We start from the raw sequence: 53,322 nt of genomic DNA on the forward strand, positions 1-53,322 counted from the left end.
GAAGGTGTTCACGATCCCCGAGCGCGTTCCGGTCTCGCCCGGGGCGACCGCGGTCAGTGCCGCGGTGACCGCCGTCACCAGAGCGGCGCCGACACCGATCGCCGCTACGGCGAGCCCGGCCACCAGCCAGACGGGACCGGCCGCGCCGGCCGCCAGCCCGGAACCGGCCGCGGCGAGGGCCAGCGAGCCGGCGGCGAGCACGCGTCCGTCGAGCTTCGTGACGGCCCGGCTGCCGCCGTGGGCCCCGATGATCGTGCCGAGCGCGATCGGCAGGAAGGCCAGACCGGTCCCCGCTGCGCTGTAGCCGTGAAGACGCTGAAGGTAGAACGACCCGAGGAAGAACGCGCCGACCAGCAGGCCGGTGGCGACCAGCATCAGCGACGCCCCGGCCACCACCGGGCGACGGGTCAGCACCCGCAGCGGCATGAGCGGCGCGGCGGCCGCCCGCTCGATCATCACGAACACGCCGTAGAGCAGAGCCGCCATGGCCAGCGGTACGAGCGTCGACGCCGCGAGCCAACCGTGCCCACCGGCGTTGACCAGTCCGTATATGAGGGCACCGGTGGCGAGGGTGGCCGAGAGCGCTCCCGCCACATCCACCGGAACGGCTCCCGGCCGGTGTCGCCGCCCGGCGGGAGCCACCATGGGCAGCAGCGCCAAGGCGATCAGCCCGGCCGGCACGTTGATGAAGAACACCCACCGCCAACCGGGGCCGGAGGTCAGCAGGCCGCCGAGGAGCACGCCCAGGGCTGATCCCGTGCCGCCGATCGCCGCCCATACGCCCAGCGCCCTGGCCCGATCCCGGCCGGCGAAGGTCGTGGTGACCACCGACAGCGCCGCCGGCGACATCGCCGCCGCACCGATGCCCTGCGCGGCTCGACCGGCCAGCAGCATCGTCGCGCCGGCCGCGAGTCCGCTGGCCAGCGACGCAGCGACGAAGATCGCAAGCCCGCTGAGCAGCATCCGGCGAGCACCGAACATGTCGGCGGCACGGCCGCCGAGCAGCATGAGACCACCGAATGCCAGCGTGTAGGCCGCCAGCACCCACGGCACGACACCTTGGTGCAGCGCCAGGTCGGCGCCGATGTCGGGGAGCGCCACGTTCACGACGGTCACATCGAGGACAAGCATGAACTGTCCGGCGCTCAACAGGCCCAGCAGCCACCACCGTCTCGCGCCGGGAGCTCCGGGGTCCTCCCGTTCCGTCGCAGGTCCCGACTGTGACGTAGCCGCCATGGCCGCCTCCTCCGGTACGTCGGCGGCGATCGCAGGCGCGACCGGCCCTCCGATCAACTCAAACAACCATGTTCGGGTTTCACCGTAGCCGACCAATTCATACATGGATGTTCGACTTATGACGGTGTGACGGAGCTCACAGCGCGGCGCTGCGGGGAAGAGGCGCACGCGGGAACGGCGCCGGACCGCGGGCCCGGGCGCGCGAGGAAGGCGACTCGGCGAGACCGGCGGTTACGGAGTCGGCGGTTACGGGGTCGACGTGGCCGCGGCCGCACCGGGCGCGGCGAGGGCCGCGAGCAGCGTCACCGAGATGACACGCGCGGCATCGTCGGCGTCCAGCCTCCCGGCGGCGCTGTCTTCGGCCGCGGCGTGCATCAGACTGAACGCGGTCGTGACGAGCCATCTCTTGGGCAGGTCGTCGCGGAAGGCGCCGGCGCGCTGGCCGCGGTCGATGATCGTCTGCACCCTGTGCAGGATCCGGTCGTGGACGGCACGGATCCGTTCGGCGGGCAGTTCACGCTGGGCGGCCTGAAGCACCGACCGGAACTGGTGGACGATCTGCCACGAGGCGCCGACGAGCCGGGCGAGCGCCTGGCTGGGGTCACCGGTGGTGTCGGTCGCGTCGAGCACGGCGTCGGCCTGCTCCACCGTCCGCGTCAGCACGGCGTCGACGAGATCCGCCCGGGTTCCGAAGTGCCCGTAGAGCGTGACCCGGCCGACCCCCGCCGCCTTGGCGATGTCGGCGACGCTGGCGTCGGCGTCGCGAGCCAGGCACAGCTGGGCCGCGTCCAGGATGGCCTGGATGTTGCGCCGGGCGTCGGCCCGCCGCTCGCCCTGCGCCGCGGGGCGCTGCGCGGACCGCGGCCTGTCACCGGTGTCCCGCGATGTGGCTGCCATCCCCGCTCCTGTGCCGCATGAGCCGATGTTTCCGAGTAACCGGAACAGCATAGTTCGTGTTGCCACCGCGTACCGCCCGCCGGGCGCGTCGGCTTCTGCGCCACGGCGGGCGGGCCTCACGCCCGCGGATCAGGGCTCGGCCGGGCCGTGGTCGCCGGCGCCGTACAGGAGCAGCACCGAGGTGCGGAACTGGTCCGCAGCGGTGCGGGCGTCCACGAGGCCGACGCGGATGCACTGGTGGACGGCGTGACCGAGGGCGATCGTCGCCGCCACCAGCCAGCCGGTCTCCAACTCGGTGGCGAAGTCGCCGCTGTCGCGGCCGCGGCGGATGAGGGACTCCAGGGTCGCCTGGAGCGGCACGTGGCGTGCGGCGTCCGCTTCGGGCACGGGTTCGGGACCGCCGAGGACCGTCTGCTCGGCCAGCAGCGTGCCGACGGAGGCGAGGAAGCGGTCGAGGGCCTGGAGGGCGGTGCCGGTCTCGACGTCGGCGGCCTCCAACACCGCGTACGCCCGGCGGCTCAGCTCGTCACGAACCGCCGCCAGCAGCGTTTCCCGGGTGCCGAAGTGCACGTACGCCGTCTGCCGCGTCACCCCGGCCGCGGCGGCGATCTCCGCCATGCCCGCGTCGGGACGGGAGGAGAGCAGCTGAATCGCCGCCGACACCAGGGCGGCACGGTTGCGGGAGACCTCCACTCGCTGCCGGCGGCGCCTTATCTCTGACACGGTTGACAACCTTAACAGAGCTCCTTAAGAGTGACAGACATGTCAGAGATAACGCAGACAACCGAGCTGGCGGCCCGCCGCCTCCTGATCGACTACACCCGGGAGATGGCCAGGTCCGACGAGGACCCGGCGCTGATCGTGGACCGCACCGTGACCGGCGACGTGGTCTGGGTCACCGATGGCACCGCGCTCAGCCGGGATCAGCTGATCGCGCACGCGGCCCCGGCCCGCAAGAACGTCACCGCCGTCGAGATGCTGATCGACGAACTCCTCGTCGACGGCAACCGGTTCGCCGCGCGCTGCCGCCTCCTCGCGGAACACCGCAAGCTCGGCCGCGTGTCGATGGACTGGATCGTGATGGGTGAGGTCGCCGACGACGGCCGGGTGCGGCGCGTCCACCAGCTCGCCCACTCGACCTGACGGCGCGACCGGCGCCCGCAGGGCCAGTCCAGTCCTGGCGCCGCCGCGCTGTGAGCTTCACCACACCCCAATAAGTCGAACACAACTGTTCGAGCTGGTGGTAGCGTCGAAACTGAACATTCGCGTTCGAATTAATGAAAGAGGGTCGTCGTGACAGATGACGTGCGAGATTCCGGGCGCGTCCGCCGCTGGCCGTACCTGCTGTGCCGCGGCACGACGGCGGGCCTGGGCGCGCTGGGGGTGGCGCAAGCCGTATTCGCCGGGAGCTTCCTCGGCGGGCATTACGACGCCTTGCGGGTGCATTCGACGACGGCCCTGGTGATGGTGGCGGTCGCGGTCGTGCAGGCCGCCGGCGTGGTCGTGATGCGGCGGGCGGGCGGACCCTGGTCGGTGCTGCTGTTCGGCCTCGCCTTCCCCGTGATCCTGGGCGGGCTGACCGGCCTGGGGATGGGCCGGGTGCTGACCCTGCACGTCCCGCTCGGGGTGCTCGCCGTGGTCGGCCTGTTGAGGCTGGCGGCGTGGGTCTGGCGGACGCCGGTGCCCGCCAGGGCCCAGGCGGCCGGCCGGGTGCACGACCGGCCGGTCGGAGCGCTGTCGTGAACCGGCGCACGGCGCTACGCCTCGGTGTGGCCGCGGTCGGGGTGGGCGCCGTGGGCGCCGGGTGGCCGTTGGCCGGCCCGCTGCTCGGCCCGGGACAGCCCGGCAAACGACCTGCCGCAGCCGGTCGTGGTGCACCTGCATGGCGGGCACACGCCGGCCGACAGCGACGGATACCCCATCGACCTCGTCCTGCCCACCTCCGGAGCCGCGCCCGCCGACCACGCCATGCCCGTCATGGCCGACATGGCCGACATGGCCGACATGGTCCGCGACGTGGCGACCGGTGAGCGGGCGTACACCTATCCGATGAACCAGCGGGCGGCGACCCTGTGGTACCACGACCACCGCATGGGCCACACCGGCCTGAACGTGTGGCGCGGCCTGGCCGGGTTCCATCTCGTCCACGACGACGAGTCCGACGCCCTGCCGCTGCCGCGAGGGGAGCGCGACATCCCCCTGATGATCGTTGACCGGTCCTTCGCCGCGGACGGGTCCTTCCGGTACCCGGTCTCCGCCGGCGGCGTGGCGGACGCGTACATGAACGGGGTCCTCGGCGACGTCATCCTGGTCAACGGCGCGCCCTGGCCGGTCGCTCGGACGGACCCGGCCCGCTACCGGCTGCGGCTGCTCAACGCCTCCAACGCCCGCCGCTACCGTCTGGAACTCGATCCGCAGCCACCCGGCGGCTCCGCCCTGGTGCAGATCGGCAGCGACGGAGGGCTGCTGGACCGCCCGGTCGGCCACGACGCGCTGGAAATCGCCCCGGGCGAGCGCTTCGACGTCGTCGTCGACTTCTCCCGATACCGCCCCGGAACGAAGGTGCGGCTGGTCAACCGCCTGGGGTCGGGCGGCACCGCCGAGGTGATGCGGTTCGACGTCACGGGCCGGGACCGCGGCGACGATTCCGCGATACCCGGCCGGTTGAGCGCCGGCGCCGTCCGGCTCACCCCGCAGCGCGCGGTCGCCACCCGTACGTTTTCCTTCCGGCAGCGCCGCGACGGCACCTGGACCATCAACGACCTGGCCTATCGCCCGGGTCGCGCGCTGGCGCGGCCGAAGCTGGGGACCGTCGAGATCTGGCGCTTCGTCACCGACTTCCACCATCCCGTGCATCTGCACCTGGACCCCTTCCAGGTGCTGTCCCGCAACGGCCGCGAGCCCGGGCCGTACGACTCCGGCTGGAAGGACACCGTCGACGTACGCCCGTCCGAGGCGGTCGAGGTCCTCACGCGGTTCACCGATTACCAGGGCGCGTTCCTGCTGCACTGCCACAACCTCGAACACGAGGACATGGCGATGATGGCCGATTTCATCACCACCTGAGAAGCCCGATCCGGCCCCGCCTCGCTCGCACCAACCATTCATGACAGAGGAGAACCAATGAAGATCGCGCTTTTCGGTGCGACCGGGGGCACCGGCAGGCAACTGATCCTGCAGGCGTGCGACGCCGGCGACGAGGTCACCGCGGTGGTCCGGGACCCGGCCCGGCTCCCCGAGTCGCATCCTCGCCTGACGGTGTTGCGGGCCGACGTGATGGATCCCGCCACGCTCGGCCCGGCCGTGGAGGGCTGTGACGCGGTGGTGTCGGCGCTGGGCTCGCGCGACGGGCGGGTGCCGACCAGCGTCTGCGCCGACGGCACGGCCGCCATCGTCGGGGCCATGCGCGCCGCCCGGGTGCGACGGCTCGTCGTGGTGAGCGCCGGCACCCTCACCACCGACGGCGACGGGCCGTTGACCCGTCTGATCGTGAAGCCCCTCCTGGGAAATCTGTTCAAGCACACCATCGCCGACAAGCGTCGGATGGAGGAAGTCGTGCGTGCCAGTGGCCTGGAATGGACGATCGTGCGTCCCCCGAGGCTCACCGACGGACCCCATACCGGCGTCTACCGCAGCGCCGTGGACCGCAACGTGCGCGGCGCGCTACGCGTCTCGCGCGCCGATCTGGCCGACTGCGTCCTGCGGTGCCTGGTCGACCAGGAGCCGATCGACGCCGCCGTCTCACTCGGATACTGACCCGCCGACCACAACCGTCTCGGAGTCCTGAATGGCAATCCGCTACATCTCACCCGTGCCGAGGAGAACGGCCTCCGGCCGGGTCGCCGAGGTCTACGCCCAGTCCGTCGCCGACTTCGGGCAGCCCGCGTTCATGATGCTGTCGCCCGCACCCGACCTGCACGCCGCCGCCTGGGCCGTCCTACGCGAGTCGAGCCTGACCGGATCCGCGCCCCGCGTCGACAAGGAAGTCGTCTCCGTCGCCGTGTCGCACGCCAACCGGTGCCGCTTCTGCATCGACGCGCACAGCATCCTGATCCACGCTCTCGGTGACCATGACCTCGCTGAGGACCTTTTCCACGACAGGACCCCGGCCGAGGCCGGCTACGCCGAACTCGTCGCGTGGGCGAAGGCCACCCGTACCCCCGGTGCGGCACAGCTCCCGGCGCCTCCGTTCCCGGCCGAACTCGCCGCCGAATACATCGGCACGGCCCTGTTGACCCACTTCATCAACCGCATGTTCTCCACTCTCACCGACGAGCAGCTCCTCCCCGGCAACCTGCAACGGTCGCGGTCGGTACGCCGCGTCGGAGCCATGGCGTACACCCGCGTCGTCCACCGCGAGCTCAACCCGGGCGACAGCCTGCCGCTGCTGGCCGGAATACCGCTGGGACACTCACCCGCCTGGGCCGCCGGCACACCGATCGCCACCGCGTTCGCCGCGCTGCGTGGCGCCGCGGCCGCAGGCGGCGCCCTGCTCAGCGGACCAGGTCTGGACCTCCTGCGGACCACCGTCGCCCAGTGGGACGGCACTCACCAGCCGTCGCCCGGCACGTGGCTCCCCCAACGGCTTGCGGGCCTCCCCGGCGCCGACCGGCCCGCCACCGCGCTCGCCCTCCTCGCCGCCCTCGCACCGCACGACATCACCGACGCGGACGTCACCGCGTGGCGCGCCTCGGCCCACGTCACCGACGCCGACCTGGTGCGCCTGCTGGCCTACGGCGCCGTCGTCGCCCTGGACCGGATCGATGAGACGATCGCCGGTCAGGCGTCCACCCGGTAGAGGTCGCCGACCGGCCTGGCGCGGCGTCGCCTCGCGTCGCCGACCGGCGCTCCGTGACGAGGAACACCGCGCCCAGGACCAGCGACATGCCGAGGGGCGTACTCCAGCTCAACGGCTCTCCGAGGAACGCGGTGCCGTACAGCAGGCCGAACAGCGGGACGAAGAAGGTGACGGTCAGCGCACCGGTGGGCCCGACCCTGTTCACAAGGTGGAAGAACAACGCGAATCCGAGCGCGGTGCAGGCGAGCGCGAGGGCGAGCACCGCGAGGACGATGCCGCCGGTGACAGGATGGCGCGGAGGCAGGGCCAGTGTGGGAAGCAGCAGGCACACGGCGGCCCCCAGTTGCTGACCGGTCGTGGTGACCAGGGGGTGCGTGCCACTGAAGCGGACCTTCGCGTAGACGCCCCCCAGCGCGTAGAAAAGGGAGGCACACAGGCTCGCGAGGGCGGCCAGGATCAGCATGCCGTCCAGATGCAGAGGCCCCAGCCCGACCAGGACCGTCACCCCGGCCACCCCCAGCACGACGCCGGAAAGCTGCGTGCGGGACGGGCGGGTGCCCTGCCTGACCGAGGTGACCAGCAGGGCGAACAACGGGGTCGTCGCGTTCAGGATGGCCGCCAGCGACGCGGTGATCTTCAGCTCGGCCGCAGCGATGAGCGTGAACGGCACCGCCGCCATCAACGCGCCGAGCACGAGGAACCCCCACAGGTCACGACGGAAGTTCGGGACCCTCCGCATGATCACTGCCACCAGGAGCAGGCCGAGGCCGGCGACGAGCACGCGGGCCTCGATCATCGGAATGGGCCCGAGCACGGAAACCGCCTGGCGCATGAACAAAAAGGAGGCACCCCACAGGGCGGCCACACCGAGCAGCATCAGTAGATCGATGATGGCCATTCGTCTCCCACCGTGAGGGCCGTCACCATGCCCGTCCTTGATACGGGAAGTTGGATCGATGAGGCAAACAAGTCGAACTCATCCAAAAAATGAGAAGGCCTCATGAATGTGGCTCAGCTCCGCGCTCTGCGGGCCGTACACGAGGAGGCCGGCGTCGTGGCGTTGCCGCTCCGGCCGCGCGCGCCCAGGAGTCTCCTCCTCGCCGCGAGGTCCGCCGCCGATCTGAGCCCGGCGGGCACGGCCTCCCTGGCATCGGCCTCCCGGAACGCCGCCACCGATCTCACGACCCCGGGCCCGTCTTTGCCCATTCCGGCCGGGCAAGGGTTCCAGCCCGCCCGCCGCTCGTGATAATCAGAAATTGGCCACCCGGGCTGCGGGCTCTCTATTGATCACGTTTCGGCCGTTCATCGGCGAGCTCGCCTCCTGGGCATACCCCCGTCTCGGAAACATCGGCTTCCAGGGGGTTGTCGGCAAAGCTTTCGCCATCACCCGGAAGTCTCATTCTTCGGCGAACGGGCTCCTTGCCGAGGAGACCAATGTGACTGCAGGGGTATTCCGTGAACTTCACCAAGTCATGGTCGATAAGGGCTCGATTAACGCTCGCGGGCGGAGGAGTCGCGGGCCTGCTCTCCCTCGCGTCGGCCCTGGGCGTCCTCATGGCCATCCGCAGCCTGGCCACGGAGTATCTGGTCGCCGGCCTTGTAGCGGTGGCCGACCGCGTCGCCTCCATCGTGTCGACGCGCCCGGCACAGTCTCTCGCACTACGCCCGCCCGCGCGGCAACTCCAGGTCGTGGACCAGGGAGGACGAGTGATCGAGGCGACCGGCCCGCCGGGGCAGCGGACCATCGCCTCCCTCCACCCCGCGGCGAGTTCGCGCGGGCCGATCGCCACGACGGTATGCCACCACACCCCGTCCATCCTGGGCTGTCATCTCGTGGTGGCCGTCCCGGCGTTCCGCGGCGGACACACGCTGACGGTCTACGCCGCCGCCCCCGTCATACCCCTCTACGTCCGGCCGAGTGTGGCCGCCCTGGTCTTCGGCGGCGCACTGATGCTGACCTGCGCCCTGACCTTCCTTTGCTACCGGCTGCTGGGCAGAACGCTCCGCCCGGTCTACGGAATCTGCACCAAGCTCGGCGACATCCAGGCGACAGACCTGACCGGCAGGGTGCCCGTCCCGCCCAACCGGGACGAGATTCACATGCTGGCCCTGACCGTGAACAGCACCCTTGAGCGCCTGGAGAAGGCCCTGGAAGAGCAGCGCAGGTTCACCGCCGACGCCTCCCACGAGCTGCGTACGCCCCTCGCGGCCATGCGCGCTCAAGTGGAGGACGCCCTCCTCGCCTCCACCGAGGACGAGGCGCTGGAACTGGGCCGATCACTTCTACCCAGCGTCGACCGGTTGGAGGCGATCACGACGGACCTGCTGACACTGTCCCGGCTCGACGCCGCGGCGCACTCGGGCCGGTGCCGCGTCGACCTCGCGGCGCTGGTGTCCGAGGAACTGGCACGCCGTCACACGACGAGGAAGATCGATGCCAGCCTGCAGACCGGCGTCTACGTCCTCGGTAACGGTCTCCAGCTCGCCCGCCTGCTGACCAACCTGCTCGACAACGCCGAGCGGCACGCCGCCAGGACGATCTGCCTGACCCTCCGTACCGCGCCGGGCTCCGCGAACGACGCCCGCAAGGCGGGTCTCGCGGTTCTGGAGGTCGTCGATGACGGCCCGGGCATCCCGCCGGACAAACGCGAGGTGGTTTTCCAGCGGTTCGCGCGGCTCGACACCGCCCGCAGTCGCGCCGCCGGCGGCACGGGTCTCGGTCTGCCGATCGCCCGGCGGATCGCCGAGAGCCACGCCGGAACGCTGACGGTCGAAGACAGCGGGCGCGGAGCACGCCTCGTCCTTCGCCTGCCACGATGCCCCGGTGAGCCATGACCTTGTGATCAGACTCCGAGTGCTGCAATGGATGGACGGAGCTTCTTGGGGGCGTGATGGCAATCCATGATCCCGTCTCATCCGATGTCGTGGCGTCTCCGCGGGTGACCGTGGTGGTGGCCACGCGCAACCGCGGCGCCGACCTCGCGCGCTCACTGTCCTGCCATGAAGGTCCCGTCATAGTGATCGACAACGGCTCCACCGACGGCAGCCCGGATGTGGTCCGCGAGGGTTTTCCGCACGTCCGCCTCGTCGAGGCGGGCCGGAACCTCGGCGCCCAGGCACGCAACGTCGGGGTACGGCTCGCCACGACGCCGTACGTCGCGTTCGCCGACGACGACTCCTGGTGGGCGCGCGGCGCGCTGGAACGGGCCGCCGACGTGCTGGACACCCATCCCCGCCTGGCGGTGCTGGCCGCCCGCGTCCTGGTCGGCGCGGAGCAGACGATCGATCCCGTCTGTGCAGCCATGGCCGCCTCTCCGCTCACGACCGAACCCGATCTGCCGGGGCCGAGCGTCCTCGGTTTCCTCGCCTGCGGAGCGGTCGTGCGCAGAAGCGCGTACATGGCCGCAGGCGGTTTCGACGACGTGATCTTCTTCTACGGCGAGGAGGAGCGGCTCGCCCTTGACCTGGCCGCCGCGGGCTGGGGACTCGCCTACGTGAACGACATCGTCGCCCACCATCTCCCCTCTGGCGTACGCGATCCTCGCCGGCGACAGATTCTGGCAGCCCGGAACACCGTGCTGACCGCCCTCCTCCGCAGGCCGTGGCCTGTCGTTGCTCGTGCCGTGCTGGCCTCCGCGTGCTCCGGCCCGGTCGGACGGCGAGGCCTGGGCCAGGCGATCGCCCTGGTGCCGCGGGCGTTGGCACGCCGTCGCAGGGTGCCTCTGCGGGTGGAGGCCGCGCGCAGATCGTTGGACCGCCATGATCCCGATGGGACCGGCACCTCATGACCGATCCGCGTGTCGGCGTCGTCGTCATCACCTGGAACCGGCGGCGGGAAGCTCTCACGGCAGTGGGCAGACTGGTCGCCCTGCCTGAACGCCCCCACGTCGTCCTGGTTGACAACGCCTCCAGCGACGGCACGGCGGAAGCCGTCAGAGCACGTTTCCCCGAGGTGGAGGTGGTCGCCCTTCCACAGAACCTCGGGGCGGTCGGGCGCAACATCGGCACGCGACGGTTGAGGCCTGCCCTGGGTGCTGGCCACGCGGCGCCCTCTCCCGCCCCGGGTGGAGGAACGCCTGCTGAGCCTTGAGGAATCGTGGTCACGCTCGACCGCCAGACGCTATATCAGCTGAGGCGGCGCCGCTCGACGGCCAGTCTGCCCCTGTCGGCTCCGGGTAGGCCGCACGCCACAGTCGTGGCGGACCCACCTCGCGAGCGGTTGGTCCGTGAATGACAAAACCCCGGACTCGGCGAGAGTCCGGGGCCAGATGCCGGTCGGAGGATGGGGCCGGGCCGACCCAGCCCCATCGTCGCCTGCTGGCGGCGCTGCCTAGAGCGGCCGCACCTGCTCGGCCTGCGGGCCCTTGGCGCCCTGGCCCGCGGTGTACTCGACCCGCTGGTTCTCCTCCAGCGAACGGTAGCCGCTCGCGTCGATGGCGGAGTAGTGGACGAAGACGTCCGGGGTGCCGTCGTCGGGGGCGATGAAGCCGAAGCCCTTCTCGGCGTTGAACCACTTGACGGTTCCCTGAGCCATACTTTTCTCCTTGATGAGACGATCTCGAGAGCCACGGGTGTGATCCTCGGGCTGCTGCGACCGACCGCCTTCTGAAAGCCTCGGCTTCGTACGGTAGACGCCCGCTGTCATAGCTCCGCAGGCGCTAACACGCATACTGGGACTTCGACACAACCTGTTTCACAGAACACTACCCGATGCGCGTACCCGTGCGGCCTCTTCGCTGAACTTGTGTACGCTCCGGGCCGCAGGCTTGACTCTCCGTACATGCCCGCATGGGTGGACGGTGGTCCAGGCTCGACGTCACACTTCGCTCCCCGCCGGTCCTCTTAGGAGACGTGACCGTGCCCGTACGCGTACAGCGGCCGGGACGGCGTGACCCACGTCGACAAGGAGCACTCGGCATGACCGTTCTCGTCACCGGAGCAACCGGCACCGTCGGCCGGCAGGTCGTCCGCCATCTTCTCGAACGCGGCCGTAAAGTGCGGGCGCTGACCCGCGACCCCGGCCGCGCCGGCCTGCCAAACGGCGTCGAGGTGACGGCGGGCGACCTCACCGGCACCGCCGGCCTGGAGGCGGCGTTCGACGGCGTCACCGCCGTCCACCTGATCAATTTCGGCGGCGGCTACCGGCCTCTCGCCAACGGACGCGACATCGTCGGCCTCGCGGAACGGGCCGGGGTCGGCAGGGCCACCGTCCTGGGCGGCTGGCAGGAGGGCACCCTGGAGCCGGCCGTCAGGGCGAGCGGCCTGGAGTGGACCTTCCTGCGGCCGACGCAGTTCATGGCCAACTTCCTGAACGACTGGGCCGAGCCGCTGCGGACCACCGGCCGGGTGCGTGAGCCGTACGGCGACCGCCCGAGCCCGCCGGTCGACGAGTACGACATCGGCGCCGTCGCGGCGGCCGTGCTGACGCAGGACGGTCACGGCGGCAGGTCCTACCACCTCACCGGTCCCGAGGTGCTGACCGCGCGGCGGATGGTCGCGATCATCGCCGAGGCGACCGGCCGAGACCTTCGGTTCGAGGAGCTCACCCCCGACGAGGTGCGCCGCGAGTGGAGCGTGCCGGGACGGCGTCCGCCGCTGGCCCTCTTCCGCGCGTTCGCCGAGATCGAGGGAGCCGACGAGGCCGACCTGGTGGAGCGCCTGCTGCGGCTGTACGGCACGCCCAATGAGTACGCCACCAGGCTGAGCGACCAGGTGGAGCAGGTCGTCGGCCGTCCGCCGCGCACGTTCGCCCAATGGGCCGCCGAGCACGCCCGTCACTTCCTGCCCACCACACCGTCCGACCACAGCTGAGAGCGGAACCATGATCTTGATCACCGGAGCGACCGGCGCCTTCGGGCGTCTCGTCGTCCAGCGTCTCGTCGCCGAAGGCGCCCCCGTACGCGCCGTAAGCCGCTCTCCGCGCGATGCGGCCCTGCCGGACGGCGTGGAGGTCGTCCAGGGCGACCCGGCCCGGCCCGGCACCACGGCCGGGCACTTCGCCGGCGTCGAGGCCGTCTTCCTGCACCCACGCGCCTTCGGCGACTCCGCCGACCGGCTCCTCGCCCTGGCCGCCGAGCGGGGCGTGCGCAAGGTGGTGGCCCTGTCGGCCATGAACATCGACGACCCGTCCGACCTGCAACCGTCCCGCCGGCGGGGAGACCGGAACAAGGAGGCCGAGGACGCTGCCGTCGCCAGCGGCCTGGCCTGGACCAGCCTGCGCGCCAGCAGCTTCGCCGGCAACACCCTGCGGGCGTGGGGCGCCCAGATCCACGCCGGGGACGTCGTGCGCTACGTGCACGCCGGCTTCCGCGAGTCCGTGCTCGACGAGCGGGATCTGGCCGAGGTCGCGGCCCGAGCCCTGCTCACCGACGAACTGGCGGGCCGCCGGCTGGAGCTCACCGGACCGGAGTCGCTGTCGCACGAGGAGATGGTGGCCGTGATCGCCGCCGCGCTCGGCAGGCCCCTGCGCTTCGAGGAAGTCCCCCCGGGGGCCGTCGCCGCGCACCTCATCGGCAACGGACTGCCCGAGCCGTTCGTACGCGCCCTGATGGCCCGGTACGACCACTACGCCGGTCGCGACCAGCATCCTCCGACAGGTGAGATGGACAAGGTCCTCGGCCGTCCGGCCCGGACGTACGGCGACTGGGTGGCCGATCACGTCGCCGCCTTCCGGAACGGATGAGCCTCCGATGCCGACCGCGTACGTCGTCACCGCTCTGGTGACCACCGCATTCAACACCTTCTCCGGATTCGCGGCCATGACCCGGTTCGCACCGATCATGCGTACGCTCGGCCCCGCGCTCGCGCGGGCCGGCGTGCCGGAGTCCTGGCTGGTCTGGCCGATCGGCGCGCTGAAGGCGCTGGGCGCACTGGGACTCGTGCTCGGGCTGCTCGGCGTGCCCTTCGTCGGCACGGCCGCCGCCGCGGGCCTCATCCTCTACTTCGTCTGCGCTCTGTACACTCACCTGCGCGTCGGCGACTTCTCACCCCAGTTCTACCTGGCGATCGTGTTCCTCGGCCTGGCGGTCGCCACGCTTGCGCTCGATCCCGCCCTCGTGCTGCACGCGGCACCCTGAAACCGTGGGTGCGGTTCCCCCGCGAGGTCACACTCGCGCGCCCCACGGGCTCTTGGGGGGGTATCCGTACCGGCAAGGAGCGCCCATGATGCGTGAGAACCCCGCCGCCGACGCCTCCGAGGTGTTCGCCGAGCACCGCGAGCTGTTGTTCTCGATCGTCTACAACATGCTCGGCACGGTCGGCGACACCGAAGACGTGCTGCAGGAGACCTGGCTGGCGTGGGCGGCCCGAGATGTGGCCGGCATCGACAACCACCGCGCGTACCTGGTGCGTGTCGCGGTCAACCAGGCCCTCGCCCACCAGAGCGCGTTGCGCAGGCGCAAGGAGGCCTACCTGGGCCCGTGGCTGCCGGAACCGCTGGTCACCGGTCCCGACGCCGCCGAGCCCGCCGTACGCGGTGAGTCGGTGTCGATCGCGCTGCTGGTGGTCCTGGAGACGCTCACCCCGCTGGAGCGGGCCGTGTTCGTCCTGCATGAGGTGTTCGCCTACCAGCACACCGAGATCGCCGCCATGCTGGACCGCAATCCGGCCGCGATCCGGCAGATCGCCCACCGGGCGCGCGAACACGTACAGGCCCGGCGTCCGCGCGCCCGGATCGACCGGCGTACGCACCGGGAGGTGACCGAGCGCTTCATCGAGGCGGCGTTCGGCGGTGATCTGCCCGCGCTGATGGAGATGCTCGCGCCCGACGTCGTCCTGTGGCCCGACGGCGGAGGCAAGTCGACGGCGGGCGGGCCGCGTCCGATCCACGGCCGCGACAAGGTCGCCCGGGTGGTCGTGGCCAACGCACGCGGCGGCGTGGACGTCCGGTACCGCCAGGTCAACGGCGACCCCTCCGTGGTGATCTTCACGGAGGACGCGCCCCTCGCGGTGATGGTGCTCGACCTCGACGCGGACGGGGAGCAGGTGCGCGACATCTACGTGGTCAGCAACCCCGACAAGCTCGGATCCGTCTCCGAACGGGGTCCCGAGACCGCCGAAGGACGCGATGCCGATCAGGTGTCGTAGGAGCCGTCCCAGGGCTCATAGAACCCGATGTGGTTGGGGTAGTACTCGACGTAGCCGTCGGCTCTGTCTGTTTCGTCGATGAGCCCGAACACGCAGTCGTGGGCGTCCACGCGGAAGGGACGGATGGCGATGTCCCCGTACTCCATGTCCCGCAAGCGGGCCACCATCCGGCGCAACGCTTGATCTGCCTCTGTGTCGTCGGTAAACGGGCTGATCTCGGAGCTGAGGTGCCGGCCGTCCTGGTCGAACAGATGAAGGATCGCGAACCACGGCCCCGGGATCGGCTCACCACGCTCATCACGCCAGGGCCACTTGCCCATCTCTTCGAAGGCCGCGACGGGCCATCCCCGGCACACCCCTCCGAAGAACAGTCCTTCGGCGTGGGCGCCGATGGTGTCGGTGTGGTAGTCGGGCTGGTAGGCGATGGGGATCAGCTCGGGCGTCGGCATGGCAGTGACAGTAACCTCTGCCGATGGCACTTCGGGGAAGGTCCTCGACCCGGCGCTATGCCGAGGACGGCTGCGCCGCCTCGGCGCCGCGGCCGTCGGTATGGCACCGACGAGGTCCGCGTGGCCGGGGCCGGAAGACGGGCGTCTTCCGGCCCCGGCCCGCACGCGGAGATCCGGTGCGGGAACGGTCAGACCTCGTCGACGGTCATCGCGCCCTCGTGGGGACGCCGGGACAGATCGATGCCGAGCTCTTCCGCCGCGCGGAAGACGTCCTCGTCGGTGTCGCGCATCTCGATGGATCTGCCGTCGCTGGAGAGCACCTCGACGTTGAGGCAGAGCGACTGCATCTCCTTGATGAGGACCTTGAAGGACTCGGGAATGCCCGGCTCCGGGATGTTCTCACCCTTGACGATGGCCTCGTAGACCTTCACCCGGCCCAGGACGTCGTCGGACTTGATGGTCAGCTGCTCCTGCAGGGCGTAGGCGGCGCCGTACGCCTCCAGCGCCCACACCTCCATCTCGCCGAACCGCTGCCCGCCGAACTGCGCCTTACCACCCAGCGGCTGCTGGGTGATCATGGAGTACGGGCCCGTCGACCGGGCGTGGATCTTGTCGTCCACCAGGTGGAGCAGCTTCAGGATGTAGATGTAACCGACCGCGATCGGGTGCGGGAACGGCTCGCCGGAGCGGCCGTCGAACAGCCGGGCCTTACCGCCGCCCTGCACCAGCCGGTCCCCGTCGCGGTTGGGGATGGTGCTGTCGAGGAGTCCGACGATCTCCTCCTCGTGGGCGCCGTCGAAGACGGGGGTGGCCATGTTGGTGTGCGGCTCGACCTGGCCGAAGCCCTTGTCGCGCAGCCGCTCGGCCCACGCCTCCTGGACGCCGGTGATGTCCCACCCTCGGGCGGCGATCCAGCCCAGGTGGGTCTCCAGCACCTGGCCGACGTTCATCCGGCCGGGCACGCCCAGCGGGTTGAGGATGATGTCGACCGGGGTGCCGTCCTCCAGGAACGGCATGTCCTCGACCGGCAGGATCTTGGAGATGACGCCCTTGTTGCCGTGCCGGCCCGCGAGCTTGTCCCCATCGGTGATCTTGCGCTTCTGCGCCACGTAGACGCGGACCAGCTCGTTGACCCCCGGAGGAAGCTCGTCGCCCTCCTCACGGGAGAACACGCGGACGCCGATGACCTTGCCCGACTCACCGTGCGGCACCTTCAGCGAGGTGTCACGCACCTCACGGGCCTTCTCCCCGAAGATCGCCCGCAGCAGCCGCTCCTCCGGCGTCAGCTCCGTCTCACCCTTCGGCGTGACCTTGCCGACCAGGATGTCCCCCGTGGTGACTTCCGCGCCGATGCGGATGATGCCCCGCTCGTCGAGGTCGGCCAGCACCTCCTCGGAGACGTTGGGGATGTCGCGGGTGATCTCCTCCGGGCCCAGCTTGGTGTCGCGGGCGTCGACCTCGTGCTCCTCGATGTGGATCGACGACAGCACGTCGTCCTGCACCAGCCGCTGGGACAGGATGATCGCGTCCTCGTAGTTGTGACCCTCCCACGGCATGAACGCCACCAGCAGGTTCTTGCCCAACGCCATCTCACCGTTGTCGGTGCACGGCCCGTCGGCGATGACCTGGTTGACCTCCACCCGGTCACCCTCGGTCACGATCGGCTTCTGGTTGAAGCAGGTGCCCTGGTTGGACCGCTTGAACTTCGCCACCCGATACGTCGTGCGGGTGCCGTCGTCGTTCATCACGGTGACGTAGTCGGCCGAGACCTCCTCGACCACACCGGCCTTCTCCGCGCTGATCACGTCGCCGGCGTCGGTCGCGGCACGGTACTCCATGCCGGTGCCCACCAGCGGCGCCTCGCTCTTCAGCAGCGGCACGGACTGGCGCATCATATTGGAGCCCATCAGCGCCCGGTTGGCGTCGTCGTGCTCCAGGAACGGGATCATCGCGGTCGCCACCGACACCATCTGACGCGGCGACACGTCGACGTAGTCGACCTCCTCGGCACGCGCGAGCTCGGTCTCGCCGCCCTTGGTCCGGACCAGGACGCGAGCCTCGGCGAACGAACCGTCCGGGTTGAGCGCCGTGTTGGCCTGCGCCTTGACGTAGCGGTCTTCCTCGTCGGCGGTCAGGTAGTCGATCTCGTCGGTGACCCTGCCCTCGACGACGCGCCGGTACGGCGTCTCGACGAAGCCGAAGGCGTTGAGCCGGCCGTAGGAGGCCAGTGAGCCGATGAGGCCGATGTTCGGGCCTTCCGGCGTCTCGATCGGGCACATCCGGCCGTAGTGGGACGGGTGCACGTCACGAACCTCGAAGCCGGCCCGCTCACGGGACAGACCGCCGGGACCCAGCGCGTTCAGGCGCCGCTTGTGGGTCAGACCCGCCAGCGGGTTGGTGTGGTCCATGAACTGCGACAGCTGGGACGTGCCGAAGAACTCCTTGATCGACGCCACCACCGGGCGGATGTTGATCAGGGTCTGCGGCGTGATCGCCTCGACGTCCTGGGTCGTCATCCGCTCGCGGACAACGCGCTCCATGCGGGCCAGGCCCAGGCGGACCTGGTTCTGGATCAGTTCGCCGACACTGCGGAGCCGCCGGTTGCCGAAGTGGTCGATGTCGTCGGTCTCGACGATCACCTCACGGCCGCCCGCGCCCGCCATCGACTCCTCACCCGCGTGCAACCGCACCAGGTATTCGATGGTGGCAACGACGTCTTCCTCGGTCAGCGTGCCCTGCGTGATCTCCGAGTCGACGCCCAGCTTCTTGTTGATCTTGTAGCGGCCCACCTTCGCCAGGTCATACCGCTTGGGATTGAAATACAGATTCTCCAGCAACGCCTGCGCCGACTCCTTGGTCGGCGGCTCACCCGGACGCAGCTTGCGGTAGATGTCCAGCAGCGCGTCATCCTGACCGGAGGTGTGATCCTTCTCCAGCGTCGCCCGGATCGACTCATACTGACCGAACCGCTCAAGAATCTGGTCGCTCGTCCACCCCAGCGCCTTCAGCAGCACGGTCACGGGCTGCTTGCGCTTACGGTCGACTCGCACCCCGACGCTGTCACGCTTGTCGATCTCGAACTCCAGCCAGGCCCCCCGCGAGGGAATCACCCGGCAGCCGAACAGATCCTTGTCGGAGGTCTTGTCGACCGAACGATCGAAGTAGACACCCGGCGACCGGACCAGCTGGGACACCACCACACGCTCGGTCCCGTTGATGATGAACGTGCCCTTCGACGTCATGAGCGGGAAGTCGCCCATGAACACCGTCTGGCTCTTGATCTCACCCGTGGTGTTATTGATGAACTCCGCCGTCACGAACATGGGGGCGGAGAAGGTCATGTCCTTGTCTCTGCACTCCTCCACGGAGTACTTCGACGGCTCGAATCGATGATCGCGGAACGACAGGGACATGGTCCCGGAGAAGTCCTCAATCGGACTGATCTCTTCGAAGATCTCTTCAAGGCCCGACTGGGCCGGAACGTCCCTGCGCCCGGCCTGACGAGCCGCCTCGACCCTGGCCTTCCACTTCTGGTTCCCGAGCAGCCAGTCGAAGGACTCGGTCTGCAGGGCGAGAAGGTCGGGAACTTCGAGCGGCTCCTCGATACGCGAGAAAGACACACGACGGGGACCAGCGGGGACGGCGGAGGCGTTGCGCGAGGCTGCCAACAGATGTCCTTCCGGAGAGCACGGATGGAATCGGACTGCGCGCACACCAAACGCCCCGGACGGAATCCAGGGGCGTCGACAAACGGCGCGAGAGAGCAGCGTACCGCAAACAATAAAGACGTGTCCACGCGTACTATAAGCGTCAACCTCGCTGCCATGTTCAGGTTGCCACAGCCGCAACGGGCTCGTCAACTTCCCTACGATCGCACCATGTGCCGGCGGTCCGGTTCGCGGCCGAGCGTACAGGCACCGTCATATCTCTGGGTTTTTCAAGACTTGACCGCGCGCTCCCCCAAGGGATGCTTCTCGCGACGGCAGCGACAAACCGGAGGCTGATCGACGATGAGCGAACCCGTTCTGGAGAGCGCGGCGCAGGCCTTCGCCGACGCGACGGCGAGCCCGCCCCATCTGTTCGAACTGCCGCCCGAGGTGGGCCGCAAGGCCGTCGACGAGGCCCAGTCACCAGAAATCGACGTGCCCGGCACCACGCGGGAGACCGTCGGGAACCTGACCGTCTTCCGGCCCGCCGATGCCGCCGAGCCCCTTCCCGTGATCCTGTACCTCCACGGCGGGAGCTGGGTGTACGGCAACGACCACACCCACGGCAGATTGGCCCGCGAACTGGCCCTGGGCGTGGGAGCCGCGGTGGTGTTCGTGAACTACAGCCTCGCGCCCGAGGCACGCTATCCGGTCGCGATCCAGGAGAACCACGCCGCCGCCCGCTGGGTGGTCGAGCACGGTGCCACGCTGGGCCTGGACCCCTCCCGGATCGCGGTGGCCGGCGACTCGGCCGGCGGCAACATGGCGGCCGCGCTGACGTTCCAGGTCAAGGGCGCGATCCCGCTGGCGGCCCAGGTGCTGTTCTACCCCGTCACCGACGCCGCCTTCGACACGGGCTCGTATCAGCGGTTCGCCACCGGCTACTTCCTGCGGCGGGACGCGATGCGATGGGCCTGGGACCAGTACACGACCAGCGAGGCCGAACGCGCCGAGATCACCGCGTCGCCGCTGCGCGCCACCACCGAACAGCTCCAGGGGCTGCCACCCGCGCTGGTCGTCACCGCGGAGGCCGACGTGCTGCGCGACGAGGGCGAGGCCTACGCCGGCAGACTGCGCGAAGCCGGCGTGCCGGTCGTCGCCGTGCGCTACAACGGCATCATCCACGACTTCGTCATGCTCAACGCCCTGCGTGGCACCCAGGCGGCTCAGGCCGCCATCGCCCAGGCCGTCGCCTTCCTCAAGGAGAGGTTCTCGGAAGTATCGCGACGTGTGCCAAATTAGAGGTATGTCGAAGCAAGTGCTGCCGATCGTGGACTCCGATGCGAACGCGTGCTGCGCGCCGCTTGCGTCCGAGCCATTGTCGGAGGGCGAGGCCGCCGAACTGGCGCCGCTGTTCAAGGCGATCGCCGACCCGGTGCGGCTGCGCCTGCTGTCCCTGATCGCCTGTCATGAGGGCGGCGAGGCGTGCGTGTGCGACCTCACGGTGGCCTTCGACCTGACCCCGCCGACCATCAGCCACCATCTCAAGGTGCTCAGGCAGGCCGGGCTCATCGACTCCCAACGGCGCGGCACGTGGGTCTACTACTGGATCAACCCCGCGGTCCTGGCCCGCATGTCGGCGCTGATCGGCCCGGTGCCGCCCGCACTCGCGGGTACGGCGTGACGGGTCCCGCAACGCTCACGCCGCAGTGAGGTCACGGGGCTCTGACCGCGGTCACGCGAACCGGGCGATCGGGTTGTCCAGCTCGCCGGCGAAAACGAGCGCGGCGGAGGGGTCGGCCAGGTCGAGCATCTGCACGTTGTTCCGCAGTTGCAGCCGGTTGAGGCACGACAGCGCGAACCTGCCGGCGAACATGTCGTACCGGCGGAACCGGTCGGCCAGGTGCGGCGCCGACGCCTGGTAGCGGGAGACGCACCCGGCCACGGTCCGCCAGAAGGTCTCCTCGTCGAGCACGCCTTCGGTGGCCAGCACGGCGTTGAGGAACCTGAGGAAGCAGTCGAAGACATCCGTGAAGATCGACAGCAGCCGCAGGTGTTCGGGGACGTCCGCCCGGATCCGCTCGACCTCGGGAGGCAGCGGCACCCGCGAGTCCATCACGACGATCTCCTCCGCGATGTCCTTGAAGATCACCCGCTCGACCGCGCCGCCGTCCAGGACGAGGATGACGTTCTCTCCGTGCGGCATGAACGCCAGGTCGTACGCGTAGAAGGCGTGCAGCAGCGGGGTCAGGTACGCGTCGAGGTAGCGCCGCAGCCACTCCTCGGCGGCCAGGCCCGACCGCTCGATCAGCGCTGCGGCCAACGACCTTCCCTCGTGGTCGACGTGCAGCAGGGACGCCATGGTGGCCAGGCGCCGGCCGGGTTCGAGCGCGGGGACCGGGCTCTCCCGCCACAGCGCCGCGAGCATCTTCCGGTACGGCGAGTGCCTGCCGGTGACGGCCTCGTACTGCCGATGGCGGTAGCCGACGGCGGCCCGCTCCCGGATGATCGTCAGCCGGGTCGCCCGGAAGGTCGCGTCGCCCGCGACGAGACCCGCGACCCAGTCGTTGATCGCCGGGGTCGCCGCCATGTACGCCGCGGACAGGCCCCGCATGAAGCCCATGTTCAGCACCGACAGGGCGGTCTTCACATAGTGCTTGGCCGGGTCGGTGACGTTGAAGAAGGTGCGGACCGACTGCTGGGCGAGGTGCTCGTCGTCGCCGGAGCCGAGGCAGACCAGCCGCCGCCGGGCGACCTCGCCGGCGAACGTCACCGACAGCTTGTTCCACCACTGCCAGGGATGCACCGGGATGAGCAGATAGTCGGCGGGGTCGAGGCCGAGGCCGGTCAGGGTGGCCGCGAACCGGCCGAGGACCTCGTCGCCCAGCTCGGCTCGCATCAGCCGGTCGTAGTCCAGATCTGCCGAGCAGGTGAAGACGGCGTGGTCGCGGTGGGCGGCCAGCCAGATCAGCCGCACCGGGCGGGCGGCCTCCGGAGCGTAACGGTGGTACTGGTGGATGCCGTAGCCGATCCGCCCGTTGTTCGCCACGAAGCACGGATGGCCCTCGGTCATGCCGGTCTCGACGGCCTGGAAGCCGGCCTCGGCCAGCTCGGCCGCGCCGACGGGAGGCTTGGCCAGCTTGTACGCGAGGCCCGACAGGGTGGAGCCGATCTCCTCCAGGTAGACGGGGATGACCTCGTCGCTCAGCCCGAGCGACCCGCGCAGTTCGGCGCACAGGTCGAGCGCGTCGAGCGGGAGTTCCGCGCCGTCGGCGACCCGGTGGCGGGTGATGCCCCCGATCCGCCAGTGGTCGAGTGACAGGAGGTCGGCGGCGAACCGGTACTCCACCGTGCCGTCGTCGGAGCGTACGGCGTAACGGCCGGCGCCCGCCGGCGCGGGGACGATCAGCCGCTCGTGGGCGAACTCGGCGAGCGCCTTGCGGACCAGGTGCCGGTTGGCGCGCGCCCAGTTGTCCGGTGTCAGATGGGAGACGGCGTCGCGGGGATTCACGCGCGCACCCCCCGGGTGGCGGCGCGGAACCGGTCGCGGGTGCAGACGCTCAGCAGCGCCTCCTTCTCCGGCTTGGCGATCCGCCCGACGACCTCGAAGCCCACGGCCGCGTTGAGCCGGTGGACCGCGGTGTTGCGCACATCCGGCTCGACCACGACGCGCCGGGCCGCCGGGTCGGCGAAGAGCATCTCCATGACCGTGGTGATCACGGCCAGCGTGAAGCCGTGGACCGGGGTGGCCGCCGGCGCACACAGGAAGTGCATGCCGACGTCGCCCTCCTCCGCGTCGTAGAGGCCGGCGAGCTCGACGTGGGCGGGGTCGTACCGCTCGACCAGGAACGCGGGCTCGCCGCCGGCCAGCCCCACGAACGCGTCGTGGTGCGGATGATCGACGATCGCGCGGTAGCCGGCGGCGACGCGGCCGAGGTCGGCGTCCCCCATCAGCCAGAATTCGGCCTTGGGGTGGGTCACCCACCGGTGCAGCGTCGCGGCGTCCGCGTCGACGTCGAGGGTCCGTACGGCGAACTCGCCGAGCCGGTCGCCGGTGCGGGTGAAGACGATCTCGCTCATCTGATCACATCCTCGGGCGCCCCGAACTCCTGGAACGCGATGGTCTTCTCGATCGGGTAGTACTCGCGGCCCAGCAGCTCGCGGATGACGCACGAGTTGCGGTAGGGCCCCATGCCCAGGTCGGGCGAGGTGACGCTGTGCGCGTGGGTGGCGCCGTTCTGCAGGAAGATCCCCCGGCCGGTGACGTCGACGCTGTAGTTCCTCGCGACCCGGAGGCGGCCGCGGCCGTCCCGGCGGATGCGGTCGCGCACCGGCTCAAGGAAGGCGGGCACCTCGTAGCGGTAGCCGGTCGCCAGCACCAGACCCTGGGTGACCAGCGAGAAGTCGCGTCCCTGCTCCACGTTGCGCAGCCCGAGCACATACTCGCCGCCGTCATACGACGCGGTCCGCAGCTCGGTGTTGGTCAGCAGCCGGGTGGGGATCGGGCCGCGCACGGTCTTGGCGTAGAGCAGGTCGAAGATGCCGTTGATCAGCTCCGAGTCGATGCCCTTGTACAGCCCCTTCTGCTCCGACTCCAGCCGGTAGCGGGTGTCCTCCGGCAGCGCGTGGAAGTAGTCCACGTAGTCGGGGGAGGTCATCTCCAGCGTGAGCTTGGTGTATTCCAACGGGAAGAACCTGGGCGACCTGGTCACCCAGGTGAGCCGGTAGCCGTGGGTGTCGATGCCGGACAGCAGGTCGTGGTAAATCTCGGCCGCGCTCTGGCCGCTGCCGACGACGGTGATGCTCTCCTTGCCCCGCAACGCGGCCCTGGCGTCCAGGTATCCGGCTGCGTGGACGAGGTCGCCGCCCAGCTCCCGGCACGGCTCGGGCAGGTACGGCGGGGTGCCGGTGCCGAGCACGAGGTGCCGCGCCCGGTGCTCGGCCGTTCCCCCGGCGCTCGTGTCGGTCACGTGGACCGTGTAGAGCCCGTCCCTCTCGTCGTACGTCACCGAGGTGACCTCCTGGCCGAAGCGGACGCCGCGCAGGCGCGCCGCGGCCCAGCGGCAGTAGGCGTTGTACTCCGTGCGGAGCTGGTAGAAGGTCTCGCGGATGTAGAAGGGGTAGAGCCGCCCCGACTCCTTGAGGTAGTTGAGGAACGAGTAGGGGGAGGTCGGGTCGGCCAGGGTGACCAGGTCGGCGATGAACGGCGTCTGGAGCGTGGCCGACTCGAGCAGCATCCCCGGGTGCCAGTCGAAGCCGGGCCTGCGCTCCAGGAACAGCCCGTCGAGCTCGCCGATCGGCTCGGTCAGGCAGGCCAGGCCGAGGTTGTGCGGACCCAGCCCGATCGCGATGAAGTCGTGCGTGGACATGCGTGTCTCCGATGTGGGCGTCGAAGGCGGGGTCAGCCGGCGGACACGCCGAGCGGGACCCGGTCGTTCACGTACCGCTCGGCGTGACCGGCCAGGAGATCGAGGACGTGCGCGATGTCGTCCAGCGTGGTCTCGGGGTTCAGCAGGGTGAACTTGAGGTAGTGGCGGCCGTCGACCCTGGTCGCGGCGACCATGGCGGCGCCGGACGCCGCCAGCGCCTCCCGGGCGTACAGGTTCGCCTCGCCGGCGAGCGCGCGCCCCGGATCGGCGGGCAGGTAGCGGAACACGACCGTGCTGAGCTGCGCCCTGGTGACGACCTCGAAGCGCGGGTCCTCGTTCAGCAGGACCCAGGTGGCCGCGGCGAGGTCGACCACCTCGTCGAACAGCGCGCCGATCGCGTCCGGGCCCATGACGCGCAGGGTCAGCCAGAGCTTGAGCGCGTCGAAGCGGCGGGTGGTCTGCAGGCTCTTGTCGACCTGGTTGGGGATCCGCCCGGCCGTCCCCGCGGGGTTGAGGTAGTCGGCGTGGTAGGCGGCGTGCCGGAGCACCGCGCGGTCGCGGACCAGCACCGCGCTCGAACTGACCGGCTGGAAGAAGGACTTGTGGAAGTCGACGGTGACGGAGTCGGCGCGTTCGACGCCGTCGAGCAGGTGCCGGCGGGTGCGGGAGACCAGCAGCCCGCAGCCGTACGCCGCGTCGGCGTGCAGCCACGCCCCGGCCCCGGCGCACAGACGGGCGATCTCGGGCAGCGGGTCGATCGAGCCGAAGTCGGTGGTGCCCGCGGTGGCGACGACGGCCATGACCGGCAGGTTCTCCCGGCGGCAGCGGTCGAGCTCGCGGGCGAGCGCGGCGGGCCGCATCCGCCGGTCGGCGTCGGTCTCCACCACGATCACCGCGTTGGGGGCGAGGCCGAGCAGCTTCGCCGACTTCCGCACGCTGAAGTGCGCGGCCTCGGAGGTGATCACGCGCAGCCGGTGCTGCTTCTCGCGTCCGCCGGCCAGCGCCTCCTCGCGCGCCAGCAGCAGCGCGTGCAGGTTCGACTGGGTGCCGCCGCTGGTGAACACCCCGTCGGCGTACGGCCCGAGCCCGAGCCGCCCGGCCGTCCAGTCGATCAGGCGACGCTCGATGAGCGTGCCGCCCGCGCTCTGGTCCCAGGTGTCGAGCGAGGAGTTGACGGCCGTGAGCACCGCCTCGCCGAGCAGGGCCGGGATCACCACCGGGCAGTTGAGGTGGGCGAGGTAGCGCGGGTGATGGAAGTAGACGGCGTCCCTGAGGTACACGTCCTCCAACTCGTCGAGCGCGACGGCGGCCTCGCCCAGCGGGCGGTCCAGGTCGACCTCGGCGATCTCGCGGGCCAGCGCGGCGGCGGAGATGCCGGTGAACGGCCGGTCGGCGCGGCCGATCCGGGAGACCACCCGATCGATCCCGTCGGCCAGGGTCCGCCGGTAGCCGTCCAGGGTGCGCTCGTTGAAAAGGTGCGGCTTGGCGACGTCGACGGGCCGCCCGTCCATCTTCATGATCAGCTGACCTTCCTGGCGTTCCGGATGGCCGTGGCGAGGTTTTCCAGCAGCGGCGCGGCACCCGCGTACGAGAACCGCGGGACGGCGTCCCAGGGGGCGACCTGACCGGCCTTGACGGCGGGAAGCTTGGCCCAGGTGGGCTTGGCCGCGAGGGCGGCGGGCTGCAGAGCCGTGCCGCGGTTGTCGAGCAGGATCAGGTCGGCGTCGTATTTGTCGGCGTTCTCCCAGCTCAGGCTCTCGAAGTAGCCGCCGGTGCCGGGCTTGTCCGGCGTGACGAGATCGACGCCGAGTTGGGCGAAGTACATGAGGTCGGTGCCGACCCCGGGGTTGGACACGTACAGCAGGTCGGGGCTGCCGGAGGCGGCCATGACCGTGATCCCGGGATTGGCGGCGACGGCCTGCCGCACCGCCTCGGCCGCGGCCTCGAACCGGGCCTTGGCGTGGACGACCTTCGGCGCGTCGAGGTCGGCGCCGAGCGATTCGGCCAGCTCCGCGTACCGCTTGATCGGCTCGGTCATCGGGGTCCGGGCCACGGTGATCGCCACGCTGGGGGCGAGCCCGAGGATCTTGTCCTTACTCTCGTCCGGCACGTACCACAGCGCGCCGGGGTCGTACATGTGGGTGACGAGCAGGCCGGGCCGCAGGGCGGCGTACTTCTCGATGTCGAACTCACCCCACGCGTTGCCGAGGATCGTCACCTTGCTCAAATCCAGGTCGCCCGCCTGGGGCTCGGGCGTGCCGTCCGCCTTCCTCGTCTCGCCGAAGACCCCGACGATCTTCTCGCCGAGGCCGAAATCCACGAGCGCGGCGGCGGTGCCGGTGAAGGCCACGATGCGCGACGGGGCCGCCTCCGCGTCGGCTGTCACCTTGCGGTCGTCGGTGAACGACCAGCCCCCGCCCGCCGTAGAGCCGGACGGCGACCCTGACGATGTCCCCCCGTCCGCCGTCCCGCAGGCGGCGAGCAGGACGCCGACGGTGGCCGCGCCGCCCAATGCGAGCAGACCACGCCTGGTCATCGGCCGGCCGGACGTTCGGGCGATCGCGGGATGCGACATGGATTTCCGTCTTTCTCTCGGCAGCAAGGTTTGGTTAGGCTTACCTAAGTAGATACTTTTTTAGGGTAACCTAACCTAAGTTGTCCAGTAGGGAGCCGCCATGCCCGTACGACCTCCCGGCGAGCGGAACGCGCTGCGCGCCGCCGGGCTCGCGGGCGCGGCGCTCGTCCTGGTCGCCGTGCTGGCGTTCAGCGTGGCGTTCGGCGCGAGGCAGCTCTCGGCGGGCGCCGTGTGGCGGGGCGTCTTCGACGACGGCTCCGCCGCGTGGACCGTGGTGCGCGAGATGCGGCTGCCGCGCACCCTGCTCGGGCTGCTCGCCGGGACGGCGCTGGGCCTGGCGGGCGGCGTCATGCAGGCGCTGACCCGCAACCCGCTCGCCGACCCCGGGCTGCTCGGGATCAACGCGGGCGCCTCGGCCGCGGTCGCCACGGCCACCGCGTTCCTCGGGATGACCTCGTTCGGCGGCTACGTCTGGTTCTCACTGGCCGGCGCGGCCGTCGTCTCCGCCCTGGTGTACGCGGTGGGCGGCGGGCGCGGAGCGACCCCGGCCCGGCTGGCGCTGGCCGGCGCCGCGCTCAACGCCGCGCTGTACTCCTACGTCAGCGCCGTGATGCTGCTCGACTCCGACTCCCTGGAGAAGATGCGGTTCTGGACGGTCGGCTCGCTGGCGAGCGCGCAGAACGCGACGTCGGCGGCGGTGCTGCCCTTCGTCGCGGCCGGACTGGTGCTCTCGCTGGGGCTGGCCCGGCCGCTCAACGCGCTCGCGCTCGGCGACGACTCCGCCCGCGCCCTCGGCGCTCGCCCCGGCCTGGTGCGTACGGCCGCGATCGTGGCGGTGACGCTGCTGTGCGGCGCGGCCACCGCCGCCTGCGGGCCGATCGTCTTCGTCGGCCTCATGGTGCCCCATCTCGTCCGGGCGCTGACCGGCCCCGACCTGCGCTGGGTGCTCCCCTACTGCGCGGTGCTCGCGCCCGTGCTGCTGCTCGGCGCCGACGTGCTCGGCCGCGTGCTGGGCCGGCCGGGCGAGCTGCAGGCGGGCATCGTCACCGCGGTGGCCGGGGGCCCGTTCTTCCTCTACTTCGCCCGTCGCGCGAGGGTCGCCCGGACATGACCGTCGTACATCTGCCCGGCGACCGCTCCGTGCGCTTCCGGCCGCGCGCGCTCGCCGCCGGAGCGGCCTGCGCGGTGCTCGCGCTCGCCGTCGGCGTGTTCACGATCGGCGGCGGGAACTATCCGATGAGCCCGGCCGAGGTCCTGCGCGCCGCCCTGGGCGGCGGCACCCCCGCCCAGGACTTCGTCGTCAACGAGCTGCGGCTGCCCCGCGTGGTCACCGCCCTGCTCGTCGGCGGCGCGCTGGCCCTGGCCGGCGCGCTCTTCCAGTCGCTCGTACGGAACCCGCTCGGCAGCCCGGACATGCTGGGATTCACCCAGGGCGCGTCGACCGGGGCGCTCGTCGTGGTCGTCGCGGGCGGCGACAGCCTGGCGCTGGCCGGCGGCGCGGTGCTCGGCGGCCTCCTCACCGGTGTCGCGATCTACGCCCTGGCCTGGCGGAAGGGCGTGCACGGCGCCCGGCTCGTGCTGATCGGCATCGGCGCCCTCGCCATCCTCACCGGAGTCAACGGCTACCTGCTCACCCGGGCCCAGCTCATGGAGGCCGCCCGGGCGGTGCTCTGGCTCACCGGCAGCCTGGACGGCCGGGGCTGGCAGCAGGCCCTGCCGCTGGCGGCCGCGATGGCCGTGCTGGTGCCGGTGGCGCTCATCGGCCACGGACGCGCCGTACGGGTGATCGAGATGGGCGACGACCTGGCGGGCGCCCTCGGCGTCCGGGTGGAGCGCGTCCGGCTCGCCGTGCTGGCCGCGGCGGTGCTGCTCACGTCGCTGGCGGCGGCCGCCGCGGGTCCGGTGTCGTTCGTGGCGCTCACCGCGCCGCAGGTCTCCAGGCGGCTGACCGGTGCGCCCGGGCCGAACCTGCTCGCCTCGGCGTGCACGGGCGCGGCGCTGCTGGTGACGGCCGACTGGGCGGCGCAGCGGCTGTTCGGCGATCACCAGTTGCCCGTCGGGGTGCTGACCGGCGTGGCCGGCAGCGGCTACCTCGTCTGGCTGCTCGCCCGCGAGCGCGGGGCGGGCCGGATTTGAATGGGAACGGAGTCTCGGACATGGAACGCGGCGCCATCACGGGGGCGGAGACGGACCCACAGCGTCACCGGAGTTCGCCGTCGCGGCTGGCCGGGAGCGCGCTCACGCTCGCCTACGACCGGCGCGTCATCGCCGAGGACCTGACCGTCGCCATCCCGGACCGGTCCTTCACCGTGATCGTCGGGCCCAACGCGTGCGGCAAGTCCACGCTGCTGCGGGCGCTGTCGCGCACTCTCAAGCCGGCCGCGGGAGCCGTACTGCTGGACGGGCGGGACGTCACCTGCCTGCCGGCCAAGAAGGTCGCCCGCGTCCTGGGCCTGCTGCCCCAATCGTCCGTCGCGCCGGAGGGCATGACCGTGGTGGAACTGGTCGGTCGGGGCCGATACCCGCACCAGTCGCTGCTGCGCCAGTGGTCGAGGGAGGACGAACGCGTGGTCCGGGAGTCGATGGAGGCGACGGGGGTGGCCGACCTCGCCGACCGCGTCGTCGACGAGCTGTCCGGCGGTCAGCGCCAGCGCGTCTGGATCGCGATGGCCCTCGCGCAGCAGACGCCGCTGCTGCTGCTGGACGAGCCCACGACATACCTGGACATCGCCCACCAGATCGAGATCCTCGACCTGTGCGCGCGGCTGCACGAGGAGGAGGGCCGCACGCTCGTGGCGGTGCTCCACGACCTCAACCACGCCGCCCGTTACGCCACCCACCTCGTCGCGATGCGCGACGGGCGGGTGGTGGCGGCCGGCGCGCCGAAGGACGTGGTGACCGCCGACCTGGTCAACGAGGTCTTCCGGCTGCCCTGCCGGGTCGTCGACGACCCGGAGACCGGCACCCCGCTCGTCGTGCCCGCCGCCCGGAGACGTGCCGCGCAGGCCGCCCAGGCCGCACAGGCCGTACGGCGGGCCACGGCATGAGCGCCGAGGTGTTCCGGGACGCTGCCCCGTCCCCGCTGACGCACCCGATCTCCGGAGGAGAAACCGTGCTCGACATCCTCTCTAACCACCTGGAGGGCCTCGCCGCCGAGCGCGGGGGCGTGCTCGGCGTGCTCCCAGGGCTGCTCGCCGACGACTCTCCCGGCTGGCTGCCCGTGGCCGACCTGGTGCGGGAGCCGTACGAGGGGCTGCGCCTCCTGGTCGACCGGACCGCCGAGCGGTGGGGCGCGCCGCCGCACGTGGCGGCGGCCCTGCTGTGGAAGACGTACGGCTACTGGCACACCCTGCCGATGGCCCTGGGGTGGGCGCTCGAACGGCGGGTGCCGCTGATGCGCTTCGGCGACACGGTGGTCAAGGAGTCGGCGGCGGGCGTCACGGTCGCCGCGACCCGGGTGACCGTCGCGGTCCTTCCCGGCGACCCCCTGGCCGGAACCCCGGGCACGGTCGTCGTGCCCGACGCCGCCACGGCGGTGCGCGAGGCCCTCGCCGACGGGCAGCGCCCGCTGATCACGGCGCTGGGCGCGCTGACCAAGGTGGGTGAGCGGACTCTGTGGGGCTCGACCGCGGAGGCGGTCGTCCACCCGCTAGTCCTGCTCGGCGACCAGGCGGGAGCGGCCCGGCTGCTGGAGGACATCGGCCCGCCCGTGGCCGGGCTGGTCACCGCCGAGGGCGACGGTTTCCGCCGCCGCACCTGCTGCCTGTGGATCACCCTGCCTGAGGCCGATCCCTGCTCCACCTGCTGCGTCCGCTGAGCTCCGGCCGAACGGCCGCGGCGCGAGCGCGGGACGGTCGAGCGGGGCCGGGGGGTCGTCGTCGACGAGGAAGCCGCCGGACTGGTGGTGCCAGAGCCCGGCGTAGACGCCCTCGGCCTGGAGCAGCTCGCTGTGGGAGCCCTGCTCCACGACGCGTCCCCGGTCGAGGACGAGAAGCCGGTCCATGCGGACGACGGTGCTCAGGCGGTGGGCCACCACGAGCGCGGTGCGGTCCTCCATCAGCCGCCACAGGGCCTCCTGGACGAGGATCTCGCTCTCGGAGTCGAGCGCGCTGGTCGCCTCGTCAAGCAGCAGGATCGGGGCGCCGCGCAGGATGGCGCGCGCGAGCGCGATGCGCTGCCGCTGCCCGCCCGAGAGCTTGACGCCGCGCTCCCCGACCAGGGTGTCGAACCCGTCCGGCAGCGCCTCGACGAACTCCGTGACGTGCGCCGCCCGCGCGGCCCGGAGGATCTCGCCGTCGGTGGCCCCCGGCCGGGCGAACGCGATGTTGTCGCGCACGGACCGGTGGAACATGGCCGGTTCCTGCGGGACGTAGGCGATCAGGCTGCGCAGATCCGTCTGACGCAGCCGGGCGATGTCCTGCCCGCCGATCAGGATCCTGCCCCCGTTTATATCCATGAGACGGAGGAGCAGGCGGCTGAGTGTGCTCTTGCCGCCACCGGACCGGCCCACCAGGCCGATCTTGGTGCCGCTGGGGATGTCGAGGTCCAGGTCGTCGAAGAGGAGCGGGCCGTCGTTGTACGCGAACTTCACCCGTTCGAAGCGGATGCTCGCGTCGGCGGGGCGGAGCGGCTGCGGGTCGGGCGGATCCAGCACGGTCGGCGGCACCAGGAGCAGCTCAGTGAACTGTGCCGCCTCGGTGAGCACGCTCTCCATGCGGCGGTAGGTCTGGTTGAACTCGAACATGATGCTGGTCGCGTTCGTGTAATAGGTGAACGTCACCACGATGGCCTCCACGCCGAGACCCCCGCGGAGCGCCACGGCGACGAGCAGACCAAGGGCGCTGGTGAGCACAGAGAACGGAACGACGACGGCGTCCACCCGGAGGTTGTTGTAATCCCAGGAACGGATCGACAACCTGCGCTGCTCCGCGATCCTGGCCCGGTATTCGACCGCTTCGCGGTCCTCGGCCGCGAACGCGCGGACCGTCTCCATATTGGTGAGCACGTCGGCGACGTGGCCCGACACCAGCACCTTGGCGGCCTCGCGTTCGTCGACTATCGCCTGGCGACGGCGGATGAGCGGAGCGGCGAGAACGCCGGCGATGAAAATGAGGCCGACGAGAACGAGGACCAGCAGCGGGTGATATCGCCACAGCACCACCGAGGCGAAGGCCAGGGGCACCACCTTGGCGACGATCGAGACCGTGAGTGTGTCGGCGAAATCCTCGAATCTGGCCGAAAATCCCAGCACCCGTTTGGTCAGCGAGCCGGCGAAGTTGTTGTGGAAGAACGCGGTGTCCTTGGCCAGCAACTTGTCCATGCCGACCATGCCGAGCCGTTCGACGCCCAGGCCGTCGGTCCGGTTCAGGAAGTGAATCGCCACCCGCCACAGCGCCTCACCGGTCAACAGCAGCGCGCCGAAACCCAGCACGTAGGGCAGGAGCACCTCGACGGACCCCGCCCCGCCACCGGACAGCCGCCCCACGAGCCCCGCCACCGCCAGCGGCGCGAGATAGAGCTGGCAGATGTTCCCGAGCGCCGGCAGTGTCAGGGCCGGTAGCGCGACCCGCCAATCGCTTCTCAGCTCGCCGCAGTAGTAGCGCAGCGCCAGCAGAACCGCCGATCTGCGCACGGATTGGTCGTTTTTGGAATCATCGATCGCGCCGAGTGTCGTCATCAGCCCTCCCGAATGCCGACGTCGCCGTGGCCATGGTCCCGCAACGCGCAGGGCGGGGGCGAACGATTTTCTCGTCGCCCGGCGTCCACAACCGTACGTTCTTCACATCCGGCACGTGATCAGTAAAATAAGGGCGCGTTTCGCTGATTTTCGCGTCCCTATTCATCCGCCGAGTCCGGAAAAGGCCCGCCACCGTGTCAACGAACGACGTCCTCGCCTTGGGAATCAACCCCGACGTGCCCCACGCCGCCCGCATCTACGACTATCTGATCGGCGGCAAGGACAATTTCGCCGCCGATCGTGAGGCGGCCGAGGCCCTGATCCGGATCGTGCCGTATCTCCGGCAGCGGGCCCGGGAGAACCGGGCCTTTCTCATGCGCACCGTACGGCACCTGGCCGAGGCGGGTGTGCGCCAGTTCCTCGACATCGGTTCCGGCCTGCCCACCGCCGAGAACGTCCATCAGATCGTCCACCGCGTCGCGCCCGATGCCCGGATCGCGTATGTGGACAGCGACGAGATCGCGGTCGTCCACGGTAACGCTCTGCTGGCCGGCGCCCCCGACGGGCCGGTCCGCATGGTGCACGCCGACGTGCGCGACACGGCCGCGCTGCTGGATCACCCCGACATCGCCGGGCTGTTCGACCGCGGACAGCCCATCGCCGTCATCATGATCGCGCTTCTGCACTTCATCCCCGGCGGGCAGGCCCGCGAGATCGTCGACACGATGCGCGCCTGGCTCCCCGAGGGCAGCCACCTGGTGATCAGCCACGCCACGCCCGGTGACCTGAGCCCGGAGGCCCAGAGGGAGGGCACGGCGGTCTACGAGCGGGCGAACATGCAGATCACCATGCGTTCCGTGGCGGAGATCACCAGCCTGTTCGACGGCTTCCAGCTCTCACCGGAGGGCGTCGTACCCGTCTCCGAGTGGCGGCCGGAGGGCGGCTTCCGCGAGCGTCCCCCGAGCGGTGGGCACTTCGTCGGCGGCGTGGCCCGGCTCGCCGGCGGTAGCGAGCCCCGCTGACGCCCGTGTCGCCCGGAGCCGTTGACAGCCGCGGCTGACTCCTACCGGCGATGCGCATACGTGATGTCCGGCATGACAACCACCGCTTCCCCTGGGGCGTAAATCACTCGTACCCCTGAATTTCCACGCACCTCGCGTGCCTCAGAAAGGGAAGTCCCGTGGCTATCAAACTGCCGGGCGGTCGGAGCATCGGCCTCGTGACGGCCGGCGCCCTGGCCGGGTCGTTCCTGGTTCTCGGTGGCGCTGCCACCGCTTCGTCGGCGAGCAACAGCATGCTCTTCGCGTGTGTGAACAAGACGACGCGCTACATGCGCCTGGTCGGCTCCACGACCACCTGCCGTCCGACCGAGACGAAGGTTCACTGGAACCAGACCGGTCCGCAGGGGCCGGCGGGCATCGGCGGCACCGGTCCGCAGGGGCCGCAGGGCCCGCGCGGCTTCCAGGGACCGCGCGGCCTCCAGGGTCTCCAGGGCCCGAAGGGCGACACGGGCGCCGCCGGCCCGCAGGGCCCGCAGGGTCCCAAGGGCGACGACGGCAAGGCCGGCGCCGCCGGGCCGCAGGGTCCCAAGGGCGACAAGGGCGAGACCGGCGCCCCGGGTCAGAAGGGCGCGCCGGGCGAGCGCGGCCCGGCGGGTCCCCAGGGCCCGAAGGGCGACACGGGAGCGCGCGGCCCCGAGGGCCCGGCGGGTCCGGCCGGTCCGGCCGGCCCTGGGGGTGGATCGGCCACCGTGACCACCAAGGCGGATTCTCTCTACCTGCCGGCCAACGGCGGCGGCGACGAGGTCAAGTGCCCGAGCGGAACGGTCGCCACCGGCGGCGGCTTCATCGCCGGCGGCAACGGCCAGCCCTACATCACCACGAACGCGCCGCTCATCGAGAACGACAAGGCGGTCGGCTGGAGGCTCTGGGGCAAGGGCGTCAGCGGCACCATCTACGTGATCTGCATCAAGGGCTAGCGGAACCGGCGGCCGGTGCGGTGCCGCCGAACCGGCACCGCACCGGCCGGGAATCACGGGTGACCGTACGCCCGTCACGATGGCGCCGCCTCCGGACGCCACGAGTGCCGGGATCTCGTGCTTGAGGCTGAAGAACACACTGGTCAGATTCACGCTGATCACAGAGTTCCAGGACGCTTCGTCGATCTCCCGGATCCGCCCCATGACGCTGCCGCCGCCGGCGTTGTTGAACGCGCCGTCGAGGCGGCCGAACTCGGCCGTCGCGGTGCCGACGAGGGCCGCCACCTCTTCCTCCACGGTGACGTCTGTCGCCACGAAGACGGCCGTGCCGCCTTCGGCCCTGATTTCGGCCGCCGCCGACTGAGCGCGGGAGCGAGCCCAGGTGGCAACCGACGCGGCGGCGGCCGGTGAAAGTTACACGTCGTGCGACCCGGCGAGGGGCATCGGCCCTGCATCCCAGAGTCCGGCGCGCGGGGCCGTTGCCGGTCCGACCGCCGCGCCGTGCAATGCGAGTATCCGGTCACCGATCCTCGCCAAGGAGAATCCGTGCGTCATCGACTCGCAGCCCTCCTGCTCGTCGCCACGGCCGTCGTCGCCCCGGCCGTGACCTCGGCCGCCCCCGCCAACGCCTCGACCCTTCAGATGGTCTACTCGAACCTGCCGTACGACATCTGCATCTCGTTCGGGCAGTCGGGTTACCAGAACGGCCGATGGAACGTCTGGTGGTGCAGCACGCATCAGCCGCAGAACGGCTGGAACTACACCTACGACCTGTGGGCATACGTGAACTGACGCACTCCTGGCGGCTCCCGGCACACCGCCGGGGGCCGGCCCCACGCGGTCAGTCCTCGGTCACCCGTCCGTCGCGGACCCGCAGGTGGCGGGTGACCCTGACCGCGTCGAGCAGCCGCCGATCATGGGTCACGAGCAGCAGAGTCCCGGCGTAGCCGTCGAGGGCCGACTCCAGCTGCTCGATCGCGGGCAGGTCGAGGTGGTTGGTGGGCTCGTCGAGCACGATCAGGTTGACCCCGCGGGTCTGGAGCAGCGCCAGCGCCGCCCGGGTCCGCTCCCCGGGCGACAGAGTCGCCGTCGGGCGTAGCACGTGATCGCCGCGCAGGCCGAACTTTGCGAGCACGGTGCGCACGTCGGCCGTGGGCAGCCCGACCGCCTCGCCGAAGGCGTCGAGCAGCCGCGCGTCGTCTTCGAACAGCAGCCGGGCCTGATCGATCTCGCCGACGACCACACCGGGGCCGAGGGCGGCGCTGCCCTCGGCGAGGGGCACCCGGCCGAGGAGCGCGCCCAGCAGCGTGGTCTTGCCCGACCCGTTCGCACCGGTGACGGCGACCCGGTCCGCCCAGCCGATCTCCAGGTCGACCGGGCCCAAGGTGAAGGTGCCCCGGCGCACCACCGCGCCGCGCAGAGTGGACACCACGGCGCCCGAGCGGGGCGCGGCGGCGATCTCCATGCGCAGCTCCCACTCCTTGCGCGGCTCCTCGACGACCTCCAGCCGCTCGATCATCTTCTCGCTCTGCCGCGCCTTGGCCGCCTGCTTCTCGGTCGTCTCGCTGCGGAACTTGCGGCCGAGCTTGTCGTTGTCGGGCGCCTTCCTGCGGGCGTTCTTGACGCCCTTCTCCATCCAGGCGCGCTGGGTCCTGGCCCGCGCCTCCAGGTCGGTCCTGGTGGCGGCGTATTCCTCGTATTTCTCCCGGGCGTGCCTGCGCGCCACCTCGCGCTGCCGCAGGTAGGCCTCGTAACCGCCGCCGTAGGCGTTGACCTGCTGCTGCGCGAGGTCGAGCTCGACGACACCGGTCACGGTGCGGGCGAGGAACTCGCGGTCGTGGCTGACCACGACGACCCCCGGGCGCAGGCCGGACACGAAGCGCTCCAGCCGTTCCAGGCCGTCGAGGTCGAGGTCGTTGGTCGGCTCGTCGAGCAGGAACACGTCATAGCGGCTGAGCAGCAGCGAGGCGAGACCGGCCCGGGCGGCCTGCCCGCCGGACAGGGAGGTCATCGGCTGATCCAGGTCGACCGCGAGCCCGAGGTCGGCCGCCACCTCGCCGGCGCGATCGGGCAGGTCGGCGCCACCGAGTGCGAGCCACCGCTCCAGCGCCTCGGCGTACGCGTCGCCGGGGTCGCCGTTCGCCAGCGCCTCGGTCGCGAGGTCGAGGGCGCGCTGGGCGTCCGCCACCCCCGTCCGGCGGGCCAGGAACGCCGAGACCGTCTCCCCTGGCCGCCGCTCCGGCTCCTGCGGCAGATAGCCGATCGCGGCCGACGGCGGGCTGACCCGTACGGACCCCTGTTCGGGCGCGGCGAGCCCGGCCAGCAGGCGCAGCAGCGTGGACTTGCCCGCGCCGTTGGCGCCGACCAGCCCGACGACGTCACCCGGCGCGACGACGAGGTCGAGACCGGAGAACAGCACGCGGTCGCCGTGGCCGGCGGCGAGATCCTTGACGACGAGGGTTGCGCTCATCAGGGGACCAGGCTATCGGCAGCGCGCGGGCGCGGCGCCGTGAGTCGCCGGCCAAGCCGCTGCGCCGGGGCCTCGATCAGGCGATGGGTCAGGTAGGCGAGCGGCACCAGGACGAGGAAGAACACCGGGAGGTTCGGGGCCAGGCGGAGCAGCAGCGGATGCAGTAGGTAGAGCGAGAAACTGATCACTCCCAGCTCGGTGAGCCACCGGGGGAAGCGCCGTCGCCGCAGCGCGTACGCGACCCCGAAGACGGCGGCGGCGAGCAGGATGGCCGGAGCCCAGCCGGGGTCGTGCTTGGCGAACACACCACAGGCGAGCACGGTGAGCACGGCGGCGAGGGCGGTGCGCCGCCGGATCGTGCCCTGCTCCGCCCGGTGGACGGCGGTCCCGGCGAACATCGTGGCAAGGATGATCAGCCCCTGCCAGGCGCCGATCCGGCTGCCCAGGATCACCAGCGCGAGCCCGAGGACCCCGCCCCCGGCCGCGGCGGCCACCCGGAGGCCGCCGGACGCGCGGGACGACACGACGACGGCCAAGGCGACCGCCACCCCGAAGAGAGCGGCGACCACGTCGGCCCGGCCGCCGATCGCCGGACGCGGCAGCAGGGCGCCGAGCGGCACGGCCAGCATGGCCAGGGCGATCGCGACGGGAGCCGACCTCCGCTCCTTCCGCACCGCGAACAACCCGGCCGTCAGCAGGTAGAAGGCGATCTCGTACGACAGGGTCCACATGACGCTGATCACAGCGGGCACGCCGAGCAGTTCCTGCAGCATGGTCAGATTGCCGAGCACGGAGAGCGGCAGGGGGCGCGTCGCGAGGCCGGGATGGAGATCGAAGACGCCGGCACGGGCCAGCAGGAGCGCCAGCACGAGGGCGACGGTCAGCAGCGGCAGCAGGCGGAAGGCCCGGCCGATCCAGAAGGCCCGCAGGTCGCCCCCGCGTTCCAGTGAGGCCGGGATGATATAGCCACTGACCAGGAAGAAGACGAAGACACCCCACGTCCCGACGTCGATCCTGCCGTCCACCGCCGCCCAGGCCCCCGGGATGAACGTCCAGGCGGAGTGGTGCAGCGCCACGCCCAGCGCGGCGGGTCCGCGGAGCGCGTCGAGCCAGGCGAGCCGGGGAGCGGGGGACACCGGACCGACTCTAGGGGATCCACCGGCCGCCCGCAGCGCGCGGCCCTTTCACCCGTTCCCGCTGGTTGGCCGGGCGGGAACTGTTCCGAACAGTTCCGAACGGCGGAACGGAGCCTGCCGGCGGGACCACGGCCCTAACGTTCAGGCACCCAGCCTGAACGTTCAGGCCGGGACATCTGCGACGGGGACACCACGCCGAGCGAGGAGCGCCGATGACGACAGACATGAGAGTGATTCCAGCGGGCGCGCGCGCCGGCGCGCCGGGAAACACTCCGGTACGCCGGCGGGGCTATCCACCCGCCCCGCAGGAACGGCTCGGCGTCAACCGCGTCGCCGAGACGAGACGGACGGGGCTGCGGCTGCCCGCCCAGCTTCCGGTCGAGGAGTGGCAGCGTATCGGCGAGCAGATCAGCCTCATCTCCGACTCGTCGAACTGGTGGCTGGGCGACTGGCTCGTCTACGGCCAGAAGGAATATCCCGACCGCTACCGGCTGGCGGTCCAGCGGACCTCTCTCGATCTGCAGACCCTCCGCAACTACGCCTGGGTGGCCAAGAAGGTCGACGTCTCGCGACGACGGCCCCGCCTCAGCCTCCAGCACCACGCGGAGGTGGCCGCGCTGTCCGCCGACCAGCAGGACTGGTGGCTCGACCAGGCCGAGCACGAGGGCTGGTCGCGCAACGAGCTGCGCAGGCGGATCAGGGCGGACCGTACGAACGGGACGGACGCGCTCTCCGCGGAGGCAGTCATCCGGGTGCAGGCGTCCGTCGAACAACGGTCGAGCTGGGAGGACGCCGCGGCACGGGCCGACTGCGACTTCACGGCGTGGGTGGTGCGGACCCTTGACGAGGCGGCGGATCGCGCCGCTCGAACGTGAACACCTGGTGGCGGCCGGAGGCGCACCGCTGCTGGACCAGCTGGACGCCCTTCTCCCTGCTCGCCTCCAGCACGCCGACGCAGTACTGCGGGCCGGACAGCGAGCGGATGCGGTAGCCGTCGCCCTTGCCGCTCGCCTCGATCGTGAACCGCTGGTCGGGGCGGTCGGGCTCACAGGCGCCGCCGGCGAGCAGTAGGCCGGGCCCCTTCCCGCCCAGGTCGACGGTCATGCACCCCGGGCCGTACTGCGGGTGATGCAGGATGATCCGGTAGACCGCGCCGCCGACCGGCTCCAGGGTTATCGGCGGGCCCGCGGTGGCGCAGTCGTGCTGACCGAGGACGATGCGATCGGACTTCTTGTACAGCTCCGGTCCCTCTCCGACACACAGGCCGGTGCTGTCCACATGGACCCGGTAGGGGCCGACGCCCAGCGCGGGCCCTGCGTTGGACGCCTGGGCGGGATCCGTGGGCCCGGGAGTGGGATATCCGCCGCCGGCACGCTCGGGCTCCCCGCCTCGGTCGGACTCGCCGGCCACCAGCCACCGGCCGCCCAGCCAGGCGCCGACGACGAGCACGAACGCCAGGACGGCGAGAAGGACACCGCGCCGCCCTCTCCGGAGCGCCTTCGGCGGCTCCCCAGGCATCGAGGAACTCCCCGCGTCGGGCTCACGCGTCGAGGGGGCCGCGAGCAGCCGCGACCGTACGGCCAGCCAGCCGGCCACGGTCTCCTCGTCGCCGCCGCAGGCCAGGACCAGGGCCCTGACCACCTCGGGGCGGGGCATGCTGTCGCGCGTCAGCGCGGCGGAAAGCGTCGAGATGGGCAGCGACTCACCGGCCGAGGCGGCGCGTTTGGCGAGCTCGCGGTAGCTGAGGCCGGTGCCGGTGCGAAGCCGGCGCAGGGCGTCGACGAATTCGGTCTGGTCCCGCGCGGATTGGGGATCAGGCCACGTCGTCGGGTCCATGGACCACTCCCGTCGATGCCCCAGTGGACACGCGCAAAAGTAGTGATACTTGCGTGTCTAATCAACCAGGATGTTTCACCCCTGTACGGGACATCGCACACCTATTTGCTACAAGCGGCGATCGAATGAACACCGTTCAGGAGACCTGGCTCCTGATCACGTCCTCGGCGATCGGCAGCCGGACCACGAGGCGGGCCCCGCCACGGCACGTCTCCCCGGCCTCCAGCGTCCCGTCGTGCGCGTTGGCGATCTCCCTCGCGATGGCCAGCCCGAGCCCCGTGCCGCCACGGTCGCGGCTGCGGGCGGCGTCCAGCCGGACGAACCGATCGAACACCCGCTCCCGGTCCTGCGCGGGAATGCCCGCCCCGTCGTCGGCGACCACCAGCTCGGCGTAATCGCCCGCGGACCGCAACTCGACCAGCACGTGCGTCCTGCCGTGTTGCTGGGCGTTGTCCATCAGATTGGCGAGCACGCGGACGAGCTGCCCGCGGACGGCCGAGACCACCACGCCGGGCTCAAGGCACGTCCGGACGGGCAGCGGGTCGGACCGCCGGGCCAGCTCGGTGCGGATCAGCTCAGACACGTCGATGGGCACGCGCGTCTTGCCGGCGCCGGCGTGGATCCGCGCCAGCAGCAGCAGGTCGCAGACGATCGACTCCAGCCGGTCAACGTCGACGAGCGCGCGCTCGATCAGGGTCGGCAGCTCGGTCTGCTCGGGGTGTAGATGCCCCTCCTCCAGCTCGGCGCGGAGCCCGGCGAGCGGGGTGCGCAACTCGTGGGAGGCGTCCGCGACGAACTGCCGCTGCTGGGCGATGACCCGGTCGGTGTGGCGCTTGGCGTCCTCGATGCGGCTCAGCGTGCCGTTCACCGTCCGGGCGAGCCGGGCTATCTCGTCCTGTCCGTACGGCTCGGGCACCCGGCCGCTCAGGTTGTGGCCGTTGATGACGGCGAGCCGGGCGCGGATCGCCTCCACCGGCTTCAGCGTCCGGCCGGTGATCGTCCAGGCGGCCAGCGCGGCGAGAACGGTCAGTGTGGCGTTCTGGAAGCCGAAGATCTTGGAGAGGGCGCCCGACGACGTGAGGCCCGCGACCGTCCTGCCCGCGTAGACGACGGGTGACTCGACGGCTGGGGAGACACGCAGCGCCGTCAGCCGTACGCACCGGTTCAGAACACAGGTCTGCACGTCACGTTCCGGATCGCCCGGCGCGGGCCGGACCGAGGCCAGCGGAGGCCTGCCGCCCGCGGCCTTCGAGGCGGCGAGGACGAGGTGATTGGGCGCGACCACCTGGACGAGGTCGATGCCCGCGACGGTCGGCACGATGGGATGGGTAAGGCGGCCCACCCGGAACGCCGCCGCGGTCAGGACGGCCTGTTGCCGGTCTTCCAGCCAGATCGCGTCGGTGAGTGCCTGGTGCCCGAGCTCGGCCTCGGCGAGGCCCATGGGTAACAGCAGGAGCACGGCCACGAGCGTCACCAGAGCGGTGATGCGCCCGCGGATCGAGCGTGGACGAACGACCATCATGGCTCGCCACGCCCAATATCGAATTGTGGACATCCTGATCAAGGCCTGTCCCTTCCTCAGCATGCGCAGCGTCCCGCACGGGCAGGACGCGTAACACATACTGTATACAGTATCCGCCGTCGATCGCCGTCGATTCACTCCTATCGATCCCGGGCCTAGGGGGTCCCCTGTTGCCCCAACCAAGGATTGCCGTAAAACTCGCCAAAAGGGAAATGACCGCATCGCCCTCGGTTCATGCGTCCGGCGCATGATGGGGATATGACCATCGACGAGCTGCGGTGGTTCCTGGAACTCGCCGAGACCGAACACATGACTCAGGCGGCGGACCGGCTGCACATCACCCAGTCGACGCTCTCCCGGGCCCTGCGCCGGTTGGAGAGAGGGGTGGGGGTGCAGCTGTTCGACCGGAACCACCAGCGCCTGCGCCTCAACGAGTACGGCCAGGTGTTCCGGCGGCACGCGCGGCGCGCCCTGGACGAGCTCGACGTCGCACAGGACCGGATCACGAGCCTGATGGCGCCGCCACGCGAGCCGGTCAGCCTCGCGTTCGCCCATTCCTTCGCGTCGTGGCTGGTCCCCGAGGTTTTGGGGGCCTACCAGCGCGAGTTCTCCGATGTTCGCTTCGTCCTGCGGCAGGACACGCCCGAGGGCATGCTGAAGCTGTTGCTCGCCGGGATGGTGGAGATGATCCTCACCGCTCCCCGGCCGCCCGGGCCCCAGATCAGCTGGCTGCCGTTGATGGACGAGCCGCTCCATCTGGTGGTGCCCGCCGACCACCATCTGGCGTGCCGGTCCGAGGTAAAGGTGATCGACATCGTCGACGTGCCGCTCATCCTCCTCCGGCACACGATCGGGCTGCGGGGGATCATTCGCCCGCTCCTCCACAGCACCGGCGTGACCCCGATCGTGGTCGCCGAGGCCGAGGACTTCCCCACCGTCAAGAGCCTGGTGGCCAGCGGTCTCGGGGTCTCGGTGCTCCCCGCCGGCGACCGGACCCCGCCGCCGCCCGGAGTCCGGATGATCCCGATCGCCGACAGCGGCGCGTACCGGCCGGTCGGGATCGCGTGGGACACCACCCAGCCGGCGACCACGGCGGCCCGCCGCTTCCGGGAGTTCGTCGCCCGCTACGCGAAGACGAGAGCCGAGTCCGTGGAATACCGCTGAACGCCAAGCGGCCGGACGCCGGGGCGGAACCCCGGCGTCCGGCCGTCGCGTGCGGGACGGATCAGCCGATCAGGTGATCAGCCGGCGGTGCAGGCGGTGCCGTTGAGGGTGTAATTCGTCGGGTTGCCGTTCGCGCCGTTCCAGGTGCCCTGGAAGCCGAAGGAGGTGCTGCCCCCGGCCGGGATGGAGGCGTTGTAGGACATGTTCCGCGCGGTCACCGACGATCCGCTCTGCGTCACCGTGGCGCTCCAGGCCTGGGTCACCTGCTGGCCGTTGGGGAAGGTGAAGCCGAGGGTCCAGCCGTTGATCGCGCTGGATCCGTTGTTGGCGATCGTCAGGTTCGCGGTGAAGCCGCCCTGCCACTCGCTCTTGCTGTAGGTGACGCGGCAGGCGCCGCCGCCCGGACGCGGGCTCGCCGACGCGCTGGGAGAGGGGCTGCTCACCGAACCGCCGACGCTGTAGCTGAAGTTGTTCACCGCCAGACCCGTGCCGCCGACCCAGGGCTCGAAGCCGGCCTGGACGCTGGTCAGGTACCACGACCGCTGGGCGTAGCCGCGGTTCACCGCGTCGTCGTAGAAGGTGCGGACGGGGAAGCTGATCGAGTTGGTCGGAGAGGTCCGGACGTAGGAGATGACGTTCCAGCCGATGTTGCCTTCCCAGACGTCCCAGGTCCCCCCGGCCAGGTTGACCGTGGCCCGGCGCGAGCCGACGGGCTGGACCGATCCGGTGTGGTTGAGCCAGACCATGATCTCGGCGCCGGTGTTCTGGCCGTCCGTGCGGGGGGTCGGGTCGAACCAGATGTCGTACGCGGCGTCGTAGATGCCCGAGCCCGGGTAGCTCATGCTGACGCTTGTCTGCACGTTGTTGAACTGGCTGCTGCTCGCCTGCATCGGCAGCCCGCTGCCGGTGGAGCAGTTGGCGTAGTGGCAGCCCGCGTAGATGGCCGGGTACGCCGCCGGCGTGCCGCCCGTGTTGTTGTGCCCCGCCTGCGTCACGGTGAAGCCGCTGTTCGTGACGTTGATGCACTGCGGTGCGCTGCTGCCCCACACGTTGTTCATGACGACGTACTTGCCGCCCTGAACGGTGGTGCTGCCGTACTTCTCGCAGATCGTCGTGTCCGCGCGCGCCGCCTGACCGACGACGAGCGACGCGGCGACCGAGCCGAGCAGAGCCAGGCTCGCCGTGATCATTCGCATCTTCATGCCCGGACCATAGGCACGACCGGGCGGCCGGGGACATGGACGGCCTCTGCCGACGGCCGGAGAACCACGACTGGCCTGGGACGACACGGGTGATCTAGGTGAAATTTTCACCTCGTGAGCGGCCCGTCCGCGAGACGGTCCGCCGTACGGTGAAAGTGAGCGGACGCTCTGGGGAAGGCAGGTGTGCGTGATGCCGGCACCGAAGGTGCGGTGCGTGAGAGTGCGCCGCGTTTACGACGATCCCACCGGCGACGACGGCGCCCGCGTCCTCGTCGACCGGCTCTGGCCGCGTGGGCTGCCCAAGGGGGAGGCGCGACTCGACGAATGGGCCCGGGATGTGGCGCCGTCCGGCGAGTTGCGACGTTGGTACGGCCACAGGCCCGAGCTGTTCGGGGAGTTCCGCGACCGCTACGAGGCCGAGCTGGCCGAACCGGCCCGCCGGGCCGTACTCGACCGGCTCAGGGAGCTGGCGGAGGCGGGGCCGCTGACCCTGCTCACCTCGACGCGGGACGTCGAACACAGCAACGCCGCCATCCTGGCGGAGCTGCTGTCCGGTCCGTCCGACCGGCTCAGCGCACCTCGCGGGTCCGGGTCCCCCGCTCGACGCTGAGCCGTACGAGTGTGGGAAGGCGGCTCAGGCCGAGCGTGCCGCGCACGTCGGGCACGGCCTCCTCGTGCAGCCGCGTCACCAGGTCGCTCAGGTCGGCCGGTTCGCGCGCCGAGACGCCAAGGTCGAGCAGGGGGGCGTCGGGCCGTCCCCGCAGCACGGCCCGGGCGCGCCGGACCGCCGGATACCGCCCCACCTGATCGGCCAGCGCGGCGCCGACAGGACCGCCGTCGACCTCGGTGACGCCGGAGGCGCTCTCCTCCAGCCGCACCCGGCGCAGCCGGTCGATCCGCAGCTGGGCGAGCAGCCAGGCCAGCCCGATCAGTGCGATCACCACGCTCACGGCGGCCACGACCGGCCAGAACCACGAGCTGCCCGCGACGAAGGCGGACGTCGCCGGCGAGAAGATCGGCTGGTTCGCCGCCCGCGCCCCGAATGCCCCCACCCCGCGGGCGATCGCGAGCCCGCCCCCGGCGAGCAGCAGCAGCCCGAGGATGGCCAGACCGGTCCGGTTGACCTTCCGGTTCACCGCGGCCTCCTTCCGGTACGGCGCCCGCTCACGCGGGGCCGTCCACTCTCACGTGCACGGACATCGGACGGGCGGGGGCGAGCCGGTCGAGCTCCGCGGCGACGGCGGCGCGGACCCGCTCGCGCATGGCCGTGGTGTCGCGCAGACCGGTGCTGGCCTTTATGTCCGCGTGCCTGCCGTGGACCCGGGCCCGCGCCCGCAGGACCCCGGGAACGCGGGACGCCGCAGCCGACAGCACGTTCGACAACGTGCGCCGCGACACCCCGACCGCCAGATCGGGATCGCCCGTCCTGAGCGTCACCAACCGCGCACGGCCGCGGAACGCGGTGGCCGCCAGCAGGAGCAGTCCGATCAGCGCCACGGCGCTCACCAGCGCCAGGGCCCGGCCGTCCGCCCAGGCCGTCGTGCTCGCCCAGCGCGCCGCCCGCTCGTACGGCACCACCCGCACCGGCCGGCCGACCAGCGCGGAGATCACGTGGACCGCGGTCAGCCCGCCCACGACCAGCAACGCCAGCGACGCGATCGCGGCGGGTACGGCCCGCCTCGGCCGGAACGCGCGCGCCACGCCCCTGCTCTCGGGGCGGCGCATCGGCACGAAGAGTCCTTCCGGCCGCTCAGACCGGGTGCCGCCTGTGATCATCGTCCCTCCTCTGACCGGGAACGAGCCGGACCACCTCGATGTCGATGTTCTCCACCGTGATGCCGGTCAGCTCCCGCATCCGGCTGCGGATCCGCTCGCGCAGCTCGTGCGCGAGCCCCGCGACCGACGTGGGATAGCGGACCGCGAGGTCGAGGTGGATCGCCGCGACCGACCCGGCCACCGTGCCGGACACGTGCGGCCGGTCGGCGACGTGCTCGTCCTCCCCCGCCACCTGCTCCGCGATCTTCATGAAGGCGCGGTCCGACACGATGGTCGTCCCGCGCCCGCCCGGCGTGCTCATGTGCGTCCCGGTGACTGCCGTCTGGAGTGCAGCGTCGGCATCTGGACGCCGCCTTCGAGCACCAGGCCGACGAAGAAGCCGACGACGCCGAGAACCAGGACGATCAGGAAGGCGCTCAGGCCCCCGAACGCCCCGACCACCCCGAGTACCGTGCCGAACACGAGCCCGGCCAGCGCCCATACGGGAAACTCCTCCATGATCATTCTTCCTCTCGCAGGTCGCCGGCGCCCGCGACGTCGGCGATGGTGACGTCCACACGGCGCTCGCCGGCCAGGTGGCCGATCGCGGCCCGCACGGCCTCCGCCACCTCCGGCAGCGGACGCCCGTACCTGGCCACGACATGCACCTCGATGTGGTCCTCCCGTTGGGCGATGCCCGGGATCAGGAATCCGGGCAGATACGTCGCGACCGTCCCGAACGGCCCGCCGGACAGCCGGGCCACATCCGGGCAGGAAAGCACGCGTTCCGCCAGTTCCCTGGCCCCTGCCTCCCGCTCGGGGGCCGTCGCCCCGGCACCCCGATCAGGCTCGCCGCCGGATCGGCGGGCTCTGGCGCTCGCTCCCGTCCTGACGTGGTGCGCCTCCGCCCTGCCCTCTCCGCCCTGACCGGACGGACCGGTCCTGGCCGCCCGTGCGTTCATTGGACCCGCGGCTCCTCACCGCCCTGCGGCTCCTCCTGCCTGGGCAGATGCACGTCGTCCACGGTGATGTTGACCTCCGTGACCTCCAGCCCGCACATGCGCTCCACGGCGTTGATCACGTTGCTCCGTACGGCGTCCGCCAGGTCGGGGATCGCGACCCCGTAATCGACGATCAGGTCGATGTCCGCCGCCGCCTGCCGTTCGCCGACCTCCACCGCAATGCCGCGAGTGACGCCGTCCTCGGCTCCGAGACGTCCCTTCAGCGCGCCGATCGCGCGGGCGGTCCCCGTTCCGAAGTCGTGTACGCCCCGCACCTCGCGGGCGGCCATTCCGGCTATCTTCGCGACCGCGACGTCCGCGATGGTCGTCCGGCCGCGCTCCGTCATGAGGCTCGTTCCGGCCGGTGCGGTCGCCGTCCCGGTGCGGCTCGTCGGGCTCTGGCGCTTCTCCTGGACTGTCACGCCGCCGCCGGTTGGCGTGTTGGTCTCCGTCATGTGATTCCCCCGCTTCGACCCTGCGGCTTCCGAGGAGTTTCCCTCGATTCGTCCTCGTAATACCCGGTTTGCGGAGGGTAATCGGTACAGGCAGGGCGAGGTTGGGTCATCGAAAACCACGCATCGGGCCAAGGCTTCCGGCGTCCGGTGTGCTCCCGGCATCCCCGGCGGGGCGCCCGTGGGACACCACGCAAATCGCGGCTCGGCCAGCCCCAAATCTGTCCGTTATAGACCTGTATGAGTTTCCTTGTCCATCTCTAGGGCATGCGGACCGGGAGCGCGCGTTGCCGCCGCAGACGGGTGCCGGGCCTTACGGGCACGTGCCGCGAACCCCGGGGAGGGGCGATCATGAAAGACGGACTGAAGGTGGCCCTGGCGGTCATCGCGGGCTACTACCTGGGGCGCCATCACAAGCTGCGCTTCGCGTTCACGCTGGCGCTGGCCATCCTGGCCGGTCGGCTGCGCGGAGAGGGTGCCCTGGGGAACATCCTGCAGCAGGGCACCAAGATTCTCGGCAGCTCCCCCGAGCTGAGCAAGCTCACCGAGCGGGTGCGCGGCGACCTGGTGGACGTCGGCAAGGCGGCGGCGCTGCGGGCGACCAGCAACCAGATCGACGCGCTCAGCGACAGACTGCACGACCGGGCCGAGGCGCTGCGCCACCCGAAGGCCCCCCGTCCGGAGGGCCGTCGAGAAGACCGTCCCGAGGGCCGTGCGGAAGGTCGCGCGGAAGGTCGTGCGGAAGACCGTTGGGAGAGCCGCCGCGAAGGTCGCCGGGAGGACGAGGAGGAGCGCGAGCCGGCTGCCCGGCGCGTCCCTCGCCCCGGCGCCCGGCGCCCCGCCCCGCGCAGGCCGGAGCCGGTCGAAGACTACGAGGCCGAGGAAGAGGAGTACGAGGAGCCGTACGACGAGGAGGATCAGGGGCCCGAACCCGAGGAGCGGCCGAGGCCCCGTCCGCGCCCGACCCGGCCGGTCACCCGGTCACGGAGGTGAACCCCGATGAGCGAGGACGTCCGAGAGGCGCCCGTCCGAGAGGCGGGCGCGGGGCTCCCGACACACCGGCTGAAGGCGGAGTTCCAGAACATCGCGACCGCCCTGGGCGAACGGGCCCTGTCGTCCGTGACCGACAAGGTGGACAACCTGGCGGGGCGGCTGACCAACTACGTGGAGCACGGTGCCACCGGAGGCGGCGGCCTGCTCGGCGGCCTCGCGAGCCGCTTCACGGGGGGTGACGGAGGCCACGGCCTGCTCGGCGGCCTGGTGAGCCGGTTCACCGGCGGCGAGGGAGGCGGCGGTCACCCCATCGGGGCGGCGGTCATGGCCTACGCGAAGGAGAAGATCAAAGGGGTCTTCGGCGGCGGTGCGGGCGGCGGCAAGGGCGGCAAGGGCAAGAAGCTCAAGGTCACCAACATCGTCGAGCAGCTCGACATCGGCGCCCCGATCCGGCTGGTCTACAACCAGTGGACGCAGTTCGAGGATTTCCCCAGCTTCATGAAGAAGGTCGAGACCGTCGAGCAGAAGTCCGACGAGAAGATCGGCTGGAAGGCCCAGGTCTGGTGGTCTCACCGCACCTGGGAGTCGACCATCGTCGAACAGGTCCCGGACAGCCGGATCATCTGGCGCTCGCAGGGCCCGAAGGGATACGTCGACGGGGCGGTGACCTTCCACGAGATCACGCCGGAGCTCACCCGGGTGCTCCTGGTGCTCGAATATCACCCGCAGGGCCTGTTCGAGCGGACCGGCAACCTGTGGCGCGCCCAGGGGCGGCGCGCGCGCCTGGAGTTCAAGCACTTCAGGCGGCACGTGATGGCCAACGTCCTGCTGCACCCGGAAGAGATCGAGGGCTGGCGGGGCGAGATCCGCGACAGCAAGGTGGTCAAGGACCACGAGACGGCCCTGCGCGAGGAGCAGCAGGGCGAGCGTGGCAGGGCGCCCGAGGAAGCCGCCCAGGAAGAGGAGCCGTACGAGCCCGAGGAGGCCGAGGAGGCCGGAGAGCCGTACGAGGAGGCCGGAGCCGAGGGGCGCGAGGAGCCGTACGAGGAGGTCGCGGAGGGGCGCGAGCCCCGGCGGCACCCGGTCCGGCACAGCGCCATACGGCGGCGCCGCCCATCGGAGGAGCCGGCGTCCCGGTCGGCGGGCCGCCGCCGAGCCACCGGGGACGAGTGACACGGAGGAGGGGGAAGGAATGACCGTAGCCGTTCCGCCGACGGGCGGCGGGGGAGGACTCACCGGCGGCTCGACGGGGTCGGGCCTTGCGGACGTCATCGACACGATCCTCGACAAGGGTCTCGTCATCGACGCCTACGCCCGGGTCTCGATCGTCGGAATCGAGGTTCTGACCATCGACGCGCGCGTCGTTGTGGCCAGCGTCGACACCTATCTGCGGTTCGCCGAGGCGGTGAACCGGCTCGACCTGTCCCAGACGCAGGAGGGGCTGCCCGAGCTCATCGGCGACGTGACCCAGGGAGTCGCGAAGAACAAGTCGAAGGGCGTGGCCAAGGGGGTGCTGGAGGCGGCCGGCGAGAAGCTGCAGGACCTGGTCTCGGGATACGCGGAGGAGCCCGCGCCCCGGTCGCGGCGCCGGCGGGAGGAGGACTGACATGTCGAGTTCCACGGAGGCTCCCGGGAGGACCGGCGCCGCGCGCCCCTCCGACGAACGGCGCAACGTGGCCTGCTACGTCTACGGCATCGTCCCCGAGGACGTGGACATCAGCGACGACGCCGTCGGTGTGGGCGAGCCGCCCGGCCGCGTCCGGCTCGTCCGGCACGGCGAGATCGGCGCGCTCGTGAGCGAGGTCGACGCGGACCGGCCGCTCGGCCGCGCGCAGGACCTGGTCGCCCACGAACGGCTGCTCGACGAGGCGGCGGCCGAGGTGCCGGTGCTGCCGCTGCGGTTCGGCGCCGTGATGACCACTCCGGAGGCGGTGGTCGGGGAACTGCTGGCCCCGCACCACGACCAGTTCGCCGCCGCGCTGAAGGAGATCGAGGGCCGCACGCAGTACATCGTCAGGGCGCGGTACCTGGAACGGCCGGTGCTGCTGGAGGTGCTTGAGGAGAACTCCGAGGCCCGCCGGCTGCGCGACCGCATCAGGGATCTGCCGGAAGACGCCACCCGCAACGAACGCATCCGCCTCGGCGAAGTGATCACCTACGCGGTCGCGGCGAAACGGGAGTCCGACACGGAGGACGTCCTCGACCGGTTCTCCGGCTGCACCGCGGCCGCCGCCGTACGGGAGCCGACGCACGAGCGGGACGCCGCCCATGTCGCGTTCCTGGTGGAGAGCGAGCGGCAGGCCGACTTCGAGCGCACGCTCGAAGAGCTGCGCCGGGAGTGGAAGGACCGGGCCGAGGTGCGGTTGCTCGGCCCGATGGCGCCGTACGACTTCATCGTGACGGAGCGCTAGAGGAGACGCGATGGGCCTGTTCGGCGCGATCCTCGGTCTGCCCCTCGCCCCGGTCCGGGTGGTGATCCGGCTCGGGGAGCTGATCCAGGAGCAGGTCGAGCACGAGCTGCGCGACCCCGCCGCCGTACGGCGCCGCCTGGAGGCCATCGAGGAGGCCAGGCGGACCGGCCAGATCACCGAAGAGGAGGAGGCCCAGGCGGTGGAGGAGGTCCTGCGGTTGATGTCGGGCACGAGGGGAGGGTGACGATCCGGTGCCACCGAGGCGAGAGGCCGAACGAGGAGGGGCCGAGCGGCGAGGTGAGCGACCGCGCCGCAGGCCCGAGCCGGCCTACGACGAGGCTCCCTACGAACCGGACGAGCCGTCATACGGGGACGACGCGTACGAAGAGGCGTACGAAGCACCGCCGCAGCCGCGCCGCCGCGCGCTCACGGCCGTCACGGCGGGCCAGGCGGGGCTGCGCCACATCTCCGGCCTGACGTCGAGGAAAGCGGAGGCGGTCACGCTCGTCCAGCCTGTCGAGAACGGCTGGGTCGTGGACGTCGAGGTGCTGGAGGACCACCGCATCCCGTCCTCCGGCGACCTGCTGGCCACCTACGAGGCCGAGATGGACGGCGACGGCAACCTGCTGTCGTACCGGCGCACGCGGCGCTACCGCCGCGGCACCGGCGAGTGCGGCGAGGGGCCGCCGCGATGACCGAACCCCGGCCGCGCCCGGTGCTGCGCGAGTCGTACCCGCCGTCGGTCTCCGCCGGCGGCGGCAGGCAGGCGGGCAACCTCGGCGACATCCTGGAACGGGTGCTCGACCGGGGGATCGTGATCGCCGGAGACATCCGGGTCAACCTGCTGGACATCGAGCTGCTCACGATCAAGCTGCGGCTGGTCATCGCGTCCGTGGACACCGCGCGCGAGCTCGGCATCGACTGGTGGGAGCACGACCCCTGGCTGAGCGGCCGCGACCGGGAGCTGATCGAGGAGAACCGCAGGCTCAGGCAGCGCCTCGCGGCCGTCGAGGACCGCCTCGGGGAGATCCGCGAGAGCGAATGGCCACGCGAAGTGGAGCGACGGCGTGAGTGACATCGGCGTGTATCTCTACGCGGTGACCCAGGACACGGGCCGGGCCCCCCCGGAGGGGCTGCGCGGCGTGCTGGGTCACGAGGTGACCGCCGTTCGGAGGGCCGGGCTGGCCGCGTACGTGAGCGAGGTGCCGCTCGACCAGTTCGGGGAGGAGCCGCTGCGGCGCCTGCTGGAGGAGCTCGACTGGGTGGAGGATGTGGCCCGCTCTCATCATCGCGTGGTCGAGACGCTGTCGACCGGCACGCCGGTCGCCCCCGTCCGGCTGGTGACCGTCTATCACGGGCTCGACCAGGTGGGCGACCTGCTCACCCGCCGCCGGGCCGACTTCCTCCGCGTCCTCTGCCGGGTCTCCGGGCGGCGGGAGTGGGGAGTCAAGGCGTACGCGACCAGACCCCCCGAGCGGCCGCCCGAGGGCCCCGCCTCGGAATCCGCGGCGTCCGGGCCAGCCGGGGCCGGTCACGGCACGGCCGAGAGCCCGGGGACGGCGTACCTGCGGCAGCGCAAGGAGAGCCTGCGCGGCCGGCGGGAGGCGTGGCGGTCGGCCGCCGAGCGGGCGGAGCGGCTGCACGCGGCCCTGGGCGAGATCGCCGACGGCGCGTGCCGCCATCGGCCGCAGGACCCTCACCTGTCCGGCCGCGACGACGTGATGGTGCTGAACGGCGCCTATCTGCTCGATCCCGCCCGTGAGCCGGAGTTCTCAGAGGCTCTCGCGGCCTTCCGCGGCGAGGGGATGGAGGTGGAGCTGACCGGGCCGTGGGCGCCCTACTCCTTCACCTCTCTGGATCTCGATACGGATCCCGGTACGGGGACGACGGGTCCAGGCGCGGACACGCCGGAGGAGGGCTCCGATGGGCGTTGACACCCCCGGGGGCACGCCCAGGGGCACCACACTGGCCGCGGAACGGGGGCTGCCGCCCGAGCGGGTCGCCCTGGTCGACCTCCTCGACCGCCTGCTCGCGGGTGGCGTGGTGGTCGCCGGAGATCTCGTGCTGTCCATCGCCGACATCGAACTGGTCCGCATCTCGCTGCGCGCGCTGCTGGCGTCCGTACGGGACACGGACGAGACGGCGGGCGGGTGTGAGCCGCCCCGGCCATGACCCCGGCGGCGTGCCCGGCCACGAGCATGGGGGCGAGCCGGGCCGCGAGCCGAAGGGCCTGGTGCGCGACGCCGCGACCGGCCAGTGGCGTCTCAACACCGATCCCGAGGCGGTGCGGCGCGACCTCGGCCGCCTGGTCCTGACGCTGGTGGAGCTGATCCGCCAGCTCGTGGAGCGGCAGTGCGTCCGGCGCATGGACCAGGGCGACCTGTCCGACGAGCAGATCGAGACGCTGGGCCTGACGTTGATGCGGCTGGAGGAGGCCATGACCGAACTGTGTGACCGGTTCGGCCTGTCGCCCAGTGATCTCAACCTCGACCTCGGCCCGCTCGGAACGCTCCTTCCCACCGACCGGCCCGGCCCGCCCTAGCCTCGGGCTTTCGCGGCGAATTTGAGCGGGCTTGATCGTTTACATGAGAAAAGTGCCTTTGAGCTGGGAGGATTGGGCTTGTCTAGAGTCCTGTCCGCACCAGTTCAGAAGGCACTTTCCACGTGAA

The 53,322-nt window shown here is 71.1% G+C and carries 58 protein-coding genes and 1 pseudogene (1 of these 59 cut by a window edge); 34 read left to right on the forward strand and 25 right to left on the reverse strand.

The window, feature by feature from the left end:
- The 3 genes from JOL79_RS28875 to JOL79_RS28885 all read right to left on the reverse strand — a co-directional run.
- Positions 1 to 1,236, reverse strand: partial view of an MFS transporter gene (locus JOL79_RS28875; RefSeq protein ID WP_210159067.1) — the 5' portion only. Its footprint begins 198 nt before the window's first position; 1,236 of the gene's 1,434 nt are visible here — the first part of the coding sequence; it begins with the start codon at positions 1,234 to 1,236; its stop codon lies beyond the left edge, outside the window.
- Between the two features lie 246 nt (positions 1,237 to 1,482).
- Complete coding sequence (locus JOL79_RS28880; RefSeq protein WP_210159068.1) at positions 1,483 to 2,133, reverse strand: TetR/AcrR family transcriptional regulator; 651 nt, start codon at positions 2,131 to 2,133, stop codon at positions 1,483 to 1,485.
- Positions 2,134 to 2,262: 129 nt separating this feature from the next.
- Positions 2,263 to 2,856, reverse strand: coding sequence for a TetR family transcriptional regulator (locus JOL79_RS28885; protein WP_210159069.1), 594 nt, complete (start codon positions 2,854 to 2,856; stop codon positions 2,263 to 2,265).
- Between the two features lie 39 nt (positions 2,857 to 2,895).
- Between JOL79_RS28885 and JOL79_RS28890 the strand changes: the two genes are divergently transcribed.
- The 5 genes from JOL79_RS28890 (at position 2,896) to JOL79_RS28910 (ending at position 6,931) form a co-directional block, all read left to right on the forward strand.
- Positions 2,896 to 3,276 carry a nuclear transport factor 2-like protein gene (locus JOL79_RS28890; protein ID WP_210159070.1) on the forward strand — a complete coding sequence of 127 codons (381 nt, stop codon included), beginning with the start codon at positions 2,896 to 2,898 and terminating at the stop codon, positions 3,274 to 3,276.
- Positions 3,277 to 3,426: 150 nt separating this feature from the next.
- The gene (locus tag JOL79_RS28895; protein ID WP_210159071.1) at positions 3,427 to 3,876 is read left to right on the forward strand and encodes a hypothetical protein; all 450 of its coding nucleotides are present in this window, start codon (positions 3,427 to 3,429) and stop codon (positions 3,874 to 3,876) included.
- 126 nt (positions 3,877 to 4,002) lie between these two features.
- Positions 4,003 to 5,199, forward strand: coding sequence for a multicopper oxidase family protein (locus JOL79_RS28900; protein ID WP_307848791.1), 1,197 nt, complete (start codon positions 4,003 to 4,005; stop codon positions 5,197 to 5,199).
- A gap of 57 nt (positions 5,200 to 5,256) precedes the next feature.
- The gene (locus JOL79_RS28905; RefSeq protein WP_210159073.1) at positions 5,257 to 5,889 is read left to right on the forward strand and encodes an NAD(P)-dependent oxidoreductase; all 633 of its coding nucleotides are present in this window, start codon (positions 5,257 to 5,259) and stop codon (positions 5,887 to 5,889) included.
- A gap of 31 nt (positions 5,890 to 5,920) precedes the next feature.
- Positions 5,921 to 6,931, forward strand: coding sequence for a carboxymuconolactone decarboxylase family protein (locus JOL79_RS28910; RefSeq protein ID WP_210159074.1), 1,011 nt, complete (start codon positions 5,921 to 5,923; stop codon positions 6,929 to 6,931).
- Here the strand turns inward: JOL79_RS28910 and JOL79_RS28915 are convergent.
- Positions 6,834 to 7,829, reverse strand: a complete 996-nt coding sequence (locus JOL79_RS28915; RefSeq protein WP_210159075.1) for a DMT family transporter — start codon at positions 7,827 to 7,829, stop codon at positions 6,834 to 6,836. The two genes, JOL79_RS28910 and JOL79_RS28915, sit on opposite strands and share 98 nt — an antisense overlap.
- 102 nt (positions 7,830 to 7,931) lie before the next feature.
- On the opposite strand from JOL79_RS28915, the gene JOL79_RS28920 reads away from it, so the two are divergent.
- From JOL79_RS28920 to JOL79_RS28935, 4 genes are all read left to right on the forward strand, one after another.
- Positions 7,932 to 8,177 (forward strand): hypothetical protein, encoded by a 246-nt coding sequence (locus JOL79_RS28920; RefSeq protein WP_210159076.1) that lies wholly within the window; start codon positions 7,932 to 7,934, stop codon positions 8,175 to 8,177.
- A 209-nt stretch (positions 8,178 to 8,386) separates the two neighbouring features.
- On the forward strand, positions 8,387 to 9,766 hold the full coding sequence (locus JOL79_RS35660) for a sensor histidine kinase (protein WP_210159077.1): 1,380 nt from the start codon (positions 8,387 to 8,389) through the stop codon (positions 9,764 to 9,766).
- 89 nt (positions 9,767 to 9,855) lie between these two features.
- Positions 9,856 to 10,719, forward strand: a complete 864-nt coding sequence (locus tag JOL79_RS28930; protein ID WP_307848792.1) for a glycosyltransferase family 2 protein — start codon at positions 9,856 to 9,858, stop codon at positions 10,717 to 10,719.
- Complete coding sequence (locus JOL79_RS28935; protein ID WP_210159079.1) at positions 10,716 to 11,021, forward strand: glycosyltransferase family 2 protein; 306 nt, start codon at positions 10,716 to 10,718, stop codon at positions 11,019 to 11,021. Before JOL79_RS28930 ends, JOL79_RS28935 begins: the two co-directional genes overlap by 4 nt.
- Before the next feature lie 240 nt (positions 11,022 to 11,261).
- On the opposite strand, the gene JOL79_RS28940 is transcribed toward JOL79_RS28935, so the two are convergent.
- Positions 11,262 to 11,465: a cold-shock protein gene (locus JOL79_RS28940; protein WP_210159080.1), complete on the reverse strand. Its 204-nt coding sequence runs from the start codon at positions 11,463 to 11,465 to the stop codon at positions 11,262 to 11,264.
- A 383-nt stretch (positions 11,466 to 11,848) separates the two neighbouring features.
- Between JOL79_RS28940 and JOL79_RS28945 the strand changes: the two genes are divergently transcribed.
- The 4 genes from JOL79_RS28945 (at position 11,849) to sigJ (ending at position 15,016) form a co-directional block, all read left to right on the forward strand.
- Positions 11,849 to 12,742, forward strand: coding sequence for an NmrA family NAD(P)-binding protein (locus JOL79_RS28945; protein ID WP_210159081.1), 894 nt, complete (start codon positions 11,849 to 11,851; stop codon positions 12,740 to 12,742).
- 10 nt (positions 12,743 to 12,752) lie between these two features.
- Positions 12,753 to 13,613: an NAD(P)H-binding protein gene (locus tag JOL79_RS28950; RefSeq protein ID WP_210159082.1), complete on the forward strand. Its 861-nt coding sequence runs from the start codon at positions 12,753 to 12,755 to the stop codon at positions 13,611 to 13,613.
- A 7-nt stretch (positions 13,614 to 13,620) separates the two neighbouring features.
- On the forward strand, positions 13,621 to 14,007 hold the full coding sequence (locus tag JOL79_RS28955) for a DoxX family protein (protein WP_210159083.1): 387 nt from the start codon (positions 13,621 to 13,623) through the stop codon (positions 14,005 to 14,007).
- Positions 14,008 to 14,092: 85 nt separating this feature from the next.
- Positions 14,093 to 15,016, forward strand: coding sequence for an RNA polymerase sigma factor SigJ (gene sigJ, locus JOL79_RS28960; protein ID WP_210159084.1), 924 nt, complete (start codon positions 14,093 to 14,095; stop codon positions 15,014 to 15,016).
- Here sigJ and JOL79_RS28965 read toward each other — a convergent pair.
- Positions 15,004 to 15,465 carry a hypothetical protein gene (locus JOL79_RS28965; RefSeq protein WP_210159085.1) on the reverse strand — a complete coding sequence of 154 codons (462 nt, stop codon included), beginning with the start codon at positions 15,463 to 15,465 and terminating at the stop codon, positions 15,004 to 15,006. The two genes, sigJ and JOL79_RS28965, sit on opposite strands and share 13 nt — an antisense overlap.
- A 188-nt stretch (positions 15,466 to 15,653) precedes the next feature.
- A complete protein-coding gene (rpoB, locus tag JOL79_RS28970) occupies positions 15,654 to 19,133 on the reverse strand; it encodes a DNA-directed RNA polymerase subunit beta (protein ID WP_210159086.1) in 3,480 nt (1,159 codons plus the stop codon).
- Positions 19,134 to 19,475: 342 nt separating this feature from the next.
- On the opposite strand from rpoB, the gene JOL79_RS28975 reads away from it, so the two are divergent.
- Both JOL79_RS28975 and JOL79_RS28980 read left to right on the forward strand, forming a co-directional pair.
- A complete protein-coding gene (locus JOL79_RS28975; protein ID WP_210159087.1) occupies positions 19,476 to 20,414 on the forward strand; it encodes an alpha/beta hydrolase in 939 nt (312 codons plus the stop codon).
- A gap of 4 nt (positions 20,415 to 20,418) precedes the next feature.
- Positions 20,419 to 20,796: an ArsR/SmtB family transcription factor gene (locus JOL79_RS28980; RefSeq protein WP_210159088.1), complete on the forward strand. Its 378-nt coding sequence runs from the start codon at positions 20,419 to 20,421 to the stop codon at positions 20,794 to 20,796.
- Between the two features lie 51 nt (positions 20,797 to 20,847).
- On the opposite strand, the gene JOL79_RS28985 is transcribed toward JOL79_RS28980, so the two are convergent.
- Genes JOL79_RS28985 through JOL79_RS29005 form a run of 5 tightly spaced genes read right to left on the reverse strand, consistent with a single transcriptional unit; the run spans position 20,848 to position 27,017 of the window.
- Positions 20,848 to 22,623, reverse strand: a complete 1,776-nt coding sequence (locus JOL79_RS28985; RefSeq protein ID WP_210159089.1) for an IucA/IucC family protein — start codon at positions 22,621 to 22,623, stop codon at positions 20,848 to 20,850.
- Complete coding sequence (locus JOL79_RS28990) at positions 22,620 to 23,192, reverse strand: GNAT family N-acetyltransferase (RefSeq protein ID WP_210159090.1); 573 nt, start codon at positions 23,190 to 23,192, stop codon at positions 22,620 to 22,622. Before JOL79_RS28990 ends, JOL79_RS28985 begins: the two co-directional genes overlap by 4 nt.
- On the reverse strand, positions 23,189 to 24,481 hold the full coding sequence (locus JOL79_RS28995; protein WP_210159091.1) for a lysine N(6)-hydroxylase/L-ornithine N(5)-oxygenase family protein: 1,293 nt from the start codon (positions 24,479 to 24,481) through the stop codon (positions 23,189 to 23,191). Before JOL79_RS28995 ends, JOL79_RS28990 begins: the two co-directional genes overlap by 4 nt.
- A 32-nt stretch (positions 24,482 to 24,513) precedes the next feature.
- On the reverse strand, positions 24,514 to 25,998 hold the full coding sequence (locus JOL79_RS29000) for a pyridoxal phosphate-dependent decarboxylase family protein (RefSeq protein ID WP_307848793.1): 1,485 nt from the start codon (positions 25,996 to 25,998) through the stop codon (positions 24,514 to 24,516).
- Positions 25,999 to 26,000: 2 nt separating this feature from the next.
- On the reverse strand, positions 26,001 to 27,017 hold the full coding sequence (locus JOL79_RS29005) for an ABC transporter substrate-binding protein (protein ID WP_210159092.1): 1,017 nt from the start codon (positions 27,015 to 27,017) through the stop codon (positions 26,001 to 26,003).
- A 139-nt stretch (positions 27,018 to 27,156) separates the two neighbouring features.
- Between JOL79_RS29005 and JOL79_RS29010 the strand changes: the two genes are divergently transcribed.
- The 3 genes from JOL79_RS29010 to JOL79_RS29020 are packed head-to-tail and all read left to right on the forward strand — an operon-like array spanning position 27,157 to position 30,103.
- On the forward strand, positions 27,157 to 28,167 hold the full coding sequence (locus JOL79_RS29010; protein WP_210159093.1) for a FecCD family ABC transporter permease: 1,011 nt from the start codon (positions 27,157 to 27,159) through the stop codon (positions 28,165 to 28,167).
- On the forward strand, positions 28,164 to 29,192 hold the full coding sequence (locus tag JOL79_RS29015) for a FecCD family ABC transporter permease (RefSeq protein ID WP_210159094.1): 1,029 nt from the start codon (positions 28,164 to 28,166) through the stop codon (positions 29,190 to 29,192). Before JOL79_RS29010 ends, JOL79_RS29015 begins: the two co-directional genes overlap by 4 nt.
- Positions 29,193 to 29,212: 20 nt before the next feature.
- On the forward strand, positions 29,213 to 30,103 hold the full coding sequence (locus JOL79_RS29020) for an ABC transporter ATP-binding protein (protein ID WP_210159095.1): 891 nt from the start codon (positions 29,213 to 29,215) through the stop codon (positions 30,101 to 30,103).
- Between the two features lie 602 nt (positions 30,104 to 30,705).
- On the opposite strand, the gene JOL79_RS29030 is transcribed toward JOL79_RS29020, so the two are convergent.
- Positions 30,706 to 32,688, reverse strand: coding sequence for an ABC transporter ATP-binding protein (locus tag JOL79_RS29030; protein ID WP_307848794.1), 1,983 nt, complete (start codon positions 32,686 to 32,688; stop codon positions 30,706 to 30,708).
- Positions 32,689 to 32,927: 239 nt separating this feature from the next.
- On the opposite strand from JOL79_RS29030, the gene JOL79_RS29035 reads away from it, so the two are divergent.
- A complete protein-coding gene (locus JOL79_RS29035) occupies positions 32,928 to 33,755 on the forward strand; it encodes an SAM-dependent methyltransferase (protein ID WP_210159097.1) in 828 nt (275 codons plus the stop codon).
- Positions 33,756 to 33,913: 158 nt separating this feature from the next.
- The gene (locus JOL79_RS35665) at positions 33,914 to 34,711 is read left to right on the forward strand and encodes a collagen-like domain-containing protein (protein WP_230985694.1); all 798 of its coding nucleotides are present in this window, start codon (positions 33,914 to 33,916) and stop codon (positions 34,709 to 34,711) included.
- Positions 34,712 to 34,795: 84 nt separating this feature from the next.
- Here JOL79_RS35665 and JOL79_RS35905 read toward each other — a convergent pair.
- Positions 34,796 to 35,095 (reverse strand): annotated as a pseudogene (locus tag JOL79_RS35905) (SDR family NAD(P)-dependent oxidoreductase); the annotation flags it as partial.
- Between the two features lie 162 nt (positions 35,096 to 35,257).
- On the opposite strand from JOL79_RS35905, the gene JOL79_RS29050 reads away from it, so the two are divergent.
- Positions 35,258 to 35,503 (forward strand): hypothetical protein, encoded by a 246-nt coding sequence (locus tag JOL79_RS29050; protein WP_210159098.1) that lies wholly within the window; start codon positions 35,258 to 35,260, stop codon positions 35,501 to 35,503.
- A gap of 49 nt (positions 35,504 to 35,552) precedes the next feature.
- Here the strand turns inward: JOL79_RS29050 and JOL79_RS29055 are convergent, their stop codons facing one another.
- Both JOL79_RS29055 and JOL79_RS29060 read right to left on the reverse strand, forming a co-directional pair.
- Complete coding sequence (locus JOL79_RS29055; RefSeq protein WP_210159099.1) at positions 35,553 to 37,181, reverse strand: ABC-F family ATP-binding cassette domain-containing protein; 1,629 nt, start codon at positions 37,179 to 37,181, stop codon at positions 35,553 to 35,555.
- On the reverse strand, positions 37,181 to 38,317 hold the full coding sequence (locus tag JOL79_RS29060; protein ID WP_210159100.1) for an acyltransferase family protein: 1,137 nt from the start codon (positions 38,315 to 38,317) through the stop codon (positions 37,181 to 37,183). The genes JOL79_RS29055 and JOL79_RS29060 overlap by 1 nt, the downstream gene beginning before the upstream one ends.
- A 212-nt stretch (positions 38,318 to 38,529) precedes the next feature.
- On the opposite strand from JOL79_RS29060, the gene JOL79_RS29065 reads away from it, so the two are divergent.
- A complete protein-coding gene (locus tag JOL79_RS29065; RefSeq protein WP_230985672.1) occupies positions 38,530 to 39,192 on the forward strand; it encodes an LmbU family transcriptional regulator in 663 nt (220 codons plus the stop codon).
- On the opposite strand, the gene JOL79_RS29070 is transcribed toward JOL79_RS29065, so the two are convergent.
- Entirely contained in the window at positions 39,134 to 40,153 is a 1,020-nt protein-coding gene (locus JOL79_RS29070; RefSeq protein WP_210159101.1) for an XRE family transcriptional regulator, read from the reverse strand. The two genes, JOL79_RS29065 and JOL79_RS29070, sit on opposite strands and share 59 nt — an antisense overlap.
- 136 nt (positions 40,154 to 40,289) lie before the next feature.
- The gene (locus JOL79_RS29075; RefSeq protein WP_210159102.1) at positions 40,290 to 41,672 is read right to left on the reverse strand and encodes a sensor histidine kinase; all 1,383 of its coding nucleotides are present in this window, start codon (positions 41,670 to 41,672) and stop codon (positions 40,290 to 40,292) included.
- Positions 41,673 to 41,933: 261 nt separating this feature from the next.
- On the opposite strand from JOL79_RS29075, the gene JOL79_RS29080 reads away from it, so the two are divergent.
- Complete coding sequence (locus JOL79_RS29080; RefSeq protein WP_210159103.1) at positions 41,934 to 42,839, forward strand: LysR family transcriptional regulator; 906 nt, start codon at positions 41,934 to 41,936, stop codon at positions 42,837 to 42,839.
- Positions 42,840 to 42,916: 77 nt separating this feature from the next.
- Here the strand turns inward: JOL79_RS29080 and JOL79_RS29085 are convergent, their stop codons facing one another.
- Entirely contained in the window at positions 42,917 to 44,041 is a 1,125-nt protein-coding gene (locus tag JOL79_RS29085; RefSeq protein WP_210159104.1) for a glycoside hydrolase family 12 protein, read from the reverse strand.
- Between the two features lie 214 nt (positions 44,042 to 44,255).
- On the opposite strand from JOL79_RS29085, the gene JOL79_RS29090 reads away from it, so the two are divergent.
- A complete protein-coding gene (locus JOL79_RS29090) occupies positions 44,256 to 44,651 on the forward strand; it encodes a DUF488 domain-containing protein (RefSeq protein ID WP_307848795.1) in 396 nt (131 codons plus the stop codon).
- Here the strand turns inward: JOL79_RS29090 and JOL79_RS29095 are convergent.
- The 6 genes from JOL79_RS29095 to JOL79_RS29120 are packed head-to-tail and all read right to left on the reverse strand — an operon-like array spanning position 44,611 to position 47,252.
- Positions 44,611 to 45,177: a hypothetical protein gene (locus JOL79_RS29095; protein ID WP_230985673.1), complete on the reverse strand. Its 567-nt coding sequence runs from the start codon at positions 45,175 to 45,177 to the stop codon at positions 44,611 to 44,613. The genes JOL79_RS29090 and JOL79_RS29095 overlap by 41 nt on opposite strands.
- Positions 45,178 to 45,205: 28 nt before the next feature.
- Positions 45,206 to 45,817, reverse strand: coding sequence for a DUF6286 domain-containing protein (locus tag JOL79_RS29100; protein WP_210159106.1), 612 nt, complete (start codon positions 45,815 to 45,817; stop codon positions 45,206 to 45,208).
- The gene (locus tag JOL79_RS29105; RefSeq protein ID WP_210159107.1) at positions 45,792 to 46,118 is read right to left on the reverse strand and encodes an Asp23/Gls24 family envelope stress response protein; all 327 of its coding nucleotides are present in this window, start codon (positions 46,116 to 46,118) and stop codon (positions 45,792 to 45,794) included. Before JOL79_RS29105 ends, JOL79_RS29100 begins: the two co-directional genes overlap by 26 nt.
- Positions 46,115 to 46,315 (reverse strand): hypothetical protein, encoded by a 201-nt coding sequence (locus JOL79_RS29110; RefSeq protein ID WP_210159108.1) that lies wholly within the window; start codon positions 46,313 to 46,315, stop codon positions 46,115 to 46,117. The genes JOL79_RS29105 and JOL79_RS29110 overlap by 4 nt, the downstream gene beginning before the upstream one ends.
- Positions 46,316 to 46,317: 2 nt before the next feature.
- Positions 46,318 to 46,758, reverse strand: coding sequence for an Asp23/Gls24 family envelope stress response protein (locus JOL79_RS34635; protein WP_230985674.1), 441 nt, complete (start codon positions 46,756 to 46,758; stop codon positions 46,318 to 46,320).
- Entirely contained in the window at positions 46,755 to 47,252 is a 498-nt protein-coding gene (locus JOL79_RS29120) for an Asp23/Gls24 family envelope stress response protein (protein ID WP_210159109.1), read from the reverse strand. The genes JOL79_RS34635 and JOL79_RS29120 overlap by 4 nt, the downstream gene beginning before the upstream one ends.
- Positions 47,253 to 47,600: 348 nt before the next feature.
- Between JOL79_RS29120 and JOL79_RS29125 the strand changes: the two genes are divergently transcribed.
- The 10 genes from JOL79_RS29125 to JOL79_RS29170 are packed head-to-tail and all read left to right on the forward strand — an operon-like array spanning position 47,601 to position 53,195.
- Complete coding sequence (locus tag JOL79_RS29125) at positions 47,601 to 48,242, forward strand: hypothetical protein (RefSeq protein ID WP_210159110.1); 642 nt, start codon at positions 47,601 to 47,603, stop codon at positions 48,240 to 48,242.
- 6 nt (positions 48,243 to 48,248) lie between these two features.
- Positions 48,249 to 49,415 carry an SRPBCC family protein gene (locus JOL79_RS35195; RefSeq protein ID WP_210159111.1) on the forward strand — a complete coding sequence of 389 codons (1,167 nt, stop codon included), beginning with the start codon at positions 48,249 to 48,251 and terminating at the stop codon, positions 49,413 to 49,415.
- Positions 49,416 to 49,434: 19 nt separating this feature from the next.
- Positions 49,435 to 49,848 (forward strand): gas vesicle protein GvpJ, encoded by a 414-nt coding sequence (gvpJ, locus tag JOL79_RS29135; RefSeq protein WP_210159112.1) that lies wholly within the window; start codon positions 49,435 to 49,437, stop codon positions 49,846 to 49,848.
- Between the two features lies 1 nt (position 49,849).
- Positions 49,850 to 50,653, forward strand: coding sequence for a GvpL/GvpF family gas vesicle protein (locus JOL79_RS29140; protein ID WP_210159113.1), 804 nt, complete (start codon positions 49,850 to 49,852; stop codon positions 50,651 to 50,653).
- A 10-nt stretch (positions 50,654 to 50,663) separates the two neighbouring features.
- Complete coding sequence (locus JOL79_RS29145) at positions 50,664 to 50,897, forward strand: gas vesicle protein GvpG (RefSeq protein ID WP_230985675.1); 234 nt, start codon at positions 50,664 to 50,666, stop codon at positions 50,895 to 50,897.
- A gap of 7 nt (positions 50,898 to 50,904) precedes the next feature.
- Positions 50,905 to 51,348: a gas vesicle protein GvpO gene (gvpO, locus tag JOL79_RS35670; RefSeq protein WP_210159114.1), complete on the forward strand. Its 444-nt coding sequence runs from the start codon at positions 50,905 to 50,907 to the stop codon at positions 51,346 to 51,348.
- Positions 51,345 to 51,728 carry a gas vesicle protein GvpJ gene (gene gvpJ, locus JOL79_RS29155; RefSeq protein ID WP_210159115.1) on the forward strand — a complete coding sequence of 128 codons (384 nt, stop codon included), beginning with the start codon at positions 51,345 to 51,347 and terminating at the stop codon, positions 51,726 to 51,728. Before gvpO ends, gvpJ (JOL79_RS29155) begins: the two co-directional genes overlap by 4 nt.
- Positions 51,721 to 52,587 (forward strand): GvpL/GvpF family gas vesicle protein, encoded by an 867-nt coding sequence (locus JOL79_RS29160; protein ID WP_210159116.1) that lies wholly within the window; start codon positions 51,721 to 51,723, stop codon positions 52,585 to 52,587. The genes gvpJ (JOL79_RS29155) and JOL79_RS29160 overlap by 8 nt, the downstream gene beginning before the upstream one ends.
- On the forward strand, positions 52,577 to 52,825 hold the full coding sequence (locus JOL79_RS29165; RefSeq protein WP_210159117.1) for a gas vesicle protein: 249 nt from the start codon (positions 52,577 to 52,579) through the stop codon (positions 52,823 to 52,825). The genes JOL79_RS29160 and JOL79_RS29165 overlap by 11 nt, the downstream gene beginning before the upstream one ends.
- Positions 52,806 to 53,195, forward strand: a complete 390-nt coding sequence (locus tag JOL79_RS29170) for a gas vesicle protein K (RefSeq protein ID WP_307848796.1) — start codon at positions 52,806 to 52,808, stop codon at positions 53,193 to 53,195. Before JOL79_RS29165 ends, JOL79_RS29170 begins: the two co-directional genes overlap by 20 nt.
- Positions 53,196 to 53,322: the final 127 nt, after the last annotated feature.

The sequence above is a fragment of the Microbispora oryzae genome (assembly GCF_017896165.1).
GTDB lineage: Bacteria > Actinomycetota > Actinomycetes > Streptosporangiales > Streptosporangiaceae > Microbispora > Microbispora oryzae.

Excerpts from the sequence above, each read along its gene's own strand:
- JOL79_RS28935 (WP_210159079.1), top strand. The coding sequence starts at position 10,716 with ATGACCGATCCGCGTGTCGGCGTCGTCGTCATCACCTGGAACCGGCGG.
- JOL79_RS29015 (WP_210159094.1), top strand. The coding sequence starts at position 28,164 with ATGACCGTCGTACATCTGCCCGGCGACCGCTCCGTGCGCTTCCGGCCG.
- JOL79_RS35195 (WP_210159111.1), top strand. The coding sequence starts at position 48,249 with ATGAGCGAGGACGTCCGAGAGGCGCCCGTCCGAGAGGCGGGCGCGGGG.
- JOL79_RS28890 (WP_210159070.1), top strand. The coding sequence starts at position 2,896 with ATGTCAGAGATAACGCAGACAACCGAGCTGGCGGCCCGCCGCCTCCTG.
- JOL79_RS29005 (WP_210159092.1), bottom strand. The coding sequence starts at position 27,017 with ATGACCAGGCGTGGTCTGCTCGCATTGGGCGGCGCGGCCACCGTCGGC.
- JOL79_RS29105 (WP_210159107.1), bottom strand. The coding sequence starts at position 46,118 with ATGAGCACGCCGGGCGGGCGCGGGACGACCATCGTGTCGGACCGCGCC.
- JOL79_RS28975 (WP_210159087.1), top strand. The coding sequence starts at position 19,476 with ATGAGCGAACCCGTTCTGGAGAGCGCGGCGCAGGCCTTCGCCGACGCG.
- JOL79_RS29080 (WP_210159103.1), top strand. The coding sequence starts at position 41,934 with ATGACCATCGACGAGCTGCGGTGGTTCCTGGAACTCGCCGAGACCGAA.
- JOL79_RS28940 (WP_210159080.1), bottom strand. The coding sequence starts at position 11,465 with ATGGCTCAGGGAACCGTCAAGTGGTTCAACGCCGAGAAGGGCTTCGGC.
- JOL79_RS28905 (WP_210159073.1), top strand. The coding sequence starts at position 5,257 with ATGAAGATCGCGCTTTTCGGTGCGACCGGGGGCACCGGCAGGCAACTG.
- JOL79_RS29110 (WP_210159108.1), bottom strand. The coding sequence starts at position 46,315 with ATGGAGGAGTTTCCCGTATGGGCGCTGGCCGGGCTCGTGTTCGGCACG.
- JOL79_RS29140 (WP_210159113.1), top strand. The coding sequence starts at position 49,850 with ATGTCGAGTTCCACGGAGGCTCCCGGGAGGACCGGCGCCGCGCGCCCC.
- gvpJ (WP_210159112.1), top strand. The coding sequence starts at position 49,435 with ATGACCGTAGCCGTTCCGCCGACGGGCGGCGGGGGAGGACTCACCGGC.
- JOL79_RS28995 (WP_210159091.1), bottom strand. The coding sequence starts at position 24,481 with ATGTCCACGCACGACTTCATCGCGATCGGGCTGGGTCCGCACAACCTC.
- JOL79_RS29065 (WP_230985672.1), top strand. The coding sequence starts at position 38,530 with ATGACGACAGACATGAGAGTGATTCCAGCGGGCGCGCGCGCCGGCGCG.
- JOL79_RS29010 (WP_210159093.1), top strand. The coding sequence starts at position 27,157 with ATGCCCGTACGACCTCCCGGCGAGCGGAACGCGCTGCGCGCCGCCGGG.
- JOL79_RS29120 (WP_210159109.1), bottom strand. The coding sequence starts at position 47,252 with ATGACGGAGACCAACACGCCAACCGGCGGCGGCGTGACAGTCCAGGAG.
- JOL79_RS28955 (WP_210159083.1), top strand. The coding sequence starts at position 13,621 with ATGCCGACCGCGTACGTCGTCACCGCTCTGGTGACCACCGCATTCAAC.
- JOL79_RS28920 (WP_210159076.1), top strand. The coding sequence starts at position 7,932 with ATGAATGTGGCTCAGCTCCGCGCTCTGCGGGCCGTACACGAGGAGGCC.
- JOL79_RS29125 (WP_210159110.1), top strand. The coding sequence starts at position 47,601 with ATGAAAGACGGACTGAAGGTGGCCCTGGCGGTCATCGCGGGCTACTAC.
- JOL79_RS29100 (WP_210159106.1), bottom strand. The coding sequence starts at position 45,817 with ATGATCACAGGCGGCACCCGGTCTGAGCGGCCGGAAGGACTCTTCGTG.
- JOL79_RS29075 (WP_210159102.1), bottom strand. The coding sequence starts at position 41,672 with ATGGTCGTTCGTCCACGCTCGATCCGCGGGCGCATCACCGCTCTGGTG.
- JOL79_RS29165 (WP_210159117.1), top strand. The coding sequence starts at position 52,577 with ATGGGCGTTGACACCCCCGGGGGCACGCCCAGGGGCACCACACTGGCC.
- gvpJ (WP_210159115.1), top strand. The coding sequence starts at position 51,345 with ATGACCGAACCCCGGCCGCGCCCGGTGCTGCGCGAGTCGTACCCGCCG.
- JOL79_RS28910 (WP_210159074.1), top strand. The coding sequence starts at position 5,921 with ATGGCAATCCGCTACATCTCACCCGTGCCGAGGAGAACGGCCTCCGGC.
- JOL79_RS29055 (WP_210159099.1), bottom strand. The coding sequence starts at position 37,181 with ATGAGCGCAACCCTCGTCGTCAAGGATCTCGCCGCCGGCCACGGCGAC.
- JOL79_RS29020 (WP_210159095.1), top strand. The coding sequence starts at position 29,213 with ATGGAACGCGGCGCCATCACGGGGGCGGAGACGGACCCACAGCGTCAC.
- JOL79_RS28945 (WP_210159081.1), top strand. The coding sequence starts at position 11,849 with ATGACCGTTCTCGTCACCGGAGCAACCGGCACCGTCGGCCGGCAGGTC.
- JOL79_RS28880 (WP_210159068.1), bottom strand. The coding sequence starts at position 2,133 with ATGGCAGCCACATCGCGGGACACCGGTGACAGGCCGCGGTCCGCGCAG.
- JOL79_RS34635 (WP_230985674.1), bottom strand. The coding sequence starts at position 46,758 with ATGAACGCACGGGCGGCCAGGACCGGTCCGTCCGGTCAGGGCGGAGAG.
- JOL79_RS29085 (WP_210159104.1), bottom strand. The coding sequence starts at position 44,041 with ATGAAGATGCGAATGATCACGGCGAGCCTGGCTCTGCTCGGCTCGGTC.
- JOL79_RS29070 (WP_210159101.1), bottom strand. The coding sequence starts at position 40,153 with ATGGACCCGACGACGTGGCCTGATCCCCAATCCGCGCGGGACCAGACC.
- JOL79_RS28990 (WP_210159090.1), bottom strand. The coding sequence starts at position 23,192 with ATGAGCGAGATCGTCTTCACCCGCACCGGCGACCGGCTCGGCGAGTTC.
- JOL79_RS28965 (WP_210159085.1), bottom strand. The coding sequence starts at position 15,465 with ATGCCGACGCCCGAGCTGATCCCCATCGCCTACCAGCCCGACTACCAC.
- sigJ (WP_210159084.1), top strand. The coding sequence starts at position 14,093 with ATGATGCGTGAGAACCCCGCCGCCGACGCCTCCGAGGTGTTCGCCGAG.
- JOL79_RS29145 (WP_230985675.1), top strand. The coding sequence starts at position 50,664 with ATGGGCCTGTTCGGCGCGATCCTCGGTCTGCCCCTCGCCCCGGTCCGG.
- JOL79_RS28950 (WP_210159082.1), top strand. The coding sequence starts at position 12,753 with ATGATCTTGATCACCGGAGCGACCGGCGCCTTCGGGCGTCTCGTCGTC.
- JOL79_RS29000 (WP_307848793.1), bottom strand. The coding sequence starts at position 25,998 with ATGAAGATGGACGGGCGGCCCGTCGACGTCGCCAAGCCGCACCTTTTC.
- JOL79_RS28980 (WP_210159088.1), top strand. The coding sequence starts at position 20,419 with ATGTCGAAGCAAGTGCTGCCGATCGTGGACTCCGATGCGAACGCGTGC.
- JOL79_RS28915 (WP_210159075.1), bottom strand. The coding sequence starts at position 7,829 with ATGGCCATCATCGATCTACTGATGCTGCTCGGTGTGGCCGCCCTGTGG.